This is a genomic window from Microbacterium sp. M3 (genome assembly GCF_033548675.1).
GTDB classification, from domain to species: Bacteria; Actinomycetota; Actinomycetes; order Actinomycetales; family Microbacteriaceae; genus Microbacterium; species Microbacterium arthrosphaerae.
This window is the reverse complement of sequence record NZ_JAWTZT010000001.1, coordinates 634,830-692,195: the sequence shown is the minus strand read 5'-3', so window position 1 is coordinate 692,195 and position 57,366 is coordinate 634,830. Positions and strand designations below refer to the sequence as shown.

Sequence of the window (57,366 nt, the reverse complement as noted above, 5' to 3'; positions counted from 1 at the left end):
ACGATCCGTGTCGCCCGACGGCGTCGGCGGCTCGGAGACCGGGGCTCAGCGGCCTAGCGTCCTCGTACCGGCGCACCACCCCTGCACCCCTGAACCTCCGCGCCGCCGACCGAGGAGCACCTCATGACCGACACCCTTCCGCGCCGGGCAGGCGCCGCCGACGCCGCGCCGCCGTCGCCGGTCGGCTCGTCGCGCGTCGACCTCGGCGATCTCCGCGTCGTCCACACCCGTCACTGGTTCCGGTGGTCGATCGGCGTCGTCGTGCTGTTCGTCGTCGCCCAGTTCGCGTGGTCGCTGGTCACGAACGAGAACTACGAGTGGGACGTCTTCGCCCACTACTTCCTTTCGGAGCCGGTGCTGCAGGGCGTGGGCATCACGCTGGCGCTCACCGTGATCTCGGCGACCATCGGCTTCTTCCTGGGCACGCTGCTGGCGCTGGCCCGCCTCGCGAAGTCGCCGCTGCTGAACTCGGCGGCCTGGGTGTTCATCTGGTTCTTCCGCTCGGTGCCCCTCGTCGTGCAGATCATCGTCTGGTACAACCTCGGCTACCTGTATCCGACCCTCGGCCTCGGCACCCCGTTCACGACGGACTTCTGGATCGTCGAGTTCCCGACGGTGCAGCTGATCAGCGCGTTCGCCGCCGCGATCCTGGGCCTCAGCCTCAACCAGGCCGCGTACTCGGCGGAGATCATCCGCGGTGGCCTGCTGTCGGTGGACCAGGGCCAGCTCGAGGCGGCCGCGGCCCTCGGCATCCCTCCCCGCCGTCGTCTGACGCGGATCGTCCTGCCCCAGGCGATGCGCTCGATCGTCCCGAACGCCACCAACGAGGTGATCGGTCTCGTCAAGGGCGCATCGGTCGTGTTCGTGATCGCGATCCCCGAGGTGTTCTACGCCGTGCAGGTGATCTACAACCGCAACAGCCGGGTGATCCCGCTGCTCCTGGTCGCGGTGGTCTGGTACACGATCATCACCACGATCCTGAGCATCGCGCAGTACTACATCGAGCGGCACTACGCCCGCGGCACCGTGCGCGTGCTGCCGCCGACGCCCGTGCAGCGGGCGCGCCACTGGCTCGCGGTGCAGTGGGCGCGCCTCGGCGACAGCGACTCCTCGCCTCCTCCGTTGGAGGGGAAGGATGCCGCGCCCCTGCCCACCGCGGCACAGCAGGGGTCGAGCAACGACGCCAAGTACGCAGGAGGACGCTGACATGAGCACCACCATCACCGAGACCTCCACCACGGGGCTCGTCGAGATCCACAACGTGCACAAGAGCTACGGCGGGGTCGAGGTGCTCCGCGGCATCGACCTCACCGTCCAGCCGGGCGAGGTGGTCGCGATCCTCGGCCCGAGCGGCTCGGGCAAGTCGACGCTCCTGCGCACGATCAACCACCTGGAGAGCGTCGACCGCGGCTCGGTCACCGTCGACGGTCAGCTGATCGGCTACGAGCTGCGCGGCGAGAAGCTCTACGAGCTGCGCGAGCGCGAAGTGCTGGAGCGCCGGACGCAGATCGGCATCGTCTTCCAGAACTTCAACCTCTTCCCGCATCTGACGGCGCTCGAGAACATCACCGAGGCGCCCGTCGCGCTCGGGCGGCTGTCGAAGGACGACGCCCGTGAGCTCGCGCTGGGACTCCTCGACCGCGTCGGTCTCGCCGACAAGGCGGAGCACTACCCCCGGCAGCTGTCGGGGGGCCAGCAGCAGCGGGTCGCGATCGCACGGGCGCTGGCCCTCAAGCCCAAGGTCATCCTGTTCGACGAGCCGACCAGCGCCCTCGACCCCGAGCTCGTGGGCGAGGTGCTCGACGTCATCCGCGATCTCGCGCAGCTGGGCACGACGCTCGTCATCGTCACCCACGAGGTCGGGTTCGCCCGAGAGGTCGCCGACCGCGTCGTATTCCTCGACGGCGGCGTCGTCATCGAGCAAGGACCGCCCTCCGAGGTGCTCGTGCACCCGGAGCACCCCCGCGTCCAGGACTTCCTCGCGAAGGTCCTGGCCTGAAACCGAGATCTCGACACCGAGTCCTCACCCGAGAAAAGGAAGCAATCACATGGCAGTCAGCAAGAAGCAGGGCATCGCGATCGGCGTCGGCGTCGTCGCGGTGGCCGCGATCGTGGGCGGCATCGCCTGGGGCGTGAACCAGAACCAGCCGGCGGAGGCCGCAGCGGCTCCCGCGGCGACCGAGGAGTCGGCGAACGTCACCACCGACGAGATCCAGTGGGTGCGTCTCGACGAGCCCGTCGCGGAGGCCGTCGAGGCGCTCGAGGCGAGCGGCTTCGAGCCGGTCGAGCCGGGCAAGCTCACCGTGGCGCACTCCGCCTACGTCCCGCCGCTGGGCTACATCCCCGAGGGCGAGACGAACCCGGCCGGCACCGAACCGAACATCGGCGCGCTCATCGCCGACGCGCTCGGCCTCGAGTACAACCCCGTCGTGGTCGCGTGGGCCGACTGGCCCCTCGGCATCCAGTCGGGCAAGTACGACCTCATCACCTCGAACGTCACTGTGACCGAGGAGCGCAAAGAGCTCTACGACTTCGCCAGCTACCGCGAAGACCTGCTCGGCTTCTACGTCAAGAGCGACAGCGACATCGAGAAGATCGAGGAGGCCGCCGACATCACCGGTCTCAAGATCGCGGTCGGCTCGGGCACCAACCAGGAGCAGGTGCTGCTCGCCTGGAACGAGGAGCTCGAGGCCGCCGGCGAGGAGCCGGCGGAGCTGCAGTACTTCGACGACAACGCCGCGACCGTGCTCGCGCTGCAGTCCGGCCGCATCGACGCGACGTTCGGCCCGAACGCGACCTCCGCGTGGGCCGCGCGCGAGACCGGCGACACCAAGCTCGTCGGCCTCGTGCCCGGCGGCTGGCCGCTGACGGCGAACATCGCGGCCGCCACCGCCAAGGGCAACGGCCTGATCGAGCCTGTCGGCATCGCGCTCAACTACCTGATCGAGAACGGTCAGTACGACGAGGTGCTCGAGATCTGGGACCTCTCGTCGGAGCGCATCGACGAGAGCGAGATCAACCCCGCGGGGCTTCCGAAGTCCTGATCGCACGAACCTCGGGGCCGGGTCCGCCACGAGCGGGCCCGGCTCCTTTCCCTCCCACACTCCAGGAGCCCTCATGCCGCGCGTCCCCCTCTCCGTCCTCGACCTGTCGCCGTTCGGAGAGGGGCGCACGCCCGCCGACGGGCTGCGCGCATCGATCGCGCTCGCCCGTCACGCCGAGCAGCTCGGCTATCACCGCTACTGGCTCGCCGAGCACCACTTCAATCCGGGGCTGTCGGGCTCCGCCCCGCATGTGCTGCTCCCGGCGATCGCCGCTGCGACCGAGCGCATCCGCATCGGGACGGCGGCGACCATCATCGGGAACTACTTGCCCGTCCAGGTCGCCGAGGCCGCGGGCGTCCTGGCCGCACTGCACCCCGGACGCGTCGACCTCGGTATCGGGCGCTCCGGCACCCGCGGCGCACCGCAGACCCCGGTGCTCGAGGGGGCGGCCGAGCAGCGGGTCGTCGACGGACTGCTCCTGCCGCGCCCGCGGCCCTTCGCGTTCGACTCCGAGCGGTTCGCCGTGCCGGCGGGTCTGCTCGGACGCACCGCCGACGACGCCGACCGGTTCGAGCAGGACGTGGCCGACATCCTCGCCTTCATCGACGGCACCTACTGTGCGCCGGGGAGCGTGCCGATCCACGCCACTCCCGCCGAGGGCGCCGATATCACCGTCTGGATCCACGGCTCGACGGCCGGGCCCAGCGCTCGTCTCGCGGGTGAGCTCGGCCTGCCGTTCGGGGCGAACTACCACGTCGCGCCCGCCTTCATCCTCGATGCCGTCGCCGCGTACCGGGCGTCGTTCCGCCCCGGTCGCATCACAGAGCCGCGCGTCGTCGTGTCGGTGGACGTGGTCGTCGCCGATACGGATGCCGAAGCCCGCCGCCTCGCGGCGGGTTACGGTCGATGGGTGCACAGCATCCGCGCCGGCCGAGGGGCCGTCCCGTTCCCGACGCCGCTCGATGCGAGCGTCAACCCGCTCTCGCACGACGAATTCGAAGTGGTGCGCGACCGCGTCGAGACCCAGTTCGTCGGCGCGGCCGACACGGTCGTCGAGCGGCTGGAGACGCTGCAGCGTGTCACCGGCGCCGACGAGCTGCTGGTCACCACGATCACGCACGACCCGCGTGACCGAGAGCGCTCGTACGCCCTCCTGGCCGACGCGTGGGGGATCACCGCGGCGCGCGGGCGCGAGCGGCAGGTCGCGCCGGCGGGGGTGCTCGCGTGAGCGCGGGATCCGCGGCCGTGACCACTGACGTGGCCGGGGGCGCGGCATCCGTGTCCGACGGCTTCACCATCCGCCTCGTCCGCACCGAGGAGTACGAACGGGCGGGGGAGGTGACCGCCGAGGCGTACGTCCGCAGCTACGGCGCACTCTCCGACGAGTACGTCGCCTCGCTGCGCGACGTCGCCTCACGGGTGCGGTCGGGCGACGTGTGGGTCGCGGTGGACTCATCGGGCGACATCCTCGGCACCGTGTGGGTGGCGCGGCCGAACCGGCCGCTGGCTCAGGTGGCCCGACCGGGGGAGACGGACTTCCGGCAGCTGGCCGTGGCACCGGCTGCCCGCGGCCGCGGCATCGGCGTCGCCCTGACGACGCATGTCATCGAGCTCGCCCGCACGCGCGGGTCGCATCGCGTCGTGATGAACAGCGGCCCCGAGATGACCGGCGCGCACGCGCTCTATGCGAAGCTCGGCTTCCGGCGTCTGCCCGAGCGTGAGGGGCTGCGGGAGGTGCAGCCGGGCCGGTTCATCGAGCTGCTGTCGTTCGGCTACGACCTCGCGCCCGAGCCCGAGCCTGAGCCTGCGGCCGGGCTGACGGACGCGCAGCCGTGGACGCTCCAGGCCGTCGCGTGGGACGACCCGCGCGCCGAGGCGCTGCGCGCGGAGATGGACGCAGAGGTGTCGCCCCGCTACGCGGATCGGCTCGAGGATGCCGCACCCGCCGCTGCGGAAGAGGCTCGGCGCACCTTCGCCGTCGACCCCGGCACGATCGTGGCGACGGTGCTGGCGGTGGACTCCACCGGCGACGCGGTCGGTCACGCCGCGCTGCGTGATCTGGTCCACGACGGCACGCGCGACCTCGAGGTGAAGCGGGTTTTCGTGAAGGCGCGCGCCCGCGGCACGGGCGTGAGCCGCGCGCTGATGGGCGAGCTCGAGCGCCTCGCGCGCGACCGCGGCGCGCGCCGTCTGATCCTGCAGACGGGTGACCGTCAGCACGACGCGGTGGTGCTCTACGAACGGATCGGCTACCGCCCGATCCCCATCTTCGAGCCCTACCGGGCGTTCGGGTTCTCGCAGTGCTTCGAGAAGGAGCTCGCGCCGCCGGTGTGAGGCTCATGAGAACCGCGGTCCGCGGGAGAAACCATCCCGGACGCGGTTTGTCTTCGCGGATGTGGTTTCTCGCGGCTGAGCTACCGGTGGGACGGGGAGTCTCAGTGATGCATGATGGGGTTCAGCATCACGAGGGGAGCCTTCCATTTCGACGCCGCAGCAGCCCACCGATGAGTTCTCCGACCTCACCGAGCTGCTGAGCGACGAGCGGGAGATCCTGGGGCGCGGATGGGTGGACCCGCAGGTGCGCCGCCGCCGCCGGCGCATCGGGCTGATCGTGACCGCGATCGTGCTCGTCGTGCTGCTCGCCGTTCCCGGCGGGTACGTGTGGTGGGCGCTGACGGCACCGGTGAGCGCGCCCCTCGTCCAGACGCACGAGCCGCCCGTGACGGTTCCTGCGGCTGCCGCTGTCGCGCTGCCGTCCACCGGCGCCTCGGCGATCGCGGTCGCCGGTGGCGATGAGTACCTCGGGGCGCAGGCGAGCGGCATCTGGGCGACCAGCGGGACGGGCGAAGCACGCTCGATCGCGAGCATCACGAAGATCATCACGGCACTCGTGATCCTCGATCGCCATCCCCTGGCGGATGCCGCGGATCCGGGTCCGACGATCACCTTCAGCAAGGCCGACCACGACCTCTACGACCAGTACTACGTGCGCGGCGCGACGATCGCCGCGATGCCGACCGGAAGCTCGATGTCGCTCCACGACGCGCTCGCGACGATGCTCATCCCCTCGGCGAGCAACTACGCGGAGGCCGTCTCGACGTGGGCGTTCGGCTCGCAGGGCGCCTTCCGAGGGGCTGCGCAGCGCTGGCTCGCGGCGAACGGCCTCACCGGCACGACGACCGTCGAGCCCACCGGACTCGACGCGCGCAACACCAGCACCCCGGCCGACCTCATCGCCCTCGGCAAGCTCGCCGCCGCGAACCCGGTCATCGCGAGCATCGCCGCGACGTCGTCCCTCTCGCTGCCCGGTCCGGGCCGCATGGTGAACACCAACGACCTTCTCGGGAGCAACGGGATCACCGGCCTCAAGACGGGGAACCTCGGCGAGGGCACCTACAACCTGCTGTTCACAGCATCCGTCCCCGTCGGAACCGCGCAGCCGCTCAACGTGACCGGCGTGGTGCTCGGTGGAATGACGCGCGCGAACGTGAACCACGACGTGATGAGGCTGATCGACAGCATCCGTGCCGGGTTCCACGAGGTGCCGGTCGCCACACGCGATCAGCAGGTCGGCACGATCATGACGCCGTGGGGCTCGGCGGCGCAGATCGTCGTCTCGGACGACATGACGATCTTCACGTGGTCCGACACCCCGATCACGGTGGAGATGACGACGACCACGCCCGAGACCTACACGGACGGCGAAGAGGTGGGGAGCATCACGTGGACCGCGGGGCCGAACACGGTGACGGTCCCGATCGAGATCGACGGCACGATCGTCCCGCCGACGGACGCGTGGCGGCTCACGAACCCGGGTGAGCTCGGCAGGGAGTGACGTCGGGCCGGCTCACCGAAAGTCCGAACAGGTGCGCCATCCTGCCACCGCCCTGCCGCTGATCGGCAGGAATCGGTCGGCCCGTGGCGACCGGGGCGCGCCCGGGTGACCTATCGTGACCGGATGACCTCGATCGACATCCAGAGATGGACGGCGTTCTCCTCCGACCCCGCGGGCGGGAACCCCGCCGGCGTCGTGCTGGACGCGGATGGACTCACGGATGCTGCGATGCTCGGCATCGCCGCAGACCTCGGGTACGCCGAAACGGCGTTCGTGGTCGCCGGCGAGGGCGGTCGGCACCGCATCCGCTACTTCTCGCCGCTCGCCGAGGTGCCGTTCTGCGGTCACGCCACCGTCGCGGCAGCGGCCGCGATCGGGGAGGTCGAGGGCGACGGCCCGCTCTCTTTCGAGACGCCCGTGGGGGTCGTCGACATCGTCACCGAGTCCGGCACGGGCGGCCGGCGGGTGTCCTTCACGAGCGTCGAGCCCGGCACCGCGCCGTTGCCGGCGGACGCTCTGCGCGATGTGCTCTCGTCGGTCGGGCTGTCGGACGGCGACCTGCACCCGGCCTATCCGCCCGCGCAGGCGTTCGGCGGCAACTGGCATCCGCTCGTCGTGGTCGCCGACCGGGAGCGGTTCGACGACTTCAGGATCGATCCGGTGCGTGCGCGGGCGGTGCTGGACGCGCGGGGCTGGCCCGCGACCATGATCGTCCTCTGGCCCGAACGCGCCGACCGGTGGCACGCCCGCAACGTCTTCCCGGTCGGGCCCATCATCGAGGATCCCGCGACGGGTGCCGCCGCGGCGGCGACCGGTGGTTACCTGCGCGCCACCCAGGTGGTCCAGACGCCGGCGCGCCTCGTGATCCTCCAGGGAAGCCACGTCGGCCGCCCGAGCGAGCTGACGGTGGACGTCCCTGACACCGGCGGGATCGTCGTCACGGGATCTGCGGCGCGCATCGACTGACCGCTGACCTGCCCCGCGCCACTCGTCGACATCGTGTGCTCCCGCCGAGGTGACACGCTACGCCCGCGGGGATCGTGCACTCTCGGCGAGAGCATGCGATCCACGCGGATCATGCACCTCGTTCCGCGTCCCCGCCCGCCGGAACGCGGGATCCGCGGACGCGACCAGCGCCACGGCCGAGCCCACCGCACAGGTCACCAGCGCGGCCTGCAGGGTCGCGGTGGTCGACGCACCGGAGGACGTGAGAAGGATGCCGGTGGCCAGGGCCACCAGGAACGTGGCGGCCAGTCGCTGCGTGAGCTGCAGGAAGGAGGCGGCGACGCCGTGCAGCTCGGCCGGCGCGAACGAGAGCGTGGTGGCGCGCACCACCGGCTCGACGAGGCCGCCGCCGATGCCCAACCCGATCTGGGCGACCGCCGCCACGACGAACAGCACGCCGCCCGGCAGGAGCGGGGCGGCCACCGCGAGCCCGGCGAACAGCGCCGCCTGCAGCCCGAGACCCAGCCACACGGTCTTCGGAGCCCCGAATCGCCCCACCACTCGAAGACTGAACAGCGAGCCTCCTAAGCGCGCCAACGCACCGGGGGCGAAGACGAGCGCGATCACCAGCGCCGACAGCGCCGGCGACTGCAGGAAGTAGAGGGTCACCGCCGATCCCGCCGCCATGCCGCTGCCGAACCAGAGAAGCGCCACGACGTTCCCCACGACGAAGCCGCGCGAGCGCACGAGCGCGGGTGCGAAGAGCGGCAGGCCGCCGCGCCGCGCATAGCGGCGCTCCCACACCACCAGCACCAGGCCCAGCGCCACGGCCACGCCGGCCACCGCCAGACCCGAAAGACCCGAGAGTCCCGGCTCCACGACCGGCAGCGTCAGTGCGACCACGACGAGGCAGAGCAGCACGATCCCGGGCAGATCGAGCCATACGCGACGTGAGGCCTCCGAACGAGCGCGGGGCCCCGGCATCCCTCGCCATCCGAGCACGAAGGCGGCGACCACCAGGGGCAACGGTGTCAGCAGCACGAGGCGCCACGCGGTGTCGGCCGCGAACACCCCGAGCAGGGCGGCGGCGATGACCGGGCCGAGCACGCCGGCAAGCCCCCCGACGGCGGTGTACGCGGCGAGGGCGCTCAGCCGCGACCTCCCGGTGAAGAGGTCCTGGATCGCGCCGAGCACCTGCGCGCTGATGACGCCGGCGCCGAGACCCTGCACGAATCGCGCTGCCACGAGCACCCCGATCGTCGGCGCGACCACCGCCGCGATGCCGCCGACGAGGAAGATCCCGAGCCCTACGAGGAACAGCAGCCGGCGCCCGTACACGTCGCCGAGGCGGCCCGACGGGATGAGCCCGAGTCCGAACGTCAGCGAGAACGACGCCAGCAGCCACTGCACGCCCGCGGTCGAGCCGCCGAGCGATGCGCTCACTGCGGGCGCCGCGTAGGTGATGACGACAGCGTCGAACAGCGTCGCGAAGCCCGCCGCCAGACACGCCCAGAGCGCGGGCCGCGCGCGGGATCGCCGCGCGGAGCCCGCGCCCTGACTCGTCACGAACCCGCCCGGCTCACACCGCGGCGAGCTCGGCCGTGCGCTGACCGAGCGGGTCGGCATCCGTCCACAGCGTCGTCGGGAACTCCCGCCGCAGCACCGGCGCGACCTCGAGCGCGAACCGCTCCAGGATCCCGAGCTGCTGCGCGAACGGCACCGTCGTGGGAAGGCTGATCGACTGCAGATCGTGCCCGAGCCGGCCGTGGAACCGCGCGATCTTGTCGATCACCTGCTGCGGCGTGCCGACGAGCGCCGGACCTTCGGCGACGGCGTGCTCGATGTCGCGGAAGGGGGTGTTGTTCCCCGGCACGTTGGTGGCGGCGACGATCGCGTTGTACACCGGGCCGAACTGCGCGATGGCCTCCTGCGTCGTGTCGGCGATGAAGAGGGCCCCCGAACCGGCCGCGACGAACGCCGCGGCCGGGTCGTGCCCGTGCCGCGCGTACTCGGCGCGGTAGTGATCGACGAGCACGCCGTAGTTCTCGAGCGGCTGGATCGCGTTCGCACTGAACAGCGGGTCGCCGAAGCGGGCGGCCAGGCCCGCCGAGAAGAGCGTCGTCGCCGACCCGTGCCACACCCGGGGCGCGCCGGCGAACGGCCGCGGCAGCGTGGTCACTCCGGAGAGCGGTCGCGTGAACTCGGTGCCCGGCCACGTGACGTCCTCCTCGCGCCAGAGCGTCCGCAGCAGCTCGTACTTCTCGGCGAGCAGCTCCCACTGGTCGTCGATGTCGAGCCCGAACAGCGGGAACTGGGCGACCTCGTTGCCCTTGCCGATCGTGATGTCCAGGCGCCCGCCCGAGAGCTGGTCGATGGTCGCGTAGTCCTCGGCGACGCGCACCGGATCCAGCACCGAGAGCACGGTGACCCCGGAATTGAGACGGATGCGGCGCGTCTGCGCCGCGATCGCACCCAGGAGCACCGTCGGCGACGAGGAGATGAAGTGCCCGGCGTGGCGCTCGCCGATGGCGACGGCATCGAGTCCGAGCTCTTCGGCGCGGACCGCCTGCTGCAGGGTCTCGGCGAGGCGATCTGCGGGCGAGACCTGGTGCCCGCTGATCGGGTCGGCGCGGTAGGGGACGATGTCGAGCAGCTGGAATCTCATGCGGCCACCCCCGGTGCGACCAGCTCGGCGCTCGAGGTCACGCGCGCGAGCGGCGTCTTCTCGCCCGCCTCGATGCCGACCGGGAGGCGGTTGCCTTCCGGCGGCAGCGGGCACGTGGCGAAGTCGGTGTAGGCGCAGGGGAGGTTCACGGCGCGGTTGAAGTCGATGGTCGTCCAGCCGTCGGCGTCCGGCGCGTCGATCCCGACCGAGCGGTTCGCGGCGTACGTGGTGAGCCCGCTCGTCGCGTCGGTGAACAGCACCAGGAGCGAGCCTGGCGCCTTGCCCTCGAACGCCGTGAGCGCGAACTCCTCGCCGCGCCACGAGAACTCCAGCACACCCGGCGCGTCGTACACGTGGGTGAGCCCGTCGACCGCCGCGCCGACCTCGGTCGGGACGGGCGCATCGAACGGACGGAAGCGCGCCGCGACGCGCCAGCGGGGGTTCGGCACGTACGTCGGGGTGCCCGCGTACTCCGCCAGGAACGGGTGGTCGGCGCGGCGCGGGCGAAGGATCGTGTGCCCGCCGCGGATCGCGATCTCGACCGCGCCGGCCACCTCGCCGTCCGTGAAGGCGGGGCTGACGCTGCCTCGCTCGGCGATCGCGCCGAACGCGTGCGTGCCGGTGATCGTCGCGCCGTCGAGCGTCAGACTCTCGCCGTCGGCGAGATCGACGACGACGCCGTCGGCGCCGAGGCGCCAGGTGCCGGGCGCACCCGGCAGGATGATCGCGTCCGCGCCGAGCCAGTGCAGCCCGGTGATCGCGAAGAAGCCGAGGGAGTCGGCGCGCCGCGTCTCATGTGAGCGGTGCCAGTCCTCCCAGTCGCGCCCGAACTGCGCGCGGTCGATGTCGGTGTTGAGGGTGGTGGTCATGAGTGCTCCTCGGTGCGGTGGATGGGGGAACGGATGATTTCGGTACGCTCGCGAGTTCGCTGCTCGATCTGGCGGCCGCGCCCCGCGCGGCCGCCGCGGTCAGGCGGTCGCCCGCTCGGCGACACGGGTGCGCGTCGCCGTGCTCGTGTCGGCGTGGAACGTGCGCACGGCGTGATCGAGGGCGTCGACGGTGAGGGCGATCGAGTCGAGGTCGATGCGCTCGTCGTTGCCGTGGAAGAGGCGGCGGAAGGTGCCGTAGTCCCAGCGCTCGCTGAGCACGCCGAATCCGTATGCCGGAACACCGCGACGGCGGAAGAAGCGCCCGTCGGTGCCGCCGACCCCGAGCATCGGCAGCAGCTCGGCAGACGGGTAGGCGCGGCGCACCGCGCTGCCGAGCGCGTGGAACAGGGGCGTGTCGATGGGGGAGGCGGTCGACTCGCCGAACCAGTCGCCCTCGATCTCGATGTGCTCGATGAGGTCGCCGAGCGCGTCGCGGATGAGGCCTTCGACGTCCTCGCGCGTGACATCGGGCAGGATGCGGATGTCGAGCTGCACGGTGGCGGTGCCCGGGATGACGTTGCCCTTCTCGCCCGCGCGGAGGATCGTCGGTGAGATCGTCGTGTGCGTCGAGGCGTGCGCGAACCCTTCGAGCGCGCCGAGGTGCGGCAGGCCGTCGTAGAACAGGTCGGCATCGGTCAGTGCGGAGCGGGTCTCGGGGTCGAGGTCGAGCGCCTCGGCGTACGCGCGCCATTGCGGGGTGATCACAGTGGTGCCGCGGTGTCGCGCGAGGCGGGTCACCGCCTCCGCCGCGATGACCGCGGCGTTGCGCGAGCCCCAGGGCGCGGAGCCGTGACCGGGCGCACCGGTCACGCGGAGCAGCCGGCCGGCGCCGCCCTTCTCGCCGACCATGACGCCGAGATGCGGCTGCGAGCCGGCGTGCGCTCCGCCCGACTCGGTGAGCACGTAGTCGGCGTCGATGAGGTCGAGGCGGTGCTCGGTCAACCAGTCGACACCGAAGCGGCTGCCGTTCTCCTCGTCGGCGACAGCGGCGAAGATGAGGTCGCCCCGCGGACGGAAGGTTCCGGTCGCGATGGCACGGGTCACGACGGCGTACGCGGCGGTGAGGTTGAGCATGTCGATCGCGCCGCGGCCCCAGAGCACGCCGTCGACGATCTCTGCGGCGAACGGGTCGCGCGACCAGCCCGACGGTTCGACCGGCACGACGTCGGTGTGCCCGACGAGGGCCAGCGACGGCGCCGAGGGGTCGGTGCCCTCGATGCGGATGATGAGGGACGCGCGGCCCACATGCGGCTCGACGACGACGCCGTCGAGTCCGGAGCCCTCGAAGAAGCGCTGCAGCGTGCGCACCTGGAGGTGCTCGTGACCGGAGTCGGGCGTGCCGTCGTTGACGGCCGCGTTGCGGATCAGCTCTTGCAGCAGCTCGGTCGTCTGCCGGGCCAGCGAGCCCGGGGAGTGGAACCCCTGTGCGGCGATGCGCCGCCCGCTCACGCGACCGCTCCGCCCGCGAGCGCAGGTGCCGAGAGCGTCGAGCCCGGGATGGCCTCGATGAGCCGCCGCGTGTACTCCTCCCGAGGCGCACGCAGCACCTGCGAGGTGGGCCCCTGTTCGACGATCCGGCCGTGCTGCATCACGGCCACGCGATCGGAGATCTCGCGGACCACGGCGAGGTCATGACTGATGAAGAGGTACGACACCCCCACGTCGCGCTGCACCGCCGACAGCAGATCGAGGATCTGCGCCTGCACCGAGACATCGAGCGCCGACACCGCCTCATCCAGCACGACGAGGTCGGGGCGCAGCGCGAGGGCGCGGGCGATGGCCACGCGCTGACGCTGCCCGCCCGAGAGCTCGGCGGGGCGCCGCGCGCCGGTGCTCGCGGGCAACGCCACCTGGTCGATGAGCTCGCGCACGCGCCGCGTCCGCTCGGCCTTGTCGACCCCGAACGCGCGCAGCGGCTCGTCGATCACCTCCGCGATGGTGAACCGGGGGTCCAGCGACGCGAAAGGGCTCTGGTAGACGAGCTGGAAACGCCGGCGGAGCGCGCGCAGCTCTTCCCGGCTCGCCGCGACGAGGTCGGTGCCGTCGAAGCGGATCGCGCCTGCCGTCGGCTTCTCCAGCCGCAGTGCAAGTCGCGCCGTCGTGCTCTTGCCCGATCCGGACTCACCGACGATCGCGAGCGTCTCGCCGCGGTCGACGCGGAACGTCACGTCGTCGACGGCGAGGAGCTTCTCGCGGCCGGGGAGGGGGAACTCCTTGCGGAGACCCGTGACCTCCAGGAGCGGCGGGGTCGCAGCATCCGTCTCCGTCCGAAGCGGTCGCTCGGAGACCCGCAAGGTATCGCCGCGCAGGCCGGGCGCCGCAGCGATGAGCGACCGGGTGTACGGATGCTGCGGATCCTGCAGCACCTGGCGCGCCGCGCCGGTCTCGACGATCTCGCCGTTCTGCATCACGATGATGCGGTCGGCGCGGTCGGCCGCGACGCCCAGGTCGTGCGTGATGAGCAGCACGGCGGTGCCGAGAGTCGAGGCCAGCGTGTCGATGTGGTCGAGGATCTGCTTCTGCACCGTCACGTCGAGAGCGCTGGTGGGCTCGTCGGCGATCACCAGCCGGGGCTCGGCCGCCAGCGCCGTCGCGATCAGCGCGCGCTGCTTCATGCCCCCCGAGAACTGGTGCGGGAACTGCTTGGCACGGGCCTCGGGCTCGCCGATGCCGGCCAGGCGCAGCAGCTCGACGGCTTGGGCGTCGGCGCCGCGCCGGGTGGCGAGGCCGTGGATCACGAGCGGCTCGCCCACCTGGCGGCCCACGCGCTTGACCGGGTTGAGGCTCGTCGTCGGGTCCTGCGGGATGAGCCCGATCGCGCGTCCGCGCACCTCGCGCCAGGCACGGCGCGAGAGCCCGGTGAGGTCGGTGCCGTCGAAGACGATCGAGCCGGCGTCCACCGCCGCGTTCGCGGCGAGGAGATGGATCACCGCGTGGGCGGTCGTGCTCTTGCCCGAGCCCGACTCGCCGACGATGGCGACCACCTCGCCGCGGTCGACGGTGAAGCTCACGTCGCGGACGGCCGGGCGCGATTCGCCCGCGAGTGCGTACGAGACGGACAGGTTCGAGACCTCCAGCAGCGCGGTCATCGGATTCCTCCATTGCGCTCGAGGGCGCGCGAGATGCGGTTGGCCGACAGCACGACCGCGACGATCACGAGGCCGGGGAACGTCGTGAGCCACCACGCGACAGCGAGGTAGTCGCGGCCGCCCGCGACGAGCGAGCCCCACTCCGGGGTGGGCGGCGGGGCGCCGAAGCCGAGGAACGACAGCGACGAGATGGCGAGCACCATGACGCCGAACTCGAGGGCGGCGAGGGCGACGACGGGTCCGGACGCGTTCGGCAGCACGTGCCGGCGCAGCACCGTGTACCAGCGCACGCCCGACACGTGCGCGGCCTCGACGTAGACGGCGGTGGCGATCTGCAGCACCTCTGCGCGCATGACGCGGGAGAACGAGGCGATGCTCGCCAGTCCGACGGCGATCGCGACGTTGAGCGTGCCGAAGCCGAGCGCCGTGATGAGCGCGAGCGAGAGCAGCAGGCTGGGGATCGCGAGCAGCACGTCCATGAAGCGCATGATCGCGTCGTCGACGAAGCCGCGGAGGAATCCGGCGAGCAGGCCGAACAGCGACCCCACCGCGAGACCGACGATGACGGCGACCGAGGTCGCAGCGAGCGAGGTCGCCGAGCCGTAGACGACGCGGGCGTAGAGGTCGCGGCCGAGGTTGTCGGTGCCGAAGAGGTGCTCGGGGCTGGGCGGCAGCAGGCGGTCCTGAGGGACACCGACGATCGGGTCCCAGGCCGTGAACCACGACGGCACCAGCGCCCACAGCGTGACGAGCGCGAGCACGAGGATCGACGCCACCAGCGTGGGCTGCTTCAGCACGGCGACGACCGGCGTGAGTGCGGAGCGGGGGGACGCGGCATCCGTCCGCTCCTCGTCCAGCTGCGCCGCGTGCGGGCTGCCCGACGGGTCGGCGTCGGGGTCGACGATCGACTCGATGTAGGGGTCGTGCGGCTCGAGGGTGCGCGGGGGAGCGAGGACGTTGTCGACGGTCATGACTGCTCCTTTCAGGCTGCGACGAACGCCGTGCGGGCGAGCGTGATGCGGCGGTCGATGAGGGGATACACGAGGTCGACGACGAGGTTGGCGACCACGAACACGAGGGCGGCGAACACGACCACCGTCTGCACCACGGGCACGTCGCGGTTGTTGACCGCGGTGACGACGAGGCGTCCGATGCCGAGGCGCGAGAACACGGTCTCGGTCACGACGGCGCCCGAGAGCAGTCCGCCGATGAGCACCCCGACCATCGTGAGCGAGGGGATCGCCGCGTTGCGGAACGCGTGGCCGAGCTGCACGCGGCGCTCGCTCGCCCCCTTGGCGCGCACGATCTCGACGTACGGCTGGGCGAGGGTGGAGCGCAGGCTGCGTGACAGCAGCTGGGCGATGAAGGCGCCCGAGGGGATCGCGATCGTGATCGCCGGCAGCACCAGGCTCTCGAAACCCTCGTTGCCCATCGACGGGAACACGCGGATGCGGAACGAGAACGCCTGGAGCAGCAGGAGGCCGATCCAGAACACCGGGATCGAGACGCCCAGCGGCGGGAGCGACGACAGCAGGTTCCGCAGCCACTGCGCGCGGGCGAGTGACGCCGACAGCGCGAGGACGATGCCGAACACGACCGACAGCACGAAGGCGAACGCCGTCAGCGCGAGCGTGGGCGGCAGCGATTCGAGGAGGAGATCGGAGGCCGGACGCCCGGTCTGCGTCGACACGCCGAAGTCGCCCGTCAGCGCCTTGCCCAGGGCGACGAGGTACTGCTCCCACAGCGGGCGGTCGAGACCGAGCTCGCTGCGCAGCTGCGCCACGAGCTCGGGGTCGATGGCCTCCTGGTCGCCGCCGCCCGCGAACAGCGTCGCGGCGTCGCCCGGCAGGAGGTACAGGATGAGGAACGAGATCGTGTACGCGGCCCACAGGACCACCAGACCCTGCCCGATCCTCCGGGCGATGTATCTGCCCCACATGATCTCGCTCCTCATCCTCGCTCTTCGTGCGGTTCCTACTCGGCGATCCAGGCGTCGTAGAAGTCCAGGCGGCTGGACGCCTCGAAGCCGAGACCCTGCACCTTCGACGCCGCCGTGATGGTGGTCGACAGCTGGTAGATCGGGATCGAGTAGCCGCCGGTGATCAGCAGCTCCGCCGCCTCGTCGACGACCTTCTGACGCTCGGCCGGGTCGATGATCGCGGCCTGCTCATCGAGCAGCTCGTCGATCTCGGCGGGTTCTGTGCGCTTGGTCGCGTTGTTGGTCCCGCTCACCGAGAACACCGTGCGCAGCACGTCGGGATCGGCCCGCGTCAGGTTGCCGTACGAGAAGTCGTACGTGCCGTCGGCGTTCGCCGCCTGCACGTCGGCGATGCTCGCGAAGGTCAGCTGCAGGTCGACGCCGATCTGGCGCAGCTGCTGCTGCACGAGCTCGAGCACCTCCTTCGGCGACTGCCAGTAGGTGACGTGGAAGCTCAGCTTCTCGCCGTCCTTCTCGCGGATGCCGTCCTCGCCCTCGGTCCAGCCCGACTCCTCGAGCAGGTCGGCCGCGGCCTCGGGGTCGTACTCGAGCACATCGCTCAGGTCGGCGAAGTAGGGGGTCGACGAGGCGAGCGGCGACACGGCCGGCACGTCGTCGGGGCCGAGCAGCGTCGCTGTGATCTGCTCGCGGTCGATGCCCTTCTGGATCGCCAGCCGCACGTTCTCGTCGGCGAGCTTCTCGGTCGACTGGTTCGCGTAGAGGTTGTACACCGAGCCGGGGTTGGCGCGGTTGAGCGACCAGAAGTCGTCGCTCTCGAACAGCACGGCGTCGGCCGTCGCGATACCCGTGGTGGCGTCGATCTGACCCGACTGCAGGCTGCCCGTGCGGTTGCCCGACTCGGGAACGACCTTGTAGGTGATGGTGTCGAGGTAGGCCTCGCCGGTGTGCGCGGCCGTCGACGGCCCCCACTCGTAGCCCTCGCGTCGCTCGAGCACGGCGCCCTCGTTGGGTGTGTAGCTCTGCACCGAGAACGGACCCGAGCCGACGAAGTCGCCGAGGCAGCGGTCGGCCTGGCTCACCGCGGCGGTGGCCGGCGACAGCAGGCCGAGCGAGAAGGTCGAGGTGGCCTGCAGGAACTGCGCGCTCGGCTCGGAGAAGTTGACGACGACCGTCTGCGCGTCCGGCACCTCGATGCTCTCGAGGTCGGCGAGGTACGACGAGCCGAGGCTCGCCTTCGCGCCGAGCGCCTGGATGGCCTCGAAGTTCGTCTTGACGGATGCCGCGTCGATGGGCTCGCCGTCGGCGTAGGTGGGACCCTCCTGCAGCGTGAAAGTGAAGCTCGTGGCGTCGTCGTTCACCTCGTAGTCGGTGGCCAGCCACGGCAGGATCTCACCGGTCTCGGGGTCCTGAATCGTCAGCGACGCCACGGTCTGCCGCGCGATGGCGATCGCGTCGTTGTTGCCGACCTGCTGGGGGTCGATGCACTGGCTGTCGACCGAGATCGCGAAGGTGAGGTTGCCGCCTGTGACCGGCTCCGCCTCGGCGGATGGGGTGGGCGCGGCGTCGCCGGCGCCGGTCGCGCACGCGGTGAGCGCGAGCGCGACGACGCCGATCGCCGCGAGCGCGGCGGTACGGGGTCGGGTGAACGACATGATGGGTCTCCAGAAGCTGTGTCGGGCGAGGCGCGGCGGGCGTGCCGGGCTCGTGTCCTCAGCGTCTCCGAGACCGTCGACGGACCTCGACCGCCCGCGTCACGAAGCGTGAACGTCGGTCACCGTCGTTCACGCCCCGTCATCCGGCGTCATGTTCCGGGCCCCGGAGGGGAACTATCGGGAAACTGCAGCGCCCTGCGCTCAACGACCGGGAGCCCACGGCGGGAAAGGCCGGACTACGGGGCGACGGGCACGGCGAGGCCGAGGCGCGCGGCGATGGCCCCCGCGACGACGTCGGTCTGGCGCAGCGAGAGCGAGTTCGCAGCCGGCCGGGTGAAGGCGCCGGCCTCGGTCTGCGAGGTGAACGGGCCGATCGCGAACAGCAGGTCGTGGGGCGGGCCGTCGGGGCTCAGCACTCGTCCGTCATCGGTCACCCGCACGCGGCCGAGTGAGCCGTCGTGCTCGGCGTCCGTGACGCGCAGCTCGCTGCCGTGCACGGTCGCGAGCTCCCGCAGCGCGGCGTCCGTGCTCAGCGCGGCGTCGGCGCCGGGCAGCCACGCGTCGACGAGCGCAGCGGCGACCGTCTCACCCGGCACCCGGGGACTGGATGCCGCGAACCCGCGCGGACCGACCGACACGTCGACGTCGGGGCCGAGGAAGCGCACCACGCCGGCATCGGCCAGGGCGAGCAGCTCCTCGAGCCGGTGCGGCGGCGGGCCGCTCGCCAGGTAGCTGAAGAAGGTGTGCCAGCGGACGGGCAGAGTGTGCGCGCGCGACCGCGCGTTCCAGCGCTCCTTGGGGATCTCCGACAGCGCCATGAACGACAGCAGCGCCGCGATGAAGACCCCCTGGGCCGGGCTCCGCTCCTGCGTCGTGCGCAGCTGCAGGTCGTCGACGATGTGCGCGCGCACGCGGCGCTGCACCTCTTCGGCGTCGGCGAACTGCGCGTCGGCGAACGGGCGGTCGAACGCCGCGACGTCGAACCGGTCGAGGGGGTCGGGCACCACGGCGGCGATGGCCTCCCGCAGCGCGGGGTCGTCCCACGCGTACGCTTGCAGCACCGGCCGGAAGTCGTCCCAGGTGGTGGCGACGCGGTCGGGGTGTCCCGTGAACAGCTCGCGATAGTGGCCGTGCAGGAGCTCCCCGGCGATGAGCGGCCAGGCGTCGCGGTCGAAGTCGAGCGGCCGTCCGGCGTGCTGCAGGTCGGCGATCGCCTCGGCCGTGAGCACCTCGCGCAAGGGCGCGTCGCCCTGAAGCGTCGAGGTCACCTTGGAGCGGTACGGCACACCGCGCCGCGAGCCGAGGTGCAGTCGCGGCTCCCGGCCCGACGACAGGTAGCGCAGGGCGCCGTCGCGGTCCCGGTCGAAGCGCCCGCCGCGTCCCTGGGTGAGGAGCACGACGAGATCGACGGCCGCGAGTCCCATCCCGCGCACGATGACGTCGCCCTGCTCCGGGAGCGCCGACAGGTCGGCGTCCGCGGTGAAGGCGGGGGGCACGTACACGAGCCCGGCGCGGGCCGCGGCCGAGGCGAGGGCGGCTGACGCCGGATCGGGCTCGCGCTCGGTGTGACCGAGGCAGTAGGCGACGGCATCCGTCACGATCTCCCGACCGCTCGCGAGCGCCACGGCATGGCGTCCCCCGGAGAGCCGCCGCACCGAAGTCACGGTGTCGGCGTGGAGCCGGATCGTCACGCCCGCCGGCGCGCTCGCCGCGGTGCGACGGAAGAACCAGTCGAGATAGTGGCTGTGCAGGCGGCGCGTGGGGAAGCCCTCGGGGTCCAGGGCGCGGGCCTCGGCTGCCGACAGCTCGTCGAGCTCGACATCGGGCAGGCCGCCCGCGCGCCAGAGCTCGAGCCACTCGCTGAGCGAGGGCCCGGGACGCACCGGCCCGTCGATCGTGCAGCTGTCATCGGTGAACACGGAGACGTCGCGCGTCATCGAGTTGAGTTTCAGCAGCGGCGACTGGGCGTGCCGCCAGATGCGGCCCGCCCCGGGCGGATGCGGGTCGACGAGGTCGATGTCGAGCACGGTGTGCTCGTCGGCGCGCGCCAGCACCCGTTCGAGGAGCATGATCGCCCGAGGGCCGGCTCCGACGAACAGCAGGCGCGCGCGGCCGGTCATCGCGTCGCGAGCACCGGGGCCGCCGGCGCCCCGGTCAGCCGAGGCGCCGGAAGCGCGAGCAGGTCGCGGAGCGTGGCGCCCTCCTCGTAGGACTCGCGGTACGACCCTCGCTCCTGCAGCAGCGGCACGACGCGCTCGGCGAACTCGTCGAGGCCGTGCGGGGTCAGGTGCCCGACGATCGTGAAGCCGTCGGTGGCACGCTCCTGCACGTAGCGATCGATCTCGGCCGCGATGCGCTCCGGCGTGCCGACGAAAGTGGGGTTCGCGGTGAGCCGGATGACGGTCTCCCGGATGCTGAGCCCCTCGGTCTCCGACAGCTCGCGCAGCTTCGCGATCCGGGCCCGCACCGCCGCGTGCCGGTTGGCCCAGCCTCGCGCGGTCTCCGAACCGGTGTCGGGCTCGACATCCGGGAGCGGTCCGTCGGGGTCGTAGCCCGTGAGGTCGCGGCCCCACACCTGCTCGACGTACGTCAGCGCCACCTCGGGACGGATCTGCTGCAGCGCGACCTCGCGGGCGCGCTCGCGCGCGTCGTCGTCGGTGTCGCCGATGGCGAAGGTCGCCGCCGGGAGGATCTTGAGCGAGTCCTCGTCGCGCCCGTAGCCGGCGAGCCGGCCCTTGACGTCGTCGTAGAACGCACGGGCGTCCTCGAACTCCTGATGCAGCGAGAAGATGACCTCGGCGTGCTCGGCGCCGAACGTGCGGCCGTCGGCGGAGTCGCCGGCCTGCACGATCACGGGGCGCCCCTGCGGAGAGCGGGGCACGTCGAACAGTGCGTCGACGTCGAACTGCGGACCGGTGTGGCGCACGCGTGCGGGCAGGCCGTCGTCGAGGAAGACGCCGGCGGCGGCATCCGCTCGCACACCGTCCTCGGGCCACGAGTCCCACAGCTCCTTGGCGAGCTGGGCGAACTCGCGCGCCCGCTCGTAGCGGTCGGCGTGGTCGAGGTACCCGCCCCGGCGGAAGTTGGCGCCGTGAAAGGCGTCCGAGCTCGTCACGGCGTTCCAGCCGGCGCGGCCGCCCGACAGATGGTCGAGCGTCGCGAGCTCGCGAGCGAGCTCGTAGGGCTCGTTGAACGTGGTGTTCAGGGTTCCCACGATGCCCACGTGGCGGGTGATGGCGGCCACCGCCGCGAGGATCGACAGCGTGTTGGGGCGGCCCAGGACGTCGAGCTCGTGGATGCGGCCCTTGTGCTCGCGCAGCCGCAGGCCCTCGGCCAGGAAGATGTAGTCGAACAGCCCGCGCTCCGCCGTCGCGGCGAAGTGCTCGAACGACGCGAAGTCGATCTGGCTGCCCGCCGTCGGGTCGGTCCAGACGGTGGTGCTGTTGACGCCGGGGAAGTGGGCGGCGAGGTGGATCTGACGGATGCTGCGACTCACAGCGCGACCTTCTCTCGGGCGTAGCGGCTCTCGGGGCGGGCGAGGTCGAGGCGCGAGCGCAGCGTCCCGGCGCCGTCGTCCTCGCGCAGCGTGCTCGTGGACCGCAGCAGCGGCACGACCTTCTCGGCGATCCCGACGACGTCGGCGGGCTGCCGCGCAGGACGAAGGCGCACGCCGTCGACACCGGCCGCGGCCAGCTCGCGCACGGCGTCGGCGACATCGCCCGGTGTGCCCACGACGATGCGCGCATCCGAGGTGAGCGGCGCACCGTCCAACTCGTCCAGGCGCGCCAGGGCGCTCCGCGCCGCGGCCTCGGTGTCTTCGATGAGGACGAGCAGGTCGGCGTAGACCCGCAGGCGCTCGTCGTCCGTGCGCAGCTCGTCGGCCGCGGCATCCAACTCGGAACGGATGCCGTCGAGGGCGAAGCCGGGGCGCTCCTCGTCCGGCGTGACGAAGACGAGGTCGGCGCGCTCGGCCGCGAGCCGGTAGGGCACCGTCTGGTGGGCGAGCACCGTGAGCAGGGGGCGGCCCTGCGGCGACCGCGGCACGATCGAGGCGCCGGTGACGGAGAAGAACTCGCCCTCGAATTCGATGTCGTGCACGCGGTCGGCGTCGAGGAAGCGGCCGCTCGCGGCATCCCGGATGATCGCGTCGTCCTGCCACGAGTCCCACAGCCGCGACAGGACGTCGGCGAACTCACCGGCCTCGCGGAAGGCCGCGAGGATCTCGGGGGAGTCCTCGACGCGGCCCGAGGCGGGGAGCGCCTCGACGCCCGACGTCCGGCGTCCGAAGTTGGCCCGTTCGGCGGCGGACGCCCCGGCGACCAGGCGCACGCCGGCGCGGCCGCGGCTGGCGAAGTCGAGGGTCTGGATGCCGGTCGCCACGTGGAAAGGCTCGGGGTGCGTCGTGGTGACGGTCGGGACGAGACCGATCCGGCGGGTGAGCGGTGCGACGAACGAGGCGATGAGCACCGCGTCCAGCCGGCCGCGCACACGGTCGCGCCGCAGACCCTCGAGCGGCTCGAACCGGTCGGGGAGCGACAGGGCGTCCTCGATCGTCGCGAGCGCGACGCCCGCGTCGTCGGCGGTGCGCAGCAGATCGCGCCAATAGACGGGCGAGGTCAGCTCGCGGGGACGCGCGGTGGGCTCGCGCCACGCGGCGGGATGCCAGCCGGCGCGCTCGAAGGCGATGGCGATGTGCACCTGTTCGGTCACGGTCGTTCTTTCCTCACGCTCGGATTCCTGTGATGGCTCGGGGGTCAGCCCACGCGGGAGTGGTCGCCGAGCCGGTGCCAGCCACGGTTGTGGTAGACCAGCGCACCGCTGCCCGCGGTGTCGGGCTCGTCCCGCGCGATGTGCGCCTGCACCGCGTGGGCGGCGATGACCGTCGAGCCGCCGGCGTCCATACGGCTGACCACGGCGCAGCGCACCCACGCCCGGACTCCCCGGAAGACCGGCTCGCCGGTCGGCAGCGGCGCCCACGACTCGACGTCGGCGAAGCGGTCGACGCCGCTCGTCGCACCGAGGCGCGCGAGGTCGATGTCGTCGGCGTCGAGCAGATGCACGACCACAGAGTCGGCGGCGAGGATCGTGGGCGTCGACGACGAGATCGAGGACACCGAGAACACCAGCAGCGGCGGCTCGGCGCTGACCGACGACACCGACGACGCAGTGAGCGCGACCGGACCGCCGGGGCCGGTCGCCGTGATGACGGCGACGCCGCTGGGGTGCCCGCGGAACAGCGCGCGGAACTCCACCGGGGAGATCGCGCCGCAGATCGAACGCGTCGCGGGATGCTGATCGGTCGCGGAGACACTGGGGAGAGCGGTCATGGCACGACGGTAGGCGCGGCTCCCCGACCAGGGCAGGGTCGGCGTGAAACACGAGGAAACGCGCCGTCATACGACGGCGCACGACGCTCTTCCCGGTGCCGACAGCCCTCCGATCGGCTTGCATGGGGGCATGTCGAACATCGTCGTCCTGGTCGGGAACCCCCAGCCCTCGTCGCGCACGCGCCTGGTCGCAGAGGAGGTCGCCCGGCGCATCGCCGCGCGATCCGGGGCTCGGGTGAGCGAGACGATCGACCTCGCCGACGTCGCGCCGCTCCTCTTCCGCTTTCCCGACGACACGGTGGACGAGCTGAGGCGCCGGGTGGCGGCGGCCGAGCTCATCGTGGTCGCGAGCCCGACGTACAAGGCGACCTACACCGGCCTGCTCAAGGCATTCCTCGACCGCTTCGCGGCGGGGGAACTGCGCGGTGTGACCGCGATTCCGCTCCTCACGATCGGGGCGCCGGCGCACGCGCTCGCGGTCGAGCACGGCCTCCGCCCGCTGCTCGTCGAGCTCGGCGCATCCACACCGACGCGGGGCATCGCGTTCCCGGCGTCCGAGACCGACCGCCGCGCAGAAGTCGTCGAGGCGTGGCTCGACACCGAGTGGCCTGTGCTGGAGCGTGCGCTGGGCATCGACGCCCCTGTTGCGGGGTGACCGCCGAGAGGCCGTGCTGCGCCGGAGGTCGTGAGTGAGCAGGCACACGTCATGACGAAGGATGCCGCGTCCCCCACCACGACCGGCCTCGCTCCGCAGCGGCCCGCCGAGCCGCCCCGGCTCGAGCGGCACTGGGCTGATTCGTTTCCGGAGCTGTCCCGCCCGGTCGCCCCCGTGCGCACCGTGGCACCCCGGCTGCTCGTGCTCGGCGAGGAGGTCGCGCGCGACCTGGACTTCGACCCGGCCTACCTCGCCTCCGCGGAGGGGGTGCGGTTCCTCACCGGGGAGTCGTTCCCCGACGACCGGCCACCGGTCGCACAGGTGTACGCCGGGCACCAATGGGGCGTCTTCACACCGATCCTCGGCGACGGGCGCGCCGCCCTCCTCGGCGAGCATCGCGATCGCCGGGGCCGCCTGCGCGATGTGCACCTCAAGGGCATCGGGCCCACCCCGCTGTCGCGGGTCGACGGATACGCGGTCGTCGGACCGATGCTCCGCGAGTTCCTCATGGGGGAGGCCCTGCACGCCCTGGGGGTCCCGACGACCCGCATGCTCGCTGTCGTCGCGACGGGCCGACTGCGAGAACGCGACGGCACCGCGCTCCCCGGCGCCGTCCTGGCGCGCACGGCCGCGAGTCACGTGCGGTTCGGCTCGTTCGAGTACGTGCGCGCGCAGGGCGACGAGGCGCTGCTGCGCCGGCTCGCCGACCACGTCATCGCACGGCACCATCCGCAGGCGGTCGGGGCGCGGCATCCGTATCGTGCCCTGCTCGAAGAGGTCGTCGGCGCGGTCGCTGCGCTCACGGCGCACTGGATGCGCCTCGGCTTCGTGCACGGCGTGCTCAGCACCGACAACGTGCTCGTCGCCGCCGAGACCATCGACTACGGGCCCTGCGCCTTTCTCGACACCTATGAGCCGGGAGCCTTCTTCAGCTCGATCGACCGCGTCGGGCGCTACGCCTACGACCGGCAGCCGTCGATCATGCGGTGGAATCTGGAGCGGCTCGGTGAGGCGCTGACTCCGCTGCTCGCCGACGATCTGGCGGCGGGTGAGGAAGTCGCGACGGAGATCGTCGCCGGCTTCGATGCCGAGTACCGGCGCCGGCGGGCCGACGCCTTCCGTGCGAAGCTCGGTCTCGCTCGCGGCGCGGCCGGAGTCGACGAGCTCGCGGACGACGTGCTCGTACTGCTCGCCGAGCACCGGGTGGACTTCACGGGGTTCTGGCGCGACCTCGCGACGGCGGCTGAGGGAGACGAGGGCGCGGTGCGCGCCCGATTCCTGGGGCCGGTGCCGGAACTCGACGCCTGGCTGCGGCGGTGGCGCGCGCTCGCGCCGGATGCCGCGCTCATCCGTGCCGTGAACCCCCGCTACATCGCTCGCAACCACCTCGTCGAAGAGGCGCTGCAAGCCGCGACCGACGGCGACCTCGGGCCGTTCGCGCACCTGCTCGAGCTGCTCAGGGACCCGTTCACCGAGCGCACCGGAAGCGAGTACCGGCGCTTCGGATGGCCTGCGCCGGACGGGACCCCACGTCACCGTACGTTCTGCGGCACCTGACCGGCCCGCGCCGCCGGGGCGTTCCGTGAGGGCGGAGGCTTCCTCCGACCGCTCGCGTCAGCGGTAGTTGACGAACTGGAGGTCGACCTCGAGGTCGGCGGCCTTCAGCAGGCGCTGCACCTCCTGCAGGTCGTCGCGCGACTTGGACTGCACGCGCAGCTCGTCGCCCTGGATCTGCGACTTCACCGACTTGGGGCCCTCGTCGCGGATGATCTTCGAGATCTTCTTCGCGTTCTCGGACGAGATGCCGTCCTTGATGGTCGAGGTGATGCGGTACTCCTTGCCGCTGGCCACCGGGTCGCCCGACTCGAGGCTCTTCAGCGAGATGCCGCGCTTGATGAGCTTGGTCTGGAAGACGTCGAGCACCGCCTTGGCGCGCTCCTCGGAGTTGGCCTTGATGAGCACGGCCTCGCCGCTCCACTCGATGGAGGCGCCGGTGCCCTTGAAGTCGTAACGCTGCTCCACCTCTTTGCGGGCCTGGTTGAGAGCGTTGTCGGCCTCCTGGTGGTCCACCTTGCTGACGATGTCGAACGAGGAATCTGCCATGCCGGGCATTCTATCGGCGGGCGGCTTCGAGGAGTGCGGCGCGCGCCTGCCTGCAAGCGGTTCCACAGGGCCCGCCAGTGGAAGCGTTTGCCCGCGGAGCCGGAAAATCACAGCCGGGTATCGATCGGAGGCCCGTGTTGCCAACCCCGCAGTCGTGTTGCAGAATGTAAGCGCTTGCAATCGCAGGCGAGAGTCGAACCCGCACCGTCGCGACCGGCAGGGCGGCCGGACTCACTCAGCACTCCAGAGAGGCACTGCACCGATGAAGGTGAACAAGAAGAGCTGGCTCGCGTTCGGCGGTCTCGCCGTGGCGTCGATCATCCTCGCCGGCTGCGCGGGCGGCGGCGACGACTCCGCCAACGAAGAGGGCGGCGACGACGCGAGCACCACGCTGACCGTCTGGGTCGACGCAGAGCGCGTGGACGCGCTCAAGGGCGCGGCCGACGCATACTCCGAGAAGACCGGTGTCACGGTCGACCTCGTCGGCAAGGACGTCGCCGACATCAAGGACGACTTCATCCAGCAGGCGCCGACCGGCAAGGGCCCCGACGTGGTCATGGGTGCGCACGACTGGCTGGGCGAGCTGTCGACCAACGGTGTCGTGGCCCCCATCGAGCTCGGCGACACCTCGGCCGACTACCTCCCCGTCGCCCTGCAGGCGTCGAACTACGACGGCACGACGTACATGCTCCCGTACGCGGTCGAGAACATCGCGATCCTCCGCAACGCCGACCTCGTCCCCGAGGCCGCGACGAGCTTCGACGACATGATCGCCAAGGGCCAGGCCGCCGGCCTCACCACGCCGTTCGTGGTCGAGCAGGGCGCCGAGGGCAACCCGTACCACCTGTACCCGTTCCAGACGGCGTTCGGCGCCCCGGTGTTCGGCACCGACGCCGAGGGCAACTACGACCCGAGCGACCTCATGCTGGGCGACCCGGGCGGCTTCGAGTTCGCCAACTGGCTCGGCGCGCAGGGCGCTGCGGGCAACTTCAACACCGACATCGACGGCGACATCGCGAAGACGGCGTTCCTCGAGGGTGACGCCGCGTTCTGGCTCACCGGCCCGTGGAACGTCAGCACCGCCACCGACGCGGGCATCAACGTCGCCATCGACCAGGTTCCCAGCCCGACCGACGCCGTCGCGTCGCCGTTCGCCGGTGTCAAGGGCTTCTTCGTGAGCTCCGAGTCCGACAACAAGGTCGCCGCGAACGACTTCCTGGTCAACTACATCGGCACCGAGGACGTCCAGCTCGAGCTGTTCAAGGCCGGCAACATCCTGCCCGCCCTGACCGTCGCCGCCGACACCGCTGCATCCGACCCGATCATCGCCGGCTTCCAGGCCGTCGGCGCCGACGCGGTGCCGATGCCCGCCATCCCGGCCATGGGCTCGGTCTGGCAGTTCTGGGGCGTGGCCGAGGCCGCCATCATCAACGGTGAAGACCCGACGGCGACGTGGCAGAAGCTCGTCGACGACGTGACCGCCGCCATCCAGTAACACCCTGCGGTCCGCACGACCGCGACACGCGACCGGGACGGATGCCGCGGCATCCGTCCCGGTCCCGATGATGAGGACGACCCCATGACCGACACAGTCCCCGCCGCGACGGACGAGAAGGCCCCGCCGCAGACGCCGCGCCAGCGGAGTGCCTCTCGGATGGCGGATGCCGCGTCCGGCCGCATGCGCTGGCTCGTGCTGAAGATCGCGCTGCTGGCGGTCGTCGACGCCGTCGCCCTCTACGCCGTCTTCGTGCTGTTCGTGCACAGCGAGTGGCTCGTCCTCGGCCTGGTGACCGCCGTCACGATCCTCGTCAACTGGATCTACTTCTCGCGCAAGCAGATTCCCGGGAAGTACCTCGCGCCGGGCATCATCCTCCTGGTCCTCTTCCAGATCTTCACGCTCCTCTACACCGCCTATATCGGCTTCACGAACTACGGCACGGGCCACAACGGCTCGAAGGATCAGGCCATCGCCTCTCTCATGCGCTCGTCGCTCGTGCGCGTCGAGGACTCGCCGACCTTCGACGTCGCCGTCGTCGAGGGCTTCAACGAGCTCGGTCTGCTCGTGACCGATCCGACCGACGGTGAGGCGTCGCTCGGAACCAACACCCGTCCGCTCGAGCCGGTCGATGCCACCATGGAGGGCGGCAAGGCCGTCGCCGTGGACGGCTGGACCACTCTCTCGTTCGCCGATGTGCTCTCGCGCAGCAACGAGATCGAGCAGCTCGCCGTGGCGTACAGCGACGACCCCAACGACGGGGCGATCCGCACCCAGGACGGCCAGAAGGGCTACCTCTACACGTCGACCCTCGAGTACGACCCCGAGGCCGACACGATGACCGACACGACGACGGGCACCGTCTACGTCGACAACGGCGAGGGCGCATTCACCTCGGAGTCGGGGGAGCAGCTGCTGCCCGGCTGGCAGGTGTTCGTCGGCTTCGACAACTTCGTGCGTGCGCTGACCGACACGAGCATCCGCGGCCCGCTCCTCGCGGTCACGGCGTGGACGTTCGTCTTCGCCACGATCTCGGTCGCCTCGACCTTCTTCCTCGGCCTGCTGCTCGCCCTGGTGTTCCAGAACAAGCGCATGCGGTTCAAAAACGGGTACCGGATCATGCTGATCCTGCCGTACGCGTTCCCAGCCTTCCTGTCGGCGCTCATCTGGGCCGGCATGATGAACGAGAGCTTCGGCTTCATCAACCAGGTGCTCTTCGGCGGCGCGTCCATCCCGTGGCTCACCGACCCCTGGCTCGCCAAGGTGTCGGTGCTGATCGTGAACCTGTGGCTCGGCTTCCCCTACATGTTCCTGGTGTGCATGGGCGCGTTGCAGGGCATCCCCGAAGAGGTCAACGAGGCGGGCGTCATGGACGGCGCCAACCCGTGGCAGATCTTCCGCCGCATCAAGCTGCCGCTGCTGCTGGTGACGGTCACGCCGCTGCTGATCGCGTCGTTCGCGTTCAACTTCAACAACTTCAACCTGATCTACATGCTCACCGACGGCGGGCCGCGCTTCTCCGACGTGTCGATCCCGGTCGGGCACACCGACATCCTCATCTCGATGGTCTACAAGGTGGCCTTCACGGGGCAGAACCGCGACTACGGTCTGGCCTCGGCGTTCACGATCCTGATCTTCATCGTCGTCGCCGCTATCGCGATCATCAGTTTCCGCAAGACCAAGGCCCTCGAGGAGCTGAACTGACATGGCCGAGCCCCAGGACCGCCTCCCTCACCCCGACAAGAGCATCGCGCAGAACACGACGCTCGCGATCTTCGCCGGCGGCACCGCCGAGCAGTTCGAGACCGCCACGGCGGGCATGGGCGCCTCGCCCCGTCCCGAGAAGCCCGCGCGCCGCCGCTCGTTCGGCCGCTGGTTCGGCGACACCGGCTGGCGCCACCTCGTCGCGATCGTCGCCTCGGTGTTCGCGATCTTCCCGCTGCTGTACGTGCTTTCGGCGTCGCTGAACCCCTTCGGCACCCTGACGGGCAGCAACCAGCTGTTCTCGCAGATCGGCTTCGACGCGTACGTGCGCATCCTGACCGATCCCAAGGTGCCCTATCCGATGTGGTTCCTGAACACGCTGATCGTGGCGACGGTCACGGGTTTCGTGATGGTGTTCATCGGCGCGCTCGCCGCCTACGCCTTCTCGCGCATGCGGTTCACCGGCCGTCGCGTGGGCCTCGTCACGATCGTCGTGGTGCAGATGTTCCCGCAGCTGCTCGCCGTCGTGGCGATCTTCCTCATGATGAGCTCGATCGGCGACTGGTTCCCCGCGATCGGCCTCAACACCCTGAGCGGCCTGATCCTCATCTACCTCGGCGGCGCGCTCGGCGTGAACACGTACCTCATGTACGGCTTCTTCAACACGATCCCGAAGGAGCTCGACGAGGCGGCGAAGATCGACGGGGCGGGCCACGCCCGCATCTTCTTCACGATCATCCTGCGGCTGGTCGCGCCGATCCTCGCGGTCGTGGGCCTGCTGTCGTTCATCGGCATCGTCAACGAGTTCGTGATCGCGAGCGTCATGCTCATCGACCCCGAGAAGCAGACGCTCGTCGTCGGCCTCACCAAGCTCGTGTCGAACCCGCGCTACGCGGACTGGGCCGCGTTCTCGGCAGGCGCCGTCATGGCGGCGATCCCCGTCGTCGTGCTGTTCCTGCTGCTGCAGAAGTACATCGTGGGCGGCCTGACCGCCGGCGCCACCAAGGGCTGACGCACTCCTGCACCCGCTGAGCGGATGCCACGGCACGCGCCCTCGGGCCTGCCGCGGCATCCGCTCTGCCATGATCCAGGGGTGCCTGCGCTCCGCCACCGACGAAAGGCCCGCGTGTGACCTCCCTCGCCCCGCACCACGACGGCTCGCCGCTGTACGTGTCCGACCTCGCCCCGTCGCTCGGCGACGTCGTGACGCTGCGTCTGCGCGTGCCGTCGGGCTACGGGCCGCTGGCCGCGGTGCGCACGCGCTCCAATCCCGACCACGAGCCGGAGTGGACGGATGCCGCGTCCCTCGGCACGATCGACGGCTGGGAGTGGTGGGAGGCCCCCGTGACCGTGCGGAACCCGCGGCACGGGTACCGCTGGGTGCTGGTGCACGAGGACGGTCGTGTGGAGTGGCTGAACCAGTCCGGGCTGCACACCCTCGAGACGCTCGACGCCGAGGACTTCGCCCTCGTCGCCCACCCCGCCCCGCCGGCGTGGCTCAGCGAGGCCGTGATGTACCAGGTGTTCCCCGACCGCTTCGCGCGTTCGGCGCTCGCCGATGAGCGTCCCACCCCGGACTGGGCGATCCCGGCGAGCTGGGACACGCCGGTCGACCCGGTGATGCCGGCCCGATCGCAGCAGTTCTACGGCGGCGACCTCGACGGCGTCATCGAGAAGCTCGACCACCTGGTCTCGCTCGGCGTCAACCTCCTCTACCTGACGCCGATCTTCCCGGCGGCGTCGAACCACCGCTACGACGCGGCGAGCTTCGACCGGGTCGACCCGCTGCTCGGCGGCGACGAGGCGTACCGACGGCTGATCGACGCGGCTCATGCCCGCGGCATCCGCGTCATCGGCGATCTCACCAGCAACCACTCGGGTGACCGGCACGAGTGGTTCCAGGCGGCGCTCGGCACGCCCGGCGCGCGCGAGGAGGAGTTCTACTACTTCACGGATGCCGCCAACACCGAGTACGTCTCGTGGCTCGGGCACGCGAGTCTGCCGAAGTTCGACTGGTCGTCGGACGAGCTGCGTCGGCGCTTCGTCGACGGTCCGGACTCGGTCGTCGCGAAGTGGCTGCAGCCGCCGTACTCCGCCGACGGGTGGCGCATCGACGTGGCGAACATGACCGGGCGCCTCGGATCTGTCGACCTGAACGCCGAGGTGCGGCAGCTGCTGCGCCGGACGATGCTCGAGATCAACCCCGACGCGATCCTGCTCGGCGAGTCGACCAACGACGCCGCGAGCGATCTGCAGGGCGACGGCTGGCATGGCGCCATGACGTACCCGTCGTTCACGCGCCCGCTGTGGGGCTGGCTGTCCGAGCCGACGAACGCGCCGTACCTCGACGCGTTCGGCGAGGAGCAGACCGAGCCCTGGTTCTTCACGCAGCCGATCGGCGGCATCCCGCGCTACACCGCGGCGGAGTTCGCGGCCGCCGTCGTGCGGTTCACCGCGGGCATCCCGTGGCGGGTGCGGCTGGGCAACATGCAGCCGCTCGACACGCACGACACCGCCCGCTTCGCGACCAACGCAGGGCCCGGCACCATCCCGCTCGCGGTCGGTCTGATGGTGACGCTGCCGGGCCTTCCGGTCGTGTTCGCGGGCGACGAGTACGGCCTGACCGGCATCGACGGCGAGGCGAGCCGCACGCCGATCCCGTGGGGCACCGAGGCCGAGCCGGCGGTAGCCGAGCGTCTGGCGCTCTACCGCGAGCTCATCGCGCTGCGCCACGCGCACCCGACCCTGTCGACCGGCGGACTCCGCTGGATCCACGTCGACGACGACACCGTCGTGTTCGTGCGCGAGTCCGCCGACGAGACGCTGCTCGTGCTGGCGTCGAAGGGCGACGCGGATGCCGCGATCCCGCCTGGTGCGCTGCCCGTGGCCGCGGCGGCCGAGGCGGTCTGGGGCGACGCCGTGCTCGCGATCGCCGACGACGGCTCGGCGCTGCTGTCGGCCGACGGCCCGGCGTTCGCGGTGTGGCGCCTCGCCGGCGTCGCGGTGCCGGCGCCGCTGCCCGTCGCCGTGGTGCACGCGGACGAGGTGTCGCGCGGCGTGGCGTCGGCCGACCAGGCGACGCCCGCCGAGGACGTCGAGTCCGCCTGACCTGCTGTGGAGAACGCGTGACACGGGATCGCGCTCTCCTGCACACTGAGTCCCATGTCAGCGTTGACCACCATCGGGCTGCCCGTAGCCCTCGGCATCATCATGTTCGGCCTCGGGCTGAGCCTCACCGTCGGCGACTTCGCCCGCGTCCTCAAGCAGCCGAAGGCGGTGATCGTCGCGCTGCTGTGCCAGCTCCTGATACTGCCGCTCGTCTGCTTCGGGCTCGTGCTGGCGTTCCAGCTGCCGCCGATCCTCGCGGTCGGCATGATGATGCTCGCGGCGTCGCCGGGCGGCACCACCGCCAATCTCTACAGCCACCTCTTCCGCGGCGACGTCGCCCTGAACATCTCGCTCACCGCCGTGAACTCGGTGATCGCCGTGTTCACGCTTCCGCTCATCACCAACCTCGCGATCCTCTACTTCAACCCGTTCGACGACCAGCTGGGGCTGCAGTGGGCGAAGACGCTCGAGGTGTTCGCGATCGTCCTGCTGCCCGTCGCGCTCGGCATGATCGTGCGCCGCTTCTGGCCCCGTTTCGCGAAGGCCATGGACAAGCCCGTGCGCATCGCCTCGGTCATCATCCTCGTGGTCGTCATCGCCGGCGCGGTCGCGCAGAACTGGGACCTGCTGCTGGAGAACTTCGGACGCCTGTCGCTCATCACCATCGTGTTCTGCCTCATCAGCCTGACGGTCGGGTACTTCGCGCCGCGGCTGTTCCGGGTGGGCAAGCGGCAGTCGGTCGCGTCGTCGTTCGAGATCGGCATCCACAACGCGACGCTGGCGATCGTGATCGCGCAGACCGTGCTCGGCTCGGTCGAGCTCTCGCTTCCCGCCGCGGTCTACGGGGTGCTGATGTTCTTCATCGCCTTCGGTTTCGGCTTCCTCATCCGCGATCGCTCCGCCGCGGACGACGAGGCGCCGGCCGACCGCCTGGACGACACCGCCGCGCCGGCGGCGTCCGCCTGACACGCCACGACGAAGGATGCCTCCCTCACCCGCGCGCACGCAAGCGGGTGGCGGAGGCATCCGCCGTTCGTAGACTGGGCGGGCGAGGAGGTGCCATGCGCCCACTGACCGAAGAAGAGCTGCGTTCGTCCTTCCTGAACGCATCGACCGACGAGCTCCGGCTCGTCGCCCTGCCCGCGGACTTCGTCCTCACCGACTGGGACCATCTCGACTTCCTGGCCTGGCGCGACCCGCGCACGCGCGGTCGCGGCTACGTCGTAGCGGAGGTCGACGGCGAGCCGGCCGGCATCGTGCTGCGCGCCGCCGAAGGGTCGTCGCGTGCCCGGGCGGCGATGTGCAACCTGTGCCACACGATGCAGCCGGCCGACCAGGTGGTCATGTACACCGCGCGCAAGGCGGGCGACGCCGGCGCGCAGGGCGACAGCGTCGGCACGTACATCTGCGCCGACCTCTCGTGCCATGAGAACGTGCGTCTCGCACCGCCCCTGGCTCCGAGCGAGGTGCGGGCGAGCGTCGATCTGAAGATCGACGGCACGCGGCGTCGCACCGAGGCCTTCGTCGGCCGCGTGCTCGAGACGGCCGGAGCCCGGCGATGAGCGTCGTCGTGGTGGGCGATGCCCTCATCGACGAGCTCCGCGACGACCACGGCGTCCGCGAGTTCGTCGGCGGCGCCGCGCTGAACGTCGCGGTCGGGCTCGCACGGCTCGGCGTCCCTGCGACGCTCGTCGCGATGCTCGGCGACGACGAGCCCGCCTCACGCGTGCGGCGCTACCTCGCCGACTTCGGCGTTCAGCTCATCGCGACGCCGTCGCTGCTGGGCACGGCTCGTGCGGTGAGCACCCGCACCGGGGGCGGCGAGCCGACCTACGAGTTCAACGAGGCGTCGCAGCAGCGGCGGATCCGGTTCGGCGAGGCCGAGCGCCAGGCGATGACGGATGCCGCCGCCATCGTCGTCAGCTGCTTCGCGTGCGACGATCCCGAGCAGACCGCCGAGCTCGTGGAGGCGATGGCGGCCGCCCGGGAACGGGCCCAGGGCGAAGGACGGCACGCGGCGCTGTTCGCGATCGACCCCAACCCGCGCACCGGCATGATGCGCGACAGGGAGGAGTTCGTGCGGGGCTTCGAGCGCCTGGCGGGCGGGGCAGCCCTGGTCAAGGTGGGGGAGGACGACGCCGGGCTGCTCTACGACGACCGTCTCGACGTCCTCCGCGCGAGACTCATCGACCTCGGAGCCGACGCCGTGCTCGCGACCGAGGGTGCGGCGGGCGCCACGATCGAGGCCGGCGAGATCGTGGTGACGCGGCCGGTCTCGGATCTGCCCGGTCGCATCGTCGACACGATGGGCGCCGGCGACGCCGCGTTCGCGGCAACCGTCGCGGCGCTGCTCGAGGGCGCACCGAAGACGGCCGACGGGTGGGAGACGGTGCTGCAGACGGCGATGGATGCCGCGGCCGCGACCTGCCGGTTCGAGGGTGCGCTGCTGCGCACGCCGAGCGCGCTGACGGGCCTGGATCTCGACAGCATCGGCACGTAGCGGCGGCCGCTCGGGGGCCTTGCCGGGCGCTCGTCCCGGCCGATTTCTGACCTCGGGAAACTACGCGTAAGATGGTGGATCGCGCCTCCGGTCGTCTGGAAAAGTCGGACGGGCGCGCCTGGCGAGTTACCCAAGCGGCCAAAGGGATCTGACTGTAAATCAGCCGTCTTAGACTTCGGGGGTTCGAATCCCTCACTCGCCACCATCGCGAAACGCGCCCCGCCTGCGGGGCGCGTTTCGCGTTTCTCCCCATCGCCGGGTCGCCCGTCTGCGGCGAGCGGGCGTGCGTGCCAGGATGGGCCTGCAGGCTCCCGCCCGTGTCACGAGAGGAACGCCATGACCGCGCCCGACCCGTATGCGACCTCCGCTCCGCACCCGCAGAAGGTGCGGACGGATGCCTCCACCTCGCGGCTGCTGCGGGCGGCGATCTGGGTCGCGATCGGGGCCCTCATCGCCGCGGCGATCGTCTGCGTCGTGTGGGTGCTCATCGGGCCCTCGAACGACTTCGTCGGACGCGCGTTCCTCACCATCCTGCTGCTGGTCGCGTTCGCCGGGGTCGCGATCCTCGACGCGCACCTCGCGCCGCGACGGCCGGCGTGGTTCGCCCTGGCCAGCATGGGGTCGTGGATCATCGCGCTGCTCCTCGGCGCCTTCATGGTCTGGATGCCGGTGGCCTACGTCGGGCTCGGGGTGGCGCGGTTCGTCCAGTTCCTGCTGATCGTGCTCATCCTGCAGCTGGTGCTGCTGCATGTGCGCCTGTACCTCAAGGCGCTGCAGCGCTACGACACGATGTTCACGCGCTCGGTCGCGATCGTCACGATCGTGCTGGTCGTCGGCCTCGCGGCGATGCTCATCATCCCGCTCGCCTTCGGCGAGTGGCTGAACCTCTCCGACCTCTACTGGCGGATCGTCGTCGCCATCGCGATCCTCGCCGCGGTGGGCACGGCGCTCGTGCCGCTGATGAACGTCCTGTTCGCCCCCAAGCGGCCGCAGGCGCACGTCGCGTACCCTGTGCCCGGATACCCGGTGCCCGGCGCGCCCGCACCCGGCTACCCGGCGCCCGCCGCCTCGGTGCGGTCACAGCTTCCGGCCGCCGCGCCCGGTCACCCGGCTCCGGGTGTCGCCGCGCCGGGCGCCCTCACGCCGCCGCACGCCGCTCCTGCGGCGCCCGCCGCGCCGGCATCCCAGGAGCTGCTGCCCTGGCCGACCTTCGTGGACGGACTCACTCCGCTGCCGATGCTGCCCGACGGGTCGCCCGACTGGAACGCCTACTACACCGGCTACCCGTCGCCGGGCGCGCACGTCTTCGCGCCCGTCGAGCAGGCGGCTCCACAGCCTGCCGCGCCGCCCGCGCCTGCGGCGCCGGCGCCGCCGGCCGTCGCGCCCGGCTACGAAGGGTACCCGCCGCCCCCGCCGCTGCCCCCGCGCCCCTGACCTCTCGAAGCCGCGTCGTTCCTCCCGGAGCGACGCGGCTTCGTCGTGCGGCTCAGATCGCGAGAAGCTCGAGCGCCGCCATCGCCGCGCTATGTCCGCCGAGGCCGCTGACGGCGCCGCCGCGCCGAGACGCCGAGCCGCACACCAGCACCCGCTCGTGCGCCGTGGCGACGCCCCAGCGCCGCGCCGGATGGTCCAGCGGCTCGTCGTCATCGGCCCACGGCCACGACAGCGGGCCGTGGAAGATGTCGCCGCCCGTCATCCCGAGCGAGCGTTCCAGGTCGGCGGTCGTCCGCGCCTCGACGCAGGGCGTGCCGTCCGGCGCCTCGTACAGGCAATCGGCGAGAGGCTCGGCCAGCACGCTGTCGAGCGAGCGCTGAGCCGCGGCGAGGAGCGTCGTGCGCGCGGCATCCGGATCCCTCCCGGCCACCAGCCGGTGCGGCACCTGCAGACCGAACAGGGTCAGCGTCTGCGCCCCCGACGCCTGCAGCTCGGGGCCGAGGATCGACGGGTCGGTCAGCGAGTGGCAGTAGATCTCGGCCGGGAGCGGGTCGGGCACGCGGCCGTCGCGTGCGGCGGCATGCGCTTCGTCGAGCTGTGTCATGGTCTCGTTGACGTGGAAGGTGCCCGCGAACGCCGCCTCCGGCGCGACCCGCGTATCGCGCAGGCGGGGGAGCCGGCGGAGCAGCATGTTGACCTTGAGCTGCGCGCCCTCCGGCACCGGCGCGCCGCCGTCGGCGCCGCCCGCGCCGCCCGCGGTGAGAAGTCGCTCGAGCACGGCCGGGCCGACCCCGCTCAGCACCAGCCGGGCATGGACGCGGCCGCCGTCGCCGAGCTCGACCTCGCCGTCCGGCGACACGGCGACCACCTCGGCGCTCGTCCGCAGCTCTGCGCCCGCCGCGGCGGCGGCACGGGCCAGCTCGGCGGTGACCTGACCCATCCCGCCGATCGGCACGTCCCAGTCGCCGGTGCCCCCGCCGATCACGTGATACAGGAAGCAGCGGTTCTGCCGCAGGCTCTCGTCGTCTGCCGAGGCGAACGTGCCGATGAGTCCGTCGGTCAGCGCCACGCCGCGAGCGAGGTCGGTGTCGAGCGACGCCCGGAGCAGCTCGCCCAGCGGGCGCTCGCAGAGGTCGGTCCACAGCCCGTCGTCGCCGAGCTCCGCCCGCACGACGCTCCGCCGTCGGAGCGGCTCCATCATCGACGGGAACAGCTGCCGGGCGAGGGGAGCCAGGCGGTCGTACAGCGCCGCGAACCGCGCCGCCTCACCGCTGTCTCCGGTGACGCGGGCGAAGGCGTCGGCGGTGGCCGCGGCATCCGCGGTGTCGATCAGGATGCCGCGTGACGGGTCTGCCGGATCCGGCGTGTACGACGAGTAGCGGCGCCGGCGCAGGCGGATGTCGAGCCCGAGATCGTCGATGATGCGGCGGGGGAGGAGGCTCACGAGGTACGAGTAGCGCGACAGCCGGGCGTCGACGCCCGCCCACGGGCCCTCCGAGACGGCGGCGCCGCCGACATGATCCAGGCGCTCGAGCACGGTGACCGATCGCCCGGCGCGTGCGAGGTAGGCGGCGGCGACCAGTGCATTGTGACCGCCGCCGACGATGGCGACGTCGTAGGTGCGGGATCGAGCGGCGATCGTCATGCGCCCAGGCTAACCAGGCGCCGTCCGGGCGATCGGCCGTGCGCGCCCGCGGACGTTAGCGTGGAGGCATGAGCCTGGCACACGACCTCGAGTCCCTCGCGATCGACATCGCCCGCGAAGCCGGAGAGCTGGCCCGCGTGCGTCGCGACGCCGGCGTGGCCATCGCGGCGACGAAGTCGGCCCTCGCCGACATCGTGACGGAGGCCGACCGGGAGGTGGAGGCGCTCATCCGCGCGCGCCTGGCGGCAGAGCGACCCGATGACGGATTCCTCGGCGAGGAGTCCGGGGCGGAGCGCGGCACCAGCGACGTGACCTGGGTCGTCGACCCGATCGACGGGACGGTCAACTACGCGTACGGCATCCCCACGTACGCGGTCAGCATCGCCGCGGTGAGCGGCGAGCCCACGCCGGGGGAGTGGCAGGCGCTCGCCGGCGTCGTGCACAGCCCCGTCGGCGGTGAGGTCTTCCACGCGGCCCGCGGGGAGGGCGCCTGGCTCGGCGCGAGCCGGATCGCCGTGAACGCCGAGGTCGGCCCGGCGGGGGCGCTGCTCGCGACCGGCTTCGGGTACGACCCCGCGACCCGGCCGGGTGATCTGGACCTCATCGGCCGGGTCATGCCGGAACTCGCCCGCGATCTGCGTCGCGGCGGCGCGGCATCGCTCGATCTGGCATACGTCGCCGCCGGCCGGCTGGACGGCTACTTCGAGCGCGGGCTCGCCCCGTGGGATCACGCCGCGGGCGCGCTCCTGGTGACCGAGGCCGGCGGCCGCTTCGGTCGCGCCGAGCCCGACGGATCGCCTCGGGCGCCGCTCATCGTCGCGGCGACGCCGGCGATCTTCGACCGCCTCGCCGCGGCGGCCGGACTGAACTGATCCGGCGACCTCTCGAGGTGCCGCTCCTCAGCGATCGAGCGGTTCTCATTCAATCCTCACGAAACGCGCGTCATGAAATGGGTGCCGTACATGGCATTCTCAGGACGCCCGGGATAGTGTTTACCCGATCGTTACCTTCGCCGCCCGAATGGCGAGGGTGGACATAGCCCGAACCGACCGCCTTGCCGCGTAGCCCTCGCGGCACGACACGAGAGCCTCCCCCCGCTTTGCCTTTCGACGCCCCCATGGCTGAGCCCGCGCCCACGCGCCGATCCAGCCGCACCTCCGCCACGCCTGTCCAGGCGACGCCGGAGACCCCGGGGGCAGGCCGCGCCAATGCGCGTCGACAGGCCGCGACGACAGCTCCGACGCGTCCCGCAGTCGTGTGGAATCGTCCCGCCGAGAGCAAGCGACCGGATGCCGCGACCCGGCCGGTCGAGCCCGCTCCGGCTCCGTCCGTGCTCGAGGCCTCGTCGGCGCCGGCGGCACCGTCCGTCACCGCTGAGGCCGGGGCTCTGCCTGAGGCGCCCGCGCCGTCGTCGGTGACCGTGCCCGCCGCCGGTGGACCGGTCGTCGCGCCATCCACGCCGCCGGCGCGACCGCGTACCGCGGCTGCGGCATCCGCTGCCCCGGCCGAGGCGCCCGTCAGTCGTCGCTCGCGCCGCGCCCTCGCCGGTGAGCAGCGCGTCGTCGCCGAGCCGTCGATCGCACCCGTGGCGCCGGCCGAGCCCGAGCGGCCGGCCGCCGCCTTCGCCGCCGAGCTGCCCACGCACGCCGAGCCCGCGCCGCTTCTCGACACGGTGCTCGCGCCCGCCGAGCCGTTCGAGCTGCTCGAGCCCGCGGCCGAGGAGGCGCCCACGACCGCCACCGCGACCGCCCTGGCGGAGCCGTCCCCGGCGGAGTCGTCGACGTCGTCCGGCACTCCGTCGACCTGGGCGGCCGAGTCGTTCGCCAAGCTCCTCGTCGCCGAGGCCGCGGCCACCGCCGCCACGACGGCGCCGCTGGTCGAGACCACGCCGGCGCCCGCCCCGGTCGCGCAGGCGGCTCACGCCGAGGCTGCGCCGATGGAGTCGGCGCCGACGGTCACCGCCTCCGCCGCTGAGCAGCCCGCCGCAGCGCGGGCGTCCCGCCCGCGTGCCGAGCGGCCCCGCACCGAGCGCATCGAGCCCCTGACCGGCCCGATCCCCGCGCCCCCGGCATCCGGAATCGACGAATTCGAGGCCGCAGCGCGACTGTTCTCGTTCACCGCCGAGACCCCCGTCCAAGAGGCCGCTGCCGAGGCGACCGGCGAGTCCGCGACTGAGTCCGGGCCGGCGGCCGAGGCCGAGCCGGCGACGCACACCGCCCCCCGCCGCTCGGCCGCACGCCGCGGCTCCGCTTTCAAGCGGGCGGCGACCGCCTCGTTCTCGGTGGGCGTTTTCGGCATCGTGGGTCTCATGGCCGTCGGCATGACCACGCCCGCCGAGGCTGTCGCCGCGGTCAGCGGCGTCGACGCGTCGCTCTCGGTGGTGGCATCCGGCGACAGCTCGCTGCCCGTGATCGACGAGGACGAGATCCAGGCCTACGTCGCCCCCGTCGACGCGCAGAGCGACACCCTGCAGCGCACCGAGACGTACTCGACCACGACGACGGCGCAGCTCGCCTCTGAGGCGGGCATCCGCAACTTCTCGAACCTTTTCCACAACAACCCGAACTCCAACGTCCAGTGGCCCTTCGCGGTCGGCGTGACGATGTCGTACGGGTTCGGCATGCGCTCCGGCCGCATGCACGAAGGCATCGACTTCACCCCCGGCGCCGGCGCGCCGGTGCAGGCGATCGCCGACGGCACCGTCCGGGTCGCGTCCGAAGCGGGCGGCGCCTACGGCGTGCACGTCATCATCGACCACATCGTCGACGGTGAGCTGGTGTCGAGCCACTACGCCCACATGCAGTACGGCTCGCTGCAGGTCACCGCCGGCCAGCACGTGACCGTGGGCACGATGCTCGGCCGCACGGGGAACACCGGACGCTCCTACGGCGCCCACACGCACTTCGAGATCCTCAAGAACGGCACCACGGCCATCGACCCGATGCCGTGGCTGCGCACGTACACCGACGGGACCCACACCGTGGGTTGAGCCGGTTCGGATGGATGCCGCGGCTCTGGTATCCTCTTCTAGTTGCCTGCTCGCAGGCAGCACGCCCCGATAGCTCAGTGGCAGAGCACTTCCATGGTAAGGAAGGGGTCGTCAGTTCAATCCTGACTCGGGGCTCGCAGCATCCACATCGTGACCGTCGGATGCGTATGGCGGGGTAGCTCAGTTGGTGAGAGCGCACGACTCATAATCGTGAGGTCGCGGGTTCAAGCCCCGCTCCCGCTACAGATCAGGACCCCCGGCTTTCGGGGGTTTTGTCGTTTCCGTCGGGCGTGACCGACAACTTCCGGCCCGCAACCCTCGACGCGAGCGTCTGCGACTTCCCGAAGGCATCGCGACCGTGCGGCCGCCTGTCGCCGACTCGGGCGGACGGGGGTGGTGCGGTGTCCGCTCAATGGACTCGATGTCGCGAACGCTCGCTCACGCCCGCGAGGGATAGACGCCCTCCAGCGCGATGCACCAGTTGAGCACCAGATAGGGCTGCATGTTCTCGTGCGGCTGGCCCGAGCCGCCGCCGGCGATCATCCCGGCGTTCATCTGCAGGTCTCCCGGCGTGCCGTACGACGAGCCCGCCGCCGTCACCGACGGAAAAGCGCCGCTGGGATTCTTCGTCGTGGGCGTGGACGACGCCGCGACGGTGTGCGAGTGCGCCGGGATGGTCGCCGAGGTGAGCGTCACCGTCTCGTTGCCGCCGAGCTCGCCCTGGGTGCGATTCGTCAGCCCTGGCCCTTGGCCGAAGGCGAGCGACGTGCGGCCGCGCAGGTCGGGCAGGGCGAACGTCGTCTGCCCGTTGCCGCCGTACATCGTGCCCAGGAGTGAGAAGAGGGCGGTGTTCGACTGGATGGCCAGGAGCTGGCCGTTGCACAGCGCCCAGCCGACGGGCGCGAAGTTGAATCCGAAGCAGCGAAGCTCGCCGATGAAAGGGTCCACGTGTACTCCAAACAGTTGAAAACGGCCTCCCCCCGAGGCGCAACCGAGACCGAGGTCTGTACACGGGGCCGATCGCAGTCATAGTGTGCCCTCAACAGGACAATGTCCACCAGACCTCGCCTTTTCCCAACGACGCGAGGCGGGTCTCTCCCCGGGGGTATGAGAAGTGGCCGGTTACGATGTCGCGCGCGGGGCCGCCGCGCCCCGACGATCCGCACGACGGTGGGTGGCGGCATCCGTCACCATCGCCCTGACCCTGTTCGGCGTGGTCGCCGCGCCGTCCTTTGCTCAGGCAGACGGCCCCACGACTTTCAGCAACACGTCGGCGATCGCCATCCCCGCCGCCGGGTCGGCGGACCAGACCGGCGAGGCCAACCCCTACCCGTCGGCGATCACGGTGGCGGGCATGAACGGCGCCGTCACCAAGGTGCAGGTGGTGTTCCACGACCTCAGCCACGCCTCGCTCGGCGACGTCGACGCCATGGTCGTGGCCCCGACCGGCGCCAACCTGGTCGTACTGTCGGACGCCGACCAGCCGAGCGGATCGCTGACGTTCTCGACCAACGCCACGCTGACCTTCGACGACGCGGCCGCGGGCGGCGTGCCCACCGGCAACGTGCCCACGGGCACGTATCGCCCCACGAACGGCAGCGGGCCGGACTCGTTCCCGGCACCCGCGCCCTCGCCGTCGGCGCAGACGACCCTCGCCGGCGCGTTCACCGGCATCAACCCCAACGGCACGTGGCAGCTCTTCATCGTCGACGACGCGACGGGCGACCTCGGCCAGATGGCGGGCGGATGGAGCCTCGTGATCACCACGGAGGTGGCGGCGGTCACGACGACCACGACCGTCACCACCTCGGGCTCACCGTCGACGACCGGCGCCCCGGTCACCTTCACCGCGACGGTCACGGGCGGGGGGAGCCCCGTGACGACGGGGACGGTCGCGTTCACCGCCGACGGCGTGACGATCGGCGGTCCCGTCGCCGTCAATGCCTCGGGCACGGCCTCGCTCACGACGACCGCGCTGGCGGAGGGCACCCACCTGATCGTCGGCACCTATTCGGGCAGCACCGGCTTCCTGACGAGCAACGGCTCGGTGTCGCAGCGCGTCGACAACCAGACCACGGTGACGGGCAACACCTTCTGCAACACCGGACCGCTCACGATCCCGGGTCAGGGCGCGTCGTCGCCCTACCCGTCGAACATCACCGTCTCGGGCCTCACCGCACCGATCACCAACGTGACCGCGACGCTGAACGGCCTGTCGCATCAGGTGCCCGTCGACGTCGACGTCATGCTGTCAGGGCCGGCGCCGGCGACCAACCTGGTGCTGATGAGCGACGTCGGCGGCACCTCGGCCGTCAGCGGCGCGACGGTCACCTTCGCCGACGCGGCGGCGACGGCCGTGCCGACACCGCTCGTGTCGGGAACGTTCCGCCCGACGGACGACGACGCGGATGTGCCGGATGCCGCGTTCCCGGCGCCGGCGCCGTCACCGAGTGGGGCGACCGCGCTGTCGACCTTCGACGGTGCGAGCGCCAACGGCGTCTGGAGCCTGTGGGTGGTCGACGACGCCTCCGGCGACGCCGGGTCGATCAGCGGAGGCTGGTGCCTCACCATCACGACCCTGAGTGCGACGACGACGGCGCTGGCGTCGAGTCTGAACCCGTCGACCTTCGGACAGTCCGTGACTTTCAGTGCCACGGTCACCTCGGGCGGCGCGCCCGTCACCGCCGGGTCCGTCGTGTTCGCCGACGGTGCGACGACGCTCGCCGCCGTGCCGATCGATGGTGCCGGTCAGGCGAGTCTCACGACGAGCGCGCTCGCGGTGGGGACCCACGCGATCACGGCGAACTACTCCGGAACCCCGGATTTCGGGGCGAGCGACGCGAGCCTCTCGCAGGTCGTACAGGTCGTGCCCACCGCGACGGCGCTCAGCTCGAGCCTCAATCCGTCGGAGGTCGGCGATCCAGTGACGTTCACCGCGGTGGTGACGGCGGGCGGCTCGCCGGTGACGAGCGGGTCGGTCACGTTCGCGGACGGCGCGACCACGCTCGCGACGGTGGCGGTGGGCCCGACGGGCACGGCGACGTTCACGACGGCGGCGCTGGCGGCCGGCGCTCATGCGGTGTCGGCGACCTATGGGGGCACGGCGGTGTTCGCGACGAGCAGCGCCGGCCTGGATCAGACTGTGGACGTCGTGCCGACGTTGACGGCGCTCAGCTCGAGCCTCACTCCGTCGGAGGTCGGCGATCCGGTGACGTTCACCGCGACGGTGACGGCGGGCGGTTCGCCGGTGATGAGCGGGTCGATCACGTTCGCGGAGGGCGCGACCACGCTCGCGACGGTCACGGTCGATGCGACGGGCACGGCGACGTTCACGACCGATGCGCTGGCCGCCGGCACGCACACGATCAGCGCGGCATACTCCGGCACCGCCGCCCTGGGTGCGAGCGCCGACGATGTCGAGCAGTCGGTGCTCGAACCCGTCGTCGCGGACGCCGGCGGTCCGTACTCGGTCGCCGAGGGCGGCAGCCTCACGCTGGACGGCTCGGGATCAACCCCCGAGGCGGACTACGCGTGGGATCTCGACGCCGATGGCGACTTCACCGACGCGAGCGGGCCGGCCCCGACCCTGACCTGGACGCAGCTCGAGGCCCTCGGCATCGACGACGGCCCGTCGACGCACACCATCGCGCTCAGGGTGACGGTCGGCGCCCGGGCAGAAACCGCCACCGCCGTCCTCGACGTGGTGAACACCGCGCCCGACGCGGTGGTGACGGGTGCGCTGACGGCGACGGCCGGGGTGCCGTTCACCATCAAGGTCGGCGCCGACGACCCGTCGGCCGCCGACATGGCCGCCGACTTCGTCTACACCGTGGATTGGGGCGACGGCTCCGCCGTCATCACCGACACCGGGCCCGCCGATCCGCCGTACACACACACCTACGCGGCCGCCGGGACGTACACGGCGACGCTGACCGCGACCGACAAGGACGGCGGCACGAGCGATCCGCTCACGATCCAGGTGGTCGTCGCCGCGGCCGCGACGCCCACTCCGACGCCGCCGAGCACGACGCCCCCGCCGGCGCGTCCGGCCGGGGGAGGCGGGCTGCCCGTGACCGGTGCTGACGCGAGTGCCGCGACGCTGGCCGCCGGAATCCTGCTCCTCCTCGGTGCCGCGCTCGTCGCCGTCGGCCGTCGAACGGCGCGCCGGACGAGCTGAGCGTCAGCCGGATCGTCCGGGCGGCCGCGGTCGCCATCCCGGTCGGACCGGTCGCGGAGACGCCGCATGGCCGCTCCCCAGAAGCGGCCATGCGTGCGAGCCCGGGCGAGGTGCGGCGCGTCCCCCCACGCGCCGCCCTCGTCCTTCCGCCCATCCCCAGTGGCGCTCGGTTCCCCCGTCTCGCGTCGGCTCGTCTCCCCAGGCGGTCCGGCGTCATTCGGTGGTGATTCGAGCATGACGCCCCGACCGCAAGGGAAGCGCAAGAGGAGCGCAACTCCTCCCGAAAGTCCCCACGACGTTCGCCCGCGAGGCGATGTCGCGGGCCGCGCGTAGCATGCGCGCATGCCGGAGCGGGTGGAACTGTGGTGGGCGCGACGCCAGTTCTCCAAGGGTGCCGACGTGCCGTATCCGGTCGGCACCTACCGGTCGCAGTGGGCGGCGTACCCGGCGCTGGTGCGCCAGTACCATCCCGACCTCAACGCCGGAATCGCACTGACGCAGGTGCCGCCGGCCGCGGACGTGCTGCTGCTGTGGCAGTGCGAGTCGGGGCACACCTTCGCCGCGACGCCGTCCGAGCAGCGGGCGCGTCCCGGTCGCGAACGCCGGCGGTCGGCATGGTGCCCGGAGTGCTCAGCGCTCGCCCTGCGCCCACGGATGCCGGTTGCCGCTCGGGTCGAGAATGCCGCCCCGCCGCGGCGTGCGAAGCCGACGCGGGCGGTGTGCGCGAAGACCCCGTCCCTGCCGCCGGGGGAGCCGTTCGTGAGCGCCTGTGCGCCGAAGCCGGCGTCGGCCGTGGAGGCACGCATCCGAGCCGACGTCTTCGCGCGGCTCGCGGTCACGCCCGGCCTCACGGCCATCCGCACCTCCCGGCCCTTCTTCGACCACCTCGAGGTGTGGCCCGACATCCTGCTGCCCGAGCTTCGCGTCGCGATCGAGTACGACAGCGTCGGGCGCCACGGGCTCGAGCATGTGGGCCGACGAGAGGAGGCCGACCGGCGCAAAGATCGCGCCGTGCGGGTCGTCGGCTGGGAGGTGGTGCGGCTGCGGGCCGGCAAGCTCGAGCCGCTCGGGCCGCATGACGTGCCGCTGACATCATGGTCACGGCGGACCGAGATGCGCCTCATCGACGCTCTCCGCGACATCCGCGGGCCGCTGCTCGTGGACGCCTACCTGACCTGACCCGCCGGGCGGTGCGTGATGCACGCCGGTGTCGGAGGGACTGGCTACGGTGGGAGCCGGAGGGGACATGAAGACCAGACGATTCACTCGCACCTCGACGCAGCTGCCGCGCCGCGGGCACGTGCTCGTGACCATCACGGTGGTCGACGAGAACGGATTCACGTCCCAGTACGAGACGGTCGAGACCCCCGTCGGCGCGTTGCGCGACGGGGTGGCCGCCATCCACGTGGCGGCGGTCACCGCCGACGGCGCCGCCGACTCCCGCACCGCCTGATCCTCGCGAGCCACCCCTTGCGCACGGGGCGTGGTGCACTTAGCATCGAACATAGATTCGATGAAGGGGGACCTCGATGCGAACGGTCATGCGATCAGATGTACAGGTGTGGTGCGAGCGCGGGCGCCCGGTCCGGCTGGTCGTCGAGAGCGAGCGATGGCGCATCATCGACACGCCCACGCGCAGCGACGGCGGGCGTCTGTTCCAGAGCTGGCGGTTCACCGCCCGCAGCGACGTCGACCACCGCACGCGGGTGATGGATGTGGAAGAGGTCGACGGTCACTGGATGCTCGTCGCAGCGTGGGACTGAGGCGCTGACCGCGCGGCATCCTCTCGCGATGTGAAGAACCGGGGATCTTCGCACGGTGAAGCGCCGCTCCGATCTTGAAACATGAATCGTGCGTCAGGTATCGTCCCGCAGGGCGGCTTCCCCGAGTCGCTTCCGCGCTCTACAAGGAGGTACCAGCGCATGACATCCGCAACCCCGGCGAAGACGCCGATGAGGCAGTCGAGTCTCCGACGGGTCGTCACCGCGTCCATGGCCGGCACCGTCGTCGAGTGGTACGAGTTCTTCCTCTACGCCACCGCCGCGACGCTCGTGTTCAACAAGATCATGTTCCCGCCCTCGGACGACCCGTACGCCCCGATCATCGCGGCGTTCGTCACCTATGCCGTCGGGTTCGTCGCCCGGCCGCTCGGCGGGATCGTGTTCGGTCACTTCGGCGACAAGTACGGCCGGAAGAAGCTCCTGCAGTTCGCCATCATCCTCGTCGGCGTCGCGACCTTCCTCATGGGCTGCCTGCCGACGTTCGACATGATCGGCTACTGGGCGCCCGCGCTCCTCATCGCGCTGCGCTTCGCGCAGGGCTTCGCGGTCGGCGGCGAGTGGGGTGGCGCGGTCCTGCTGGTCGCGGAGCACTCGCCCGACAAGCGCCGCGGGTTCTGGGCATCGTGGCCGCAGGCCGCGGTGCCGGTCGGCAACCTGCTCGCGACGGTGGTGCTGCTCGTGCTCAGTCGCGCACTCAGCGAGGAGCAGTTCCTCGCCTGGGGATGGCGCGTCGGCTTCTGGCTGTCGGTCGTGATCGTCGCCGTCGGCTACTACGTGCGCACCCGCGTGACCGATGCGCCGATCTTCGTCGAGGTGCAGAAGGAGGTCGAGCAGTCCAAGGCGCTCCGCTTCGGAGTGCTCGAGGTCATCCGGCGCTACCCCCGGGGCGTCCTGACGGCGATGGGGCTCCGGTTCGCCGAGAACATCATGTACTACCTCGTCGTGACGTTCTCCATCGTCTACCTCAGCACCGCGCTCGAGATGGAGACGGCGGCGATCCTCTCGTGGCTGGTGATCGCGCACATCATCCACATGCTGGTGATCCCGGTCATCGGCGGCCTCACCGACCGCATCGGCCGCAAGCCGGTGTACCTCATCGGCACGATCGGGGCCGCCGCGTGGGGCTTCGTCGCCTTCCCGATGTTCGACACCCGCGACCCGGTGATCATCATCGCGGCGATCTGCCTCGGTCTGTTCATCCACGCCTTCATGTACGCGCCGCAGCCCGCGATCATGTCGGAGATGTTCCCGACGCGCATGCGCTACTCGGGGGTCTCACTCGGGTACCAGGTGACGTCGATCGTCGCCGGCTCGCTCGCGCCCATCATCGCGACCGCGCTCCTGCGTGACACCGGATCCTCCCTCTCGGTCGCCGTCTACCTCGCGATCGCCGCAGCGATCACGCTGGTCGCCGTGGTCTCGATGCGGGAGACGAAGGGCTCGTCGCTGCACGACCTCGACCGGCTCGACGAAGAGCGGCTGGCCGCAGACCGCGTGGCTGCCGACGCCTGACCGCAGCGATCCCGCGGGCCGTCCGCATCCGCGCGGGCGGCCCTCGGAACGTCGGTGCGCGTCAGATCCCGCGGCTCCTCGTCGGCCGGGCCACCGGCATCCGGAACACGATCACGGTCGTGACCGCCAGGATCACGATGCCGAGGGATTCCACGATCACCGTCTCGCGGACGAGCATGAAGTCCCACGTCTCGGTGATGCCGAACAGGCCGACGGTGAGCGCCAGCACGAGGGCGAGCAGCGTCGCGATGAGGAACAGCAGACTCAGCGCGGTCGTCACCTGCAGCAGCCGGCCGTGCAGCACCAGCATGCCGATCGCCAGCACGAGACCCGCGATCGCATTGAGCACGAACATGACGCCGAGGATGCCGCCGACCCCGTTGAAGACGAGGAACAGGTGGATGCCGCCTGCCGCGAGAAGTGCCAGGGCGCTGAGGATCCGCATGACCCAGAGCATGCGTCCGCCGGTTTCGGTCATGGTCCTACCCGCTCTCTTCCGGAGGTGAGGTGGTCGACGCCTTCTCCTGGGACACGATCCCGGACCCCCTGCGGTTCATCCTGATGAGCCACAGCACATCGCGACCGAACGACTCCGACACCAGCGCCAGCGCCGCCGCGGCCATCAGGAGGTTTCCCGCCGGCGGAAGAAGCTGCGACGCGACCACGGTCAGTGCCACCCCGCAGGCGGCGGTGACCACCTTGCGCCAGTAGCGCGGCGGCAGGGTCCGGCGCATCCACGGCAGCAGCCACCCGGCCGCCACGAACGCGTAGCGCAGCAGCCCGATGATGAGCACCCACCAGCCGACGTAGCGCGCGTCGTAGACGCAGAGCGCGAGCAGGAGGTAGGCGTCGACCTCCATGTCGAACTGCGCGCCGAGCTCGCTCTCGCTGGCGGTGCGGCGGGCGACCCAGCCGTCGAGGCCGTCGAGCACCAGGGCGCAGGCGGTCAGCGAGACGAGCAGGAGCGTCGGCACCGGGCCGGAGAACGACGCGACGATCAGCGCGGTGACGAGGCCCACGAGCGTCGAACGGGTCGCCGTGACGGCGTTGGCAGGCCCGAGCCGCCCCGCGCCGCGGCGGCGGAGCCCCCGAGTGAGCAGCAGCGTCGAGACCACCAGGTAGCCGGCGCCGGCGGCCCCTGCGTACCAGGGCAGCGGGGCTCCGATCCCGATCGCCACCAGGCCCGCGCACCCGGCTGCGACCCACCACCACGGCTGCGCCCACGCGGCACGGCTCCCCGCCTCGGGCGCAGGCGGCGGCCCGTCGAGCCGTGGCGGACGCTGAACTTTTCGCATGCACGCTCCGTGTACTCCTCATGGCGGACACCAGGAACACGACGCAGGCACCCGTCGCGGTTCACCTCGAGGATCCGGATGCCGCCACCGCCTGGTGGACGACGGGCCCGGGGAAGGGCCAGTTCCGGTCGGAGCCGCTGCCGACACCCTCCGCCGCAGAAGCGGCGGTGCGCACGCTCTGGACGGGGATCAGCCGCGGCACCGAATCGCTCGTGGCACGCGGGGCGGTGCCGGAGTCCGAGCGCGAGCGCATGCGGGCGCCGTTCCAGGCCGGCGACTTCCCGTTCCCGGTGAAGTACGGCTACCTCAACGTCGGCGTGGTCGAGAACGGCCCGTCGGCGCTGCGCGGCCGAACCGTGTTCGCTCTCGTCCCGCACCAGTCCCGCTATGTCGCCCCGGCCGACGCGCTCGCGGTGGTGCCCGACGACGTCCCCGCCCGGCGCGCGGTGCTCGCCGGCGCGGTCGAGACCGCGGTGAACGTGCTGTGGGATGCCGCGCCCGTGGTGGGCGACCGCGTGCTGGTGGTCGGGGCCGGGATCGTCGGGGGCGCGATCGCCCGCCTGGCCCGCGGCATCCCGGGCGCGGAGGTGACCCTGGTGGACGTCGACCCGGGCAAGGCGGCCACGGCGCACGCACTCGGCGTGGCGTTCGCCGAGGCGGAGGACCTCGGCGACGCCGATCTCGTCGCGGATGTCGTCATCGAGGCCAGCGGCACCGGCGCGGGTCTGCAGCGGGCGCTGCGTGCGGCACCCACCGACGGGGAGGTGGTCGTCGCGAGCTGGTACGGCAGCGACGCCGTCCCGCTCGAGCTCGGTGCGGACTTCCACTCGCGCCGCATCGCGATCCGCTCCAGCCAGGTGGGTGCCGTGAGCGTGCGCCGGCGCGCGCAGCGCTCCACGCGCGACCGCCTCGCCCTCGCGCTGCGGCTGCTGGCCGATCCGGCGTTCGACGCGCTGCTCGGCGGCGCGACGCCGTGGCGGGCGCTCCCCGAGATCACCGCGGCGCTCGCCGCCGGCAGCGCCGGAGTACTGTGCCAGACGATCGATTGGAGTGCCGAATGACCTTCAGCGTCACCGTCCGCGACCATCTGATGATCGCCCACAGCCTTCGCGGCGACGTGTTCGGCCCGGCGCAGCAGCTGCACGGGGCGACGTACCTCGTCGATGCCACCTTCCGCGCCGCCGCCCTCGACGACGACGGCGTCGTGGTCGACATCGGTCGCGCCGGCGACCTCGTCCGGCGGATCGTGGGGGAGCTGACCTACCGCAATCTCGACGACGTGCCCGACCTGCAGGGTGTCAACACGACGACCGAGCGGCTGTGCCAGGTCATCGGCGACCGCCTCGCCGTCGCCGTGCGCGAGGGCGCGGTCGGTGACGCGGACCTCAGCGGCATCACCGTCACCCTGCACGAGTCGCACGTCGCCTGGGCCTCTTACGAGGTGGCCTTGTGACGAGCGGCCGGTCGGTCCGCTTCGTCGTCCCCGACGGGATCGACGATCCGCATCGCGTGAGCGGCGGAAATGTGTACGACCGGCGTGCGTCCGACGGGCTGCGTGATCTCGGCTGGCAGGTCGCCATGGTCGAGGTCGGGGAGGGAGCGGACGCGGCATCCGCTCTCCGCTCGATGCCCGACGACGCGCTCGTCCTCGTGGACGGGCTCGTGGCGGGCTGGGCGCCCGCGGCGATGGTCGAGGCCGCCGGGCGACTGCGGCTGGTGGTGCTCGCGCATATGGTCGTCGCGTCGTTCCCTGACGCCACCGAGCCGGCGGTCGAGGCCGAGCGCCGCGTGCTGGCGGCGGCGCGGGGCGTGATCGTGCCGAGCCGATGGGCCGCGGCCGAGCTGGCGCGACGGGGCCTCGTCCCCGATCAGTGCGTGCGGATCGCCGTGCCGGGGGTCGACGTGCCGGTTCACCCGGCCGAGCCGAGCGGTGACGGCGCGCTGCTGTGCGTGGGTGTGATCGCGCCCCACAAGGGGCAGGACACGCTGCTCGACGCGCTCGCGGCGCTGCCCGACGTCGACTGGACGTGCGCCCTCGTCGGCGCCGCCGACGCGGACCCCGACTTCGCGTCCGAGGTGGCCGCACGCGCCGCGGCGCTCGGGGAACGGGTGCAGCTGCTCGGCGTGCTCGACGAGGCCCGGCTCGCCGCGCTCTACCGCCGCAGCGCGCTGCTCGTCGCGCCCTCGCGCGTCGAGACCGGGGGGATGGCGGTCGCCGAGGCGCGCGCCCACGGGCTGCCGGTCGTCGGCGCCGACACGGGCGGCATCGCCGACGCGCTGGCGGACGGCGGCGGGATCCTCGTCGCCCCGGACGACCCGGACGCGCTCGCCGCCGCCCTGCGCGGCTGGCTGTGCGACCCGGAGCTCCGCCGCCGGCTGCGCGGCGAGGCGCTCGCCGCCCGTGCGGCGCTGCCGCGCTGGTCCGGCACGGTCGCCGACATCGCTCGAGCGCTGGAGGCGGCGGCATGAGCTCCATCTCGACCGCGACCGCCGACTGGCTCGCGCTGCGGGCGCCCGCCGACGATGCCGCCCGTTCTGTCGAGCTGGCGCAGCGGCTGGCGCGGATGCTCGAGCGCGACCCCGCGCCGCAGGTGGTGCACGACCTCGGCGCGGGCACGGGCTCGATGACCCGCTGGCTCGCACCCCGGCTGCCGGGACCGCAGAAGTGGATCCTCCGCGACGGCGACGCCGGCATCCTCGCCCACCTCGACCTCGCGCCCGTCGCCGATGCGACCGGTCGCCCGATCCGGTCCGACGTGGTCGTGGAGCACCTCGCCGAGCTCCCGCGCGATGCGTTCCACGGCGCCGCGGCGGTGGCGGCATCCGCTCTCCTGGACGTGGTCACCGAGACCGAGGCCGGCCGCATCGTCGCCGCGTGCGTGGACGCCCGCACGCCGGCGTTCTTCAGCCTCTCGGTGACCGGGCACGTCCGGCTGCGTCCGGGACGCGACGCCGTCGAAGACGACCTGCGCCGCGCCTTCAACGACCATCAGCGTCGCGAAGCCGACGGCAGGCGGATGCTGGGGCCCGATGCCGTCGCGGTGGTCGCCGGCCTGTTCGCGTCGGCCGGATGGCACGTGCGCACCGCGGCGACGCCGTGGCGACTCGACGCGCAGGCCGGCCCGCTCCTGGACGAATGGCTCGACGGATGGGTGGCCGCGGCCGTCGAGCAGCGGCCCGAGCTGGCCCGCGTCGCGGGCGAGTACCGGCGCCGTCGCCGCGCGCAGGCCGAGGACGGCCGCCTGCGCGCGACGGTCTCGCACGAGGACCTGCTGGCATGGCCCGACTGACGAGCCTGCCGCCGCGCGTGCGATCCGGGCTGCGGATCGCCGCGGCGCTCGCCGTCGTGGCCGCCACGATCGCCGTCGTGGGGGTGCCCTCCTTCCTCCACGGGCTGACGTCGCTCTCGCCGCTGGCGATCCTGGCGGCCCTGGCGCTCGCCGCGGTCGCGACGGCGGCGGCGGCGTGGCGCTGGCGCGTCGTGTCGGCCGGCTTCGGCCTGCCGCTGGCGTGGACCGCCGCCGTCGGGTCGTACTACCGGTCGCAGTTCCTCAACACGGTGGTCCCGGGCGGGGTCTGGGGCGATGTGCACCGTGCCTACGTGCAGGGGCGGCATCACGAGCGGCTCGACCTGGCGGCGCGCGCCGTCGCGGCCGAGCGGATCGCCGGGCAGCTCGTGCAGCTGCTCCTCACCCTCGCGATCCTGCTGCCGCTCGGACTCAGCTCGCCGCTCGCGCCGCTGGCGTGGGCCACCGCCGCGCTGGCGGTGCTCATCGGCGCGGCGCTCATCGTCGTGGCGGCCACCCGGCGCGGGCGCCGGGCGGCGCGGCGCGAGTACCGGCTGCTGCGGCCCGTGCTCGTCCGCCCGTCGCGGCTGATCGCCATCGCCGCGGCCTCGGTCGTCGTCGTCGCCGCGCACGCGACGACCTTCGTGGTGGCGGGCCTGGCCGCCGGCATCCGCGCCGATGCCCGCGACCTCGCCCTCGTGGCGCTGATCGTGCTCGCGGCCGCCGCGATCCCGGTCAACGTCGGAGGCTGGGGACCGCGCGAGGCGGTCGCCGCTGCGGCCTTCGCGCTGGTCGGTCTCGGTTCGGCGGCCGGCCTCGCGGTCTCGACCGCGTACGGCGTGCTCGTCCTCGTGGCCCTCGCCCCAGGCGCCGTCGTGCTGCTCCTGGACCGCTTCCGCTCGCCCGGCCGGAGGAGCATCATCGGGGGGAGGAGATCCGCATGAGCGAGCGACCGTACGTGACCCTGAGCTGTGCGATGTCGATCGACGGCTACCTCGACAGCGCCGAGCCGGCACGGCTCGCCATGTCGAACGCGGCGGACCTCGACCGCGTCGACGCCGTGCGCGCCCATCACGACGCCATCATGGTGGGCGCCTCGACCGTCCGTCGCGACAACCCGCGGCTGCTGGTGAGGGATGCCGCACGCCGGGCGCGCCGGCTCGCCACCGGCCGGTACGAGTCACCCGCGAAGGTCACGGTGACGGCGAGCGGCGAGCTCTCGCCCGACGCGGCGTTCTTCACCACCGGCGACGGCCCGCGCATCGTCTACTGCCCGCGCGAGCGCGCGACCGCCGTGCGCGACCGGCTGGGCGACCGGGCGACGGTCGTCGGGCTGGGGGAGGACTGCGTCACCATGGCGGCCCTCGTCGAGCATCTCGGGGCCCAGGAGGGCGTGCGCAGCCTCATGGTCGAGGGAGGGGGCACCGTGCTCACGCAGTTCCTCAGCGCCGACCTCGTCGATGAGCTGCACCTGGTGGTCGCACCGTTCTTCGTCGGCGAGGCGCGCGCGCCCCGCGTGGTCGGCCCCGCCGCGTATCCCTGGACGGCGGGTCGCCGCGCGCACCTTGCCGACACCCGGCAGATCGGGGACGTGGTGCTGCTGCGCTACGCGCTCTCCGAGCGCTTCGGCATGCTGGACGCGCGGGAGTCCGCCACCGGCGCGGAAGCGCTCGCCGCGCAGGCCGCCGATGCCGAGGCGGTCACCGCCGAGCTGCCGTGAACCGCGGGCCTGCGGCGCCGCGACCCACGCGCCGGGCGCGGGCGGCCACCGGCTGCGCGATCGCCCTCCTCGTCGTGCTGCCGCTGGTTCCGGGCGTCTTCGCGACGGGGTCGCCGTTCGGGCTCATCCGGGTGCCGGTCGAATCGATCGTCGTCCTGCTGGTCCTCGCGCTCGTGCCGTGGCGGATGCCGCGCCTCGCGGTGGCGACGCTCTTCGGCGCCTTCGTGGCCATCGCGGTGCTTCTGGCGGGCATCGATCGCGGCTATCAGGCGGCGCTCGGCATGCGCTTCGTGCCGCTGGACTGGCCCCAGCTCGGCGACGCCTACGGGGTGATCGCCGCGGCGATCGGCACGACTCCGGCGAGCGCGATGTTCACCCTCGCGGCCGCGGTGATCGCGGCGATCTGCGCGGCCCTCGCGTGGGCCGCGCTCCGCGTGGACGCGGCCGTCCGCGGGTTCCCGCGTGGCCATGTCGCCCTCGCGGCGGTGACCGCGGCGTGGATCGCGTTCGCCGCGGCCGCCCCGCCGCTCGGCGCCGCCGCTCCTGTTGCGGCCGCGGCATCCACCGGATCCATCGGCTCGGCGCTCTCACGAACCGTGTCGGCACTCCAGACGCGGGCTCTCGTGGCGCGCGAGATCGCGGACGACGCCTTCGCCGACGTACCCGCCGACAAGCTCCTCGCCGGCCTCCGCGGCAAGGACGTCGTCATCGTGTTCGTCGAGAGCTACGGCCGGGTCGCGCTCGAGGGCGATGGGGTGTCGGACGGAGTCCAAAACGTGCTGCGCGCCGCCGAGGACGACCTCGCCGGCGCGGGCTACTCGATGCGGAGCGCGTGGCTCACCTCGCCCACCTTCGGCGGCGTGAGCTGGCTCGCCCACGCCACGCTGCAGACCGGGGTGTGGGCCGATGCGCAGGCGGTGTACGACCAGGTGGTGCAGAGCGACCGGCTCAGCCTCAGCGCCGCGTTCGGCAGGGCGGGCTGGCGTACGGTCAGCGACGTCCCGTCGAACACCCGGCCGTGGGAGGCGGGGGCGACCTTCTACGGCTACGACCTGCTGCTCGACGCGACCAACGTGGGCTACCGCGGGCCGTCGTTCGGCTACGCCCGCATCCCCGACGAGTACACGCTGAAGCACTTCGCCGATCGGGTGCTCGCCGACGGTGAGCCGCCCGTGATGGCCGAGATCGATCTCGTGTCGTCGCACACGCCGTGGGCGCCGCTTCCCGAGCCGGTGCCATGGGCGCAGATCGGTGACGGATCGGTGTACGCCGAGCAGGCCGCCCGGAGCCCGTCGGCGAGCGAGGTGTGGCAGGATCCCGCGAGCGTGCGGCGCGCGTACGGCCGTTCCATCGAGTACGCGCTCGGTGCATTGGGGTCGTTCCTGCGGAACGCCGACGACCGCGACCTCGTCGTCATCGCCCTCGGCGACCACCAGCCCGCCGCCATCGTGAGCGGCGAGCGCGCGTCGCGGGACGTGCCCGTCAGCATCATCGCGAAGGATCCGGCCGTCGTCGACGCGATCGCCGGCTGGGGGTGGTCGGCCGGTCTGCGTCCGGATGGCGAGTCCCCGGTCTGGCCGATGGACGCGTTCCGCGACCGGTTCCTGGCGGCCTTCTCGGCGGCGCGGTGAGCGCTCCCGCCGTGCGGCAGGGCAGCTGGCAGGATGACGGGATGACGTTCACGGTGCGCGAGCCCCGCGTGCAGGAGGCGGCCGAGATCGCCGACGTGCACGTGACGACGTGGCGCGAGACCTACACGGACCTGCTGCCGGACGGCTTCATCGACGACGACCATGTCCGCGCCCGGCACCGGATGTGGGCGACGCTGCTGGCAGACCCGCGCGAGGAGTGGATCGTCCGCGTCGCGGAGCGGGACGGGGCCGTCATCGGGCTGGCCATGGCCGGTCCGGCCAACGGGCAGGAGGGCGAGCCGGCGCCGCGCGAGCGTCAGCTCTACATGCTCTACGTGCTCGCGGCCGAGCATGGTCGCGGAGCCGGGCAGGCGCTGCTGGACGCCGTGCTCGGTGAGGAGCCGGCGATGCTGTGGGTCGCGAAGGAGAATCCGCGTGCGGTCGCGTTCTATCGCCGCAACGGCTTCCGGTTCGACGGTGCCGAGCAGCAGGATCCGCTCGCGCCGAAGATCGTCGACGCCCGGATGGTGCGCTGACCCGCGGGGCGGCGACGCCCGGCAGCGCGTTGCGATGCGCTGATCGCGAGAGCGGATGCCGCATCCCGCGCGCGTGGGAGGCGGCATCCGTCCGTCCTTTCCCGTGTGCGCAGCCGCCGGACGGCGAGCCCCCGGCGTCTACGCTGTGAGGATGACCACGACTCCTCCCGGTTGGTACGACGACGGCCACGGCGCGCTGCGCTGGTGGGACGGGAGCCAGTGGACCGAGCACGTCGCGCAGCCCGACCCCGAGCCGTCCGACGCCCCCACCGAGGCAGAGATCGTGGCGGCGCAGCAGCGCGCCGAGCCGGCGCCCGCGTGGCCCGCCGCCGAGGAGCCGGCGCCCGCGTGGCCCGCCGCTTCCGAGCC

50 protein-coding genes and 3 tRNA genes (1 of these 53 cut by a window edge) are annotated in these 57,366 nt (G+C 71.9%); 36 read left to right on the top strand and 17 right to left on the bottom strand.

Annotation, left to right across the window (positions count from 1 at the left end; translation table 11 throughout):
- Positions 1-123: 123 nt before the first annotated feature.
- The 7 genes from R8Z57_RS03155 (at position 124) to R8Z57_RS03125 (ending at position 7,845) form a co-directional block, all read left to right on the top strand.
- Positions 124-1,206, top strand: a complete 1,083-nt coding sequence (locus tag R8Z57_RS03155; protein ID WP_318352293.1) for an amino acid ABC transporter permease — start codon at positions 124-126, stop codon at positions 1,204-1,206.
- 1 nt (position 1,207) lies between these two features.
- Positions 1,208-1,999 carry an amino acid ABC transporter ATP-binding protein gene (locus R8Z57_RS03150; RefSeq protein WP_318352292.1) on the top strand — a complete coding sequence of 264 codons (792 nt, stop codon included), beginning with the start codon at positions 1,208-1,210 and terminating at the stop codon, positions 1,997-1,999.
- 49 nt (positions 2,000-2,048) lie between these two features.
- Positions 2,049-3,044, top strand: a complete 996-nt coding sequence (locus tag R8Z57_RS03145) for an ABC transporter substrate-binding protein (protein WP_318352291.1) — start codon at positions 2,049-2,051, stop codon at positions 3,042-3,044.
- Between the two features lie 73 nt (positions 3,045-3,117).
- Positions 3,118-4,272, top strand: a complete 1,155-nt coding sequence (locus R8Z57_RS03140; protein ID WP_318352290.1) for an LLM class flavin-dependent oxidoreductase — start codon at positions 3,118-3,120, stop codon at positions 4,270-4,272.
- Positions 4,273-4,289: 17 nt separating this feature from the next.
- Complete coding sequence (locus R8Z57_RS03135) at positions 4,290-5,378, top strand: GNAT family N-acetyltransferase (protein ID WP_318352289.1); 1,089 nt, start codon at positions 4,290-4,292, stop codon at positions 5,376-5,378.
- A 232-nt stretch (positions 5,379-5,610) separates the two neighbouring features.
- The gene (locus tag R8Z57_RS03130) at positions 5,611-6,879 is read left to right on the top strand and encodes a D-alanyl-D-alanine carboxypeptidase (protein ID WP_318352288.1); all 1,269 of its coding nucleotides are present in this window, start codon (positions 5,611-5,613) and stop codon (positions 6,877-6,879) included.
- 123 nt (positions 6,880-7,002) lie between these two features.
- Positions 7,003-7,845, top strand: coding sequence for a PhzF family phenazine biosynthesis isomerase (locus R8Z57_RS03125; RefSeq protein ID WP_318352287.1), 843 nt, complete (start codon positions 7,003-7,005; stop codon positions 7,843-7,845).
- 57 nt (positions 7,846-7,902) lie between these two features.
- Here the strand turns inward: R8Z57_RS03125 and R8Z57_RS03120 are convergent, their stop codons facing one another.
- The 12 genes from R8Z57_RS03120 to R8Z57_RS03065 form a co-directional block, all read right to left on the bottom strand.
- Positions 7,903-9,390, bottom strand: coding sequence for an MFS transporter (locus tag R8Z57_RS03120; protein WP_318352286.1), 1,488 nt, complete (start codon positions 9,388-9,390; stop codon positions 7,903-7,905).
- A gap of 13 nt (positions 9,391-9,403) precedes the next feature.
- Entirely contained in the window at positions 9,404-10,489 is a 1,086-nt protein-coding gene (locus R8Z57_RS03115) for an LLM class flavin-dependent oxidoreductase (protein ID WP_318352285.1), read from the bottom strand.
- Complete coding sequence (locus R8Z57_RS03110; protein WP_318352284.1) at positions 10,486-11,358, bottom strand: DUF1684 domain-containing protein; 873 nt, start codon at positions 11,356-11,358, stop codon at positions 10,486-10,488. The genes R8Z57_RS03115 and R8Z57_RS03110 overlap by 4 nt, the downstream gene beginning before the upstream one ends.
- Before the next feature lie 99 nt (positions 11,359-11,457).
- Positions 11,458-12,867 (bottom strand): M20/M25/M40 family metallo-hydrolase, encoded by a 1,410-nt coding sequence (locus tag R8Z57_RS03105; RefSeq protein ID WP_318352283.1) that lies wholly within the window; start codon positions 12,865-12,867, stop codon positions 11,458-11,460.
- On the bottom strand, positions 12,864-14,507 hold the full coding sequence (locus R8Z57_RS03100) for an ABC transporter ATP-binding protein (protein ID WP_318352282.1): 1,644 nt from the start codon (positions 14,505-14,507) through the stop codon (positions 12,864-12,866). The genes R8Z57_RS03105 and R8Z57_RS03100 overlap by 4 nt, the downstream gene beginning before the upstream one ends.
- Positions 14,504-15,478, bottom strand: a complete 975-nt coding sequence (locus R8Z57_RS03095; protein WP_318352281.1) for an ABC transporter permease — start codon at positions 15,476-15,478, stop codon at positions 14,504-14,506. Before R8Z57_RS03095 ends, R8Z57_RS03100 begins: the two co-directional genes overlap by 4 nt.
- An 11-nt stretch (positions 15,479-15,489) precedes the next feature.
- A complete protein-coding gene (locus R8Z57_RS03090) occupies positions 15,490-16,446 on the bottom strand; it encodes an ABC transporter permease (RefSeq protein ID WP_318352280.1) in 957 nt (318 codons plus the stop codon).
- Between the two features lie 35 nt (positions 16,447-16,481).
- A complete protein-coding gene (locus R8Z57_RS03085; protein ID WP_318352279.1) occupies positions 16,482-18,098 on the bottom strand; it encodes an ABC transporter substrate-binding protein in 1,617 nt (538 codons plus the stop codon).
- Positions 18,099-18,334: 236 nt separating this feature from the next.
- Positions 18,335-20,218 carry an FAD/NAD(P)-binding protein gene (locus tag R8Z57_RS03080; RefSeq protein ID WP_318352278.1) on the bottom strand — a complete coding sequence of 628 codons (1,884 nt, stop codon included), beginning with the start codon at positions 20,216-20,218 and terminating at the stop codon, positions 18,335-18,337.
- Positions 20,215-21,594, bottom strand: coding sequence for an NtaA/DmoA family FMN-dependent monooxygenase (locus R8Z57_RS03075; RefSeq protein ID WP_318352277.1), 1,380 nt, complete (start codon positions 21,592-21,594; stop codon positions 20,215-20,217). The genes R8Z57_RS03080 and R8Z57_RS03075 overlap by 4 nt, the downstream gene beginning before the upstream one ends.
- Positions 21,591-22,808 (bottom strand): LLM class flavin-dependent oxidoreductase, encoded by a 1,218-nt coding sequence (locus tag R8Z57_RS03070; protein ID WP_318352276.1) that lies wholly within the window; start codon positions 22,806-22,808, stop codon positions 21,591-21,593. Before R8Z57_RS03070 ends, R8Z57_RS03075 begins: the two co-directional genes overlap by 4 nt.
- 44 nt (positions 22,809-22,852) lie before the next feature.
- Positions 22,853-23,425, bottom strand: coding sequence for a flavin reductase family protein (locus R8Z57_RS03065; RefSeq protein WP_318352275.1), 573 nt, complete (start codon positions 23,423-23,425; stop codon positions 22,853-22,855).
- Between the two features lie 130 nt (positions 23,426-23,555).
- Between R8Z57_RS03065 and R8Z57_RS03060 the strand changes: the two genes are divergently transcribed.
- Complete coding sequence (locus R8Z57_RS03060; protein ID WP_318352274.1) at positions 23,556-24,080, top strand: NAD(P)H-dependent oxidoreductase; 525 nt, start codon at positions 23,556-23,558, stop codon at positions 24,078-24,080.
- Between the two features lie 30 nt (positions 24,081-24,110).
- Complete coding sequence (locus R8Z57_RS03055; protein WP_318352273.1) at positions 24,111-25,637, top strand: protein adenylyltransferase SelO; 1,527 nt, start codon at positions 24,111-24,113, stop codon at positions 25,635-25,637.
- A 57-nt stretch (positions 25,638-25,694) separates the two neighbouring features.
- Here R8Z57_RS03055 and R8Z57_RS03050 read toward each other — a convergent pair whose 3' ends face one another.
- Positions 25,695-26,183 (bottom strand): YajQ family cyclic di-GMP-binding protein, encoded by a 489-nt coding sequence (locus R8Z57_RS03050; RefSeq protein ID WP_318352272.1) that lies wholly within the window; start codon positions 26,181-26,183, stop codon positions 25,695-25,697.
- Positions 26,184-26,445: 262 nt separating this feature from the next.
- Here R8Z57_RS03050 and R8Z57_RS03045 point away from each other — a divergent pair, with 262 nt between their 5' ends.
- The 9 genes from R8Z57_RS03045 to R8Z57_RS03005 all read left to right on the top strand — a co-directional run bounded on the left by R8Z57_RS03045 (position 26,446) and on the right by R8Z57_RS03005 (position 36,424).
- Positions 26,446-27,678: a maltose ABC transporter substrate-binding protein gene (locus R8Z57_RS03045; protein ID WP_318352271.1), complete on the top strand. Its 1,233-nt coding sequence runs from the start codon at positions 26,446-26,448 to the stop codon at positions 27,676-27,678.
- 84 nt (positions 27,679-27,762) lie between these two features.
- On the top strand, positions 27,763-29,382 hold the full coding sequence (malF, locus tag R8Z57_RS03040; RefSeq protein ID WP_318352270.1) for a maltose ABC transporter permease MalF: 1,620 nt from the start codon (positions 27,763-27,765) through the stop codon (positions 29,380-29,382).
- Positions 29,383-29,497: 115 nt separating this feature from the next.
- Positions 29,498-30,394, top strand: coding sequence for a sugar ABC transporter permease (locus tag R8Z57_RS03035; RefSeq protein WP_318352715.1), 897 nt, complete (start codon positions 29,498-29,500; stop codon positions 30,392-30,394).
- Positions 30,395-30,510: 116 nt separating this feature from the next.
- Entirely contained in the window at positions 30,511-32,490 is a 1,980-nt protein-coding gene (locus R8Z57_RS03030) for a glycoside hydrolase family 13 protein (RefSeq protein WP_318352269.1), read from the top strand.
- Positions 32,491-32,544: 54 nt separating this feature from the next.
- Entirely contained in the window at positions 32,545-33,456 is a 912-nt protein-coding gene (locus R8Z57_RS03025; protein ID WP_318352268.1) for a bile acid:sodium symporter family protein, read from the top strand.
- Between the two features lie 95 nt (positions 33,457-33,551).
- The gene (locus R8Z57_RS03020) at positions 33,552-34,052 is read left to right on the top strand and encodes an FBP domain-containing protein (RefSeq protein ID WP_318352267.1); all 501 of its coding nucleotides are present in this window, start codon (positions 33,552-33,554) and stop codon (positions 34,050-34,052) included.
- Entirely contained in the window at positions 34,049-34,990 is a 942-nt protein-coding gene (locus R8Z57_RS03015) for a PfkB family carbohydrate kinase (RefSeq protein WP_318352266.1), read from the top strand. The genes R8Z57_RS03020 and R8Z57_RS03015 overlap by 4 nt, the downstream gene beginning before the upstream one ends.
- A 120-nt stretch (positions 34,991-35,110) precedes the next feature.
- A tRNA-Tyr gene (locus R8Z57_RS03010) sits at positions 35,111-35,195 on the top strand.
- A 131-nt stretch (positions 35,196-35,326) separates the two neighbouring features.
- On the top strand, positions 35,327-36,424 hold the full coding sequence (locus tag R8Z57_RS03005; protein WP_318352265.1) for a hypothetical protein: 1,098 nt from the start codon (positions 35,327-35,329) through the stop codon (positions 36,422-36,424).
- A 52-nt stretch (positions 36,425-36,476) separates the two neighbouring features.
- Here R8Z57_RS03005 and R8Z57_RS03000 read toward each other — a convergent pair whose 3' ends face one another.
- Positions 36,477-38,069, bottom strand: coding sequence for an NAD(P)/FAD-dependent oxidoreductase (locus tag R8Z57_RS03000; RefSeq protein WP_318352264.1), 1,593 nt, complete (start codon positions 38,067-38,069; stop codon positions 36,477-36,479).
- 68 nt (positions 38,070-38,137) lie between these two features.
- Here R8Z57_RS03000 and R8Z57_RS02995 point away from each other — a divergent pair, with 68 nt between their 5' ends.
- The 4 genes from R8Z57_RS02995 to R8Z57_RS02980 all read left to right on the top strand — a co-directional run bounded on the left by R8Z57_RS02995 (position 38,138) and on the right by R8Z57_RS02980 (position 41,301).
- Positions 38,138-38,941 (top strand): inositol monophosphatase family protein, encoded by an 804-nt coding sequence (locus R8Z57_RS02995; protein WP_318352263.1) that lies wholly within the window; start codon positions 38,138-38,140, stop codon positions 38,939-38,941.
- A gap of 383 nt (positions 38,942-39,324) precedes the next feature.
- Complete coding sequence (locus R8Z57_RS02990) at positions 39,325-41,058, top strand: M23 family metallopeptidase (protein WP_318352262.1); 1,734 nt, start codon at positions 39,325-39,327, stop codon at positions 41,056-41,058.
- A 63-nt stretch (positions 41,059-41,121) separates the two neighbouring features.
- Positions 41,122-41,193: transfer RNA gene (locus R8Z57_RS02985), tRNA-Thr, on the top strand.
- 34 nt (positions 41,194-41,227) lie between these two features.
- Positions 41,228-41,301, top strand: a tRNA-Met gene (locus tag R8Z57_RS02980).
- A gap of 195 nt (positions 41,302-41,496) precedes the next feature.
- Here R8Z57_RS02980 and R8Z57_RS02975 read toward each other — a convergent pair.
- Positions 41,497-42,006, bottom strand: coding sequence for a phage tail protein (locus tag R8Z57_RS02975; RefSeq protein WP_318352261.1), 510 nt, complete (start codon positions 42,004-42,006; stop codon positions 41,497-41,499).
- A gap of 166 nt (positions 42,007-42,172) precedes the next feature.
- Between R8Z57_RS02975 and R8Z57_RS02970 the strand changes: the two genes are divergently transcribed.
- The 5 genes from R8Z57_RS02970 (at position 42,173) to R8Z57_RS02950 (ending at position 48,528) form a co-directional block, all read left to right on the top strand.
- Positions 42,173-45,235 (top strand): beta strand repeat-containing protein, encoded by a 3,063-nt coding sequence (locus tag R8Z57_RS02970; protein WP_318352260.1) that lies wholly within the window; start codon positions 42,173-42,175, stop codon positions 45,233-45,235.
- 342 nt (positions 45,236-45,577) lie between these two features.
- The gene (locus R8Z57_RS02965; RefSeq protein ID WP_318352259.1) at positions 45,578-46,414 is read left to right on the top strand and encodes a zinc-ribbon domain-containing protein; all 837 of its coding nucleotides are present in this window, start codon (positions 45,578-45,580) and stop codon (positions 46,412-46,414) included.
- Positions 46,415-46,481: 67 nt separating this feature from the next.
- Positions 46,482-46,688, top strand: a complete 207-nt coding sequence (locus R8Z57_RS02960; RefSeq protein WP_318352258.1) for a hypothetical protein — start codon at positions 46,482-46,484, stop codon at positions 46,686-46,688.
- 88 nt (positions 46,689-46,776) lie between these two features.
- Positions 46,777-46,998 (top strand): hypothetical protein, encoded by a 222-nt coding sequence (locus R8Z57_RS02955; protein WP_318352257.1) that lies wholly within the window; start codon positions 46,777-46,779, stop codon positions 46,996-46,998.
- 159 nt (positions 46,999-47,157) lie between these two features.
- Positions 47,158-48,528, top strand: coding sequence for an MFS transporter (locus R8Z57_RS02950; RefSeq protein WP_318352256.1), 1,371 nt, complete (start codon positions 47,158-47,160; stop codon positions 48,526-48,528).
- A gap of 61 nt (positions 48,529-48,589) precedes the next feature.
- Here R8Z57_RS02950 and R8Z57_RS02945 read toward each other — a convergent pair whose 3' ends face one another.
- The gene (locus tag R8Z57_RS02945; RefSeq protein WP_318352255.1) at positions 48,590-49,006 is read right to left on the bottom strand and encodes a hypothetical protein; all 417 of its coding nucleotides are present in this window, start codon (positions 49,004-49,006) and stop codon (positions 48,590-48,592) included.
- Positions 49,007-49,010: 4 nt separating this feature from the next.
- Positions 49,011-49,823: a CDP-alcohol phosphatidyltransferase family protein gene (locus R8Z57_RS02940; protein WP_318352254.1), complete on the bottom strand. Its 813-nt coding sequence runs from the start codon at positions 49,821-49,823 to the stop codon at positions 49,011-49,013.
- A 20-nt stretch (positions 49,824-49,843) separates the two neighbouring features.
- Here R8Z57_RS02940 and R8Z57_RS02935 point away from each other — a divergent pair, with 20 nt between their 5' ends.
- The 9 genes from R8Z57_RS02935 to R8Z57_RS02895 form a co-directional block, all read left to right on the top strand.
- The gene (locus R8Z57_RS02935; protein ID WP_318352253.1) at positions 49,844-50,884 is read left to right on the top strand and encodes a zinc-binding alcohol dehydrogenase; all 1,041 of its coding nucleotides are present in this window, start codon (positions 49,844-49,846) and stop codon (positions 50,882-50,884) included.
- On the top strand, positions 50,881-51,276 hold the full coding sequence (locus R8Z57_RS02930) for a 6-carboxytetrahydropterin synthase (protein WP_318352252.1): 396 nt from the start codon (positions 50,881-50,883) through the stop codon (positions 51,274-51,276). Before R8Z57_RS02935 ends, R8Z57_RS02930 begins: the two co-directional genes overlap by 4 nt.
- 56 nt (positions 51,277-51,332) lie before the next feature.
- Entirely contained in the window at positions 51,333-52,292 is a 960-nt protein-coding gene (locus R8Z57_RS02925; RefSeq protein WP_318352251.1) for a glycosyltransferase family 4 protein, read from the top strand.
- The gene (locus R8Z57_RS02920; protein ID WP_318352250.1) at positions 52,289-53,113 is read left to right on the top strand and encodes an SAM-dependent methyltransferase; all 825 of its coding nucleotides are present in this window, start codon (positions 52,289-52,291) and stop codon (positions 53,111-53,113) included. Before R8Z57_RS02925 ends, R8Z57_RS02920 begins: the two co-directional genes overlap by 4 nt.
- Positions 53,101-54,054, top strand: coding sequence for a lysylphosphatidylglycerol synthase domain-containing protein (locus R8Z57_RS02915; RefSeq protein ID WP_318352249.1), 954 nt, complete (start codon positions 53,101-53,103; stop codon positions 54,052-54,054). The genes R8Z57_RS02920 and R8Z57_RS02915 overlap by 13 nt, the downstream gene beginning before the upstream one ends.
- Positions 54,051-54,830, top strand: coding sequence for a RibD family protein (locus R8Z57_RS02910; RefSeq protein ID WP_318352248.1), 780 nt, complete (start codon positions 54,051-54,053; stop codon positions 54,828-54,830). Before R8Z57_RS02915 ends, R8Z57_RS02910 begins: the two co-directional genes overlap by 4 nt.
- Positions 54,827-56,461, top strand: coding sequence for a CDP-alcohol phosphatidyltransferase (locus R8Z57_RS02905; protein ID WP_318352247.1), 1,635 nt, complete (start codon positions 54,827-54,829; stop codon positions 56,459-56,461). Before R8Z57_RS02910 ends, R8Z57_RS02905 begins: the two co-directional genes overlap by 4 nt.
- A gap of 41 nt (positions 56,462-56,502) precedes the next feature.
- Positions 56,503-56,997 carry a GNAT family N-acetyltransferase gene (locus tag R8Z57_RS02900; RefSeq protein WP_318352246.1) on the top strand — a complete coding sequence of 165 codons (495 nt, stop codon included), beginning with the start codon at positions 56,503-56,505 and terminating at the stop codon, positions 56,995-56,997.
- Positions 56,998-57,148: 151 nt separating this feature from the next.
- Positions 57,149-57,366: the 5' portion of a DUF2510 domain-containing protein gene (locus R8Z57_RS02895; protein ID WP_318352245.1), read on the top strand. 751 nt of this gene lie beyond the right edge of the window; the window shows 218 of its 969 coding nt (coding positions 1-218); it begins with the start codon at positions 57,149-57,151; its stop codon lies beyond the right edge, outside the window.

Coding starts and splice junctions, on each gene's coding strand:
- R8Z57_RS03155 (WP_318352293.1), top strand. CDS start 124: ATGACCGACACCCTTCCGCGCCGGGCAGGCGCCGCCGACGCCGCGCCG.
- R8Z57_RS03150 (WP_318352292.1), top strand. CDS start 1,208: ATGAGCACCACCATCACCGAGACCTCCACCACGGGGCTCGTCGAGATC.
- R8Z57_RS03145 (WP_318352291.1), top strand. CDS start 2,049: ATGGCAGTCAGCAAGAAGCAGGGCATCGCGATCGGCGTCGGCGTCGTC.
- R8Z57_RS03140 (WP_318352290.1), top strand. CDS start 3,118: ATGCCGCGCGTCCCCCTCTCCGTCCTCGACCTGTCGCCGTTCGGAGAG.
- R8Z57_RS03125 (WP_318352287.1), top strand. CDS start 7,003: ATGACCTCGATCGACATCCAGAGATGGACGGCGTTCTCCTCCGACCCC.
- R8Z57_RS03115 (WP_318352285.1), bottom strand. CDS start 10,489: ATGAGATTCCAGCTGCTCGACATCGTCCCCTACCGCGCCGACCCGATC.
- R8Z57_RS03110 (WP_318352284.1), bottom strand. CDS start 11,358: ATGACCACCACCCTCAACACCGACATCGACCGCGCGCAGTTCGGGCGC.
- R8Z57_RS03100 (WP_318352282.1), bottom strand. CDS start 14,507: ATGACCGCGCTGCTGGAGGTCTCGAACCTGTCCGTCTCGTACGCACTC.
- R8Z57_RS03095 (WP_318352281.1), bottom strand. CDS start 15,478: ATGACCGTCGACAACGTCCTCGCTCCCCCGCGCACCCTCGAGCCGCAC.
- R8Z57_RS03090 (WP_318352280.1), bottom strand. CDS start 16,446: ATGTGGGGCAGATACATCGCCCGGAGGATCGGGCAGGGTCTGGTGGTC.
- R8Z57_RS03085 (WP_318352279.1), bottom strand. CDS start 18,098: ATGTCGTTCACCCGACCCCGTACCGCCGCGCTCGCGGCGATCGGCGTC.
- R8Z57_RS03080 (WP_318352278.1), bottom strand. CDS start 20,218: ATGACCGGCCGCGCGCGCCTGCTGTTCGTCGGAGCCGGCCCTCGGGCG.
- R8Z57_RS03065 (WP_318352275.1), bottom strand. CDS start 23,425: ATGACCGCTCTCCCCAGTGTCTCCGCGACCGATCAGCATCCCGCGACG.
- R8Z57_RS03060 (WP_318352274.1), top strand. CDS start 23,556: ATGTCGAACATCGTCGTCCTGGTCGGGAACCCCCAGCCCTCGTCGCGC.
- R8Z57_RS03050 (WP_318352272.1), bottom strand. CDS start 26,183: ATGGCAGATTCCTCGTTCGACATCGTCAGCAAGGTGGACCACCAGGAG.
- R8Z57_RS03045 (WP_318352271.1), top strand. CDS start 26,446: ATGAAGGTGAACAAGAAGAGCTGGCTCGCGTTCGGCGGTCTCGCCGTG.
- malF (WP_318352270.1), top strand. CDS start 27,763: ATGACCGACACAGTCCCCGCCGCGACGGACGAGAAGGCCCCGCCGCAG.
- R8Z57_RS03035 (WP_318352715.1), top strand. CDS start 29,498: ATGGGCGCCTCGCCCCGTCCCGAGAAGCCCGCGCGCCGCCGCTCGTTC.
- R8Z57_RS03025 (WP_318352268.1), top strand. CDS start 32,545: ATGTCAGCGTTGACCACCATCGGGCTGCCCGTAGCCCTCGGCATCATC.
- R8Z57_RS03020 (WP_318352267.1), top strand. CDS start 33,552: ATGCGCCCACTGACCGAAGAAGAGCTGCGTTCGTCCTTCCTGAACGCA.
- R8Z57_RS03015 (WP_318352266.1), top strand. CDS start 34,049: ATGAGCGTCGTCGTGGTGGGCGATGCCCTCATCGACGAGCTCCGCGAC.
- R8Z57_RS03005 (WP_318352265.1), top strand. CDS start 35,327: ATGACCGCGCCCGACCCGTATGCGACCTCCGCTCCGCACCCGCAGAAG.
- R8Z57_RS03000 (WP_318352264.1), bottom strand. CDS start 38,069: ATGACGATCGCCGCTCGATCCCGCACCTACGACGTCGCCATCGTCGGC.
- R8Z57_RS02995 (WP_318352263.1), top strand. CDS start 38,138: ATGAGCCTGGCACACGACCTCGAGTCCCTCGCGATCGACATCGCCCGC.
- R8Z57_RS02965 (WP_318352259.1), top strand. CDS start 45,578: ATGCCGGAGCGGGTGGAACTGTGGTGGGCGCGACGCCAGTTCTCCAAG.
- R8Z57_RS02960 (WP_318352258.1), top strand. CDS start 46,482: ATGAAGACCAGACGATTCACTCGCACCTCGACGCAGCTGCCGCGCCGC.
- R8Z57_RS02955 (WP_318352257.1), top strand. CDS start 46,777: ATGCGATCAGATGTACAGGTGTGGTGCGAGCGCGGGCGCCCGGTCCGG.
- R8Z57_RS02950 (WP_318352256.1), top strand. CDS start 47,158: ATGACATCCGCAACCCCGGCGAAGACGCCGATGAGGCAGTCGAGTCTC.
- R8Z57_RS02945 (WP_318352255.1), bottom strand. CDS start 49,006: ATGACCGAAACCGGCGGACGCATGCTCTGGGTCATGCGGATCCTCAGC.
- R8Z57_RS02940 (WP_318352254.1), bottom strand. CDS start 49,823: ATGCGAAAAGTTCAGCGTCCGCCACGGCTCGACGGGCCGCCGCCTGCG.
- R8Z57_RS02935 (WP_318352253.1), top strand. CDS start 49,844: ATGGCGGACACCAGGAACACGACGCAGGCACCCGTCGCGGTTCACCTC.
- R8Z57_RS02930 (WP_318352252.1), top strand. CDS start 50,881: ATGACCTTCAGCGTCACCGTCCGCGACCATCTGATGATCGCCCACAGC.
- R8Z57_RS02920 (WP_318352250.1), top strand. CDS start 52,289: ATGAGCTCCATCTCGACCGCGACCGCCGACTGGCTCGCGCTGCGGGCG.
- R8Z57_RS02915 (WP_318352249.1), top strand. CDS start 53,101: ATGGCCCGACTGACGAGCCTGCCGCCGCGCGTGCGATCCGGGCTGCGG.
- R8Z57_RS02910 (WP_318352248.1), top strand. CDS start 54,051: ATGAGCGAGCGACCGTACGTGACCCTGAGCTGTGCGATGTCGATCGAC.
- R8Z57_RS02900 (WP_318352246.1), top strand. CDS start 56,503: ATGACGTTCACGGTGCGCGAGCCCCGCGTGCAGGAGGCGGCCGAGATC.